The sequence below is a fragment of the Streptomyces lasiicapitis genome (assembly GCF_014646335.1).
In the GTDB taxonomy this organism is placed as follows: domain Bacteria; phylum Actinomycetota; class Actinomycetes; order Streptomycetales; family Streptomycetaceae; genus Streptomyces; species Streptomyces lasiicapitis.
Genome location: NZ_BMNG01000027.1, coordinates 1 through 56,520, shown reverse-complemented (window position 1 = coordinate 56,520; position 56,520 = coordinate 1). Strand labels below are relative to the sequence as shown.

Below are 56,520 nucleotides of genomic sequence, written 5' to 3'. Positions count from 1 at the left end.
CCCACAGCCCGGCGTCGTTCCTTGCCGCTGCGGCGGCCCTCAATGCCATAGACGATGCCCTGCGCGCCGCCCAGCACGAGACCCCGAACGCCCCCGATACCGGGCCGGGCCCGGAGCAGGCCCTGGCCTCCCTGATGCTGCTGCGGCAGGTCCGCGAGCAGCTCGCCGGATGGGAGACCGGCCTGATCGAAACGGCCCGCGACGCGGGAGCCAGCTGGGCCGACCTCGCCCACCCTCTCGGCGTCGCCAGCCGCCAGGCCGCCGAACGCCGCTACCTGCGCGGCCGCCCCGGCCCGGCCGGAACCACCGGCGAACAGCGCGTGACGGCCACCCGCCAAGCCCGGGCCGCCGACCGCACCACCGCCACCTGGGCCCGCCGCAACGCGGCCGACCTGCGCCGTCTGGCCGGCCAGATCACCGCCCTCACCGACCTTCCCCCCGCCGCACGTCGCCCTGTCAGCGAGCTCAACGCCGCCCTCGCCCACGACGACCCCACCGACCTCATCACCCCCCTGACCGCCACCCGCCCCCACCTGGCCGCCGCCCACCCCGACCTCGCCGCCCGGCTCGACACCCTCACACCCCCCTGACCCCCGCCCGACGCACCGCAACAGCAGCCCAGTCAGCCTCCGCCCCCGGGCGAACGAGCGGAGACCTGGAGACCGGTGCGGCCCGCCCTGCGGGCCACCTGGCCCACTCCCTCACCGAGCAGGGCCTGGCCGACAGGAACCGCCTTGACCGATGGAAAAGGCCGCCTGATCTGGATATCTGCTGCCCGGCCCGGCCGCACCCACGACATCACCGCCGCCCGCCACGACCACGTCCTGGCCCACCTGCGCGCCGCTGGCCTCGGCGCCCTCGCGGACCTCGCCTTCCGCGGCCTGGACAACGACGTACGCGACCCCGTGATCATTACCGGCTACACCGCCACCCGCACCCACAAGCGCACCCCCGGCCAGAAGACCGCCAACCAGGGCCTCGCTGCCGGACGGTCACCAGTCGAACAGGAAGTGCAGGCCGTGGCTTTGGTGTTTGCCGGAGTAGTTTTTCCGGTCGGCCTTTCCGGTGCGGTGCTGGGTGGGGATGAGGGTGCCGTCGATCAGGACCACCTTCCCGCCCCGCTTGGCGATCTTCATGAGGGCGCGGTCCAGGCGCGGGGCCTGGGCGGCGAGCAGGGCGATCAGCTCGTCGCGCCAGCGGCGGACGGTGGACTCGGACACGTTGTTGCCGCCGGCCATGTCGGCCAGGCGCTGGTCATGGCGCAGTACGGCCAGGGCGATCACCGCGATCCGTCCGGGCGACAGGATCCGCCACCTGGACCGTATCGCCTTCAGGTGGCGTCGCAGCAGGTCAGCGAGGTAGTTAACGGTGCTCGTGGACAGCGGCAGACGGCACTGGTAGACCAGCGGGCGGGTGTCCTCGGCGTGCTCTCTGGTTCTTGTCACACAGGTCCAACGGCTGCCCGGGGCACCCTGGTTACGCCCGCACCGTACCGCTCCAGGCGGCAGCGTCGCTGGTGGCTGTGGAGGGTCAGCTGACCCTTCTCGTTGTATCCAGTCGATCGCAAGGCGCTTACCAGGGCGGTGGAGGCGGCGCGCCCCACCTCCGGACGCGGCGGCGCCTGGCGCGCGGTCAGCCCCAGATGCGCCGGCAGTTCCTCGACGCCCCAGACCTCGTCGGCATGCGCCCACAACGCCCGGCCGAACAGCCCGCCATGCCCCGCCTCGACCATGGCCGTGTACTGCGGCGAGTTCCCCACCGGCCGCGCCGCACCGCACGCTTCGAGCACCTCGCCCGTCAGCGCGACCGCCACACCGACGTCGGCGGCCACAGGATGCCGGTCCGCCCACTCGGCGGCCAGTTCCTCGTCGAGCCGCGCCCGCCGCGCGCCGTCCGCCAGATGACCCTTCAACGCTTCGACGGTACGTCCGCCGCCCGCGTCCGCCACGTCCTCCACCACGCCCCTCGCCACGGCGTCCGCACCGGCGGACGGCGCCCCGTACTCGGTCGCCAGCTCGAAACAACGCTGGAAGTACAGATCCTGGGGGTGCCCCGCAACGATCCCCAGAGCCCGGCGGGTCTTCTTGAGCAGCGTGAACCACTGAGCCGTCGCCCGAAGACGCGCACCGGACTCCTGGACCAGCGCGTCGAGGCGCGCGGCCTGCGCCGGTTCGAGGAAATCCGCCGCGAGCTCGGGACACAGCGACGGCCTGACGATCAACGGCAGCACGATCAGCTTGACCGTCCGCGTCAACGGCGCCCCGCCGGGCCCGCTCAGCGACTCAAGGCCCGGCCCGAGGCCACGCCAGGCACGGTCGATGACCAGGGCGCGAGATCGGCATGCGTCGGTCGGCTGGCTCGGCGGCGGCATGCGGCGAGCGTACGTCGTACGGGAACGGGCGGGCGAACCTGGGATCGGTAGGGAGTTCGGGCCGCCTAACGTCCACACCGCGCACCGCACATGACATCACCACGTGACATCACCACAAGGAGAAGCGGTCATGGGAATCTTCAGAAAGCAGGGCAAGAACCGCGAGGCGCGGGCCGCCGAGATCGCCGACCAGGTGGCCGACGGCAAGGGCTTCTACGGCCGTGCCACGCGCGCGTTCCTCGGCAAGGAGGACTTCGCCAAGGTCCAGCAGACGATCGGCGCGTACCAGTCCGGCCAGGACGTCCGGCAACTGCTCGCCATGGGAGCGCCGACCGTAGCGGCCGTCGTCGTGTCGATCGGCGACACCGGCCGCCTTGTCAACTTCGACCCGGTCGTCGACCTGGTCCTCCAGCCGTCCGGGACGACCGACCCGATCACCCTCCAGACCGTCGTCTCCAAACTGCGCATCCCCCGCACCGGCGACCAGGTCCTGCTGATCGCCGACCCCGCGCGGCCGGGCGGCTACCTCTACGCCGGGGACGGCGTCGCCCCGTGACGCCCGGCTGGAGTTCAGCACTGGCCGGTCTCGCGGACTGTCGGTCATCACCAGACACGGCAGACGCCACAGCATCCCGTACGACGCACAAGCGTACGGCAGCGCGGCGTCGATGTGCCTGTGAGGGGTCACGAGGTGCTTGAGTTCTGGTGGGCGATACCCGCCGGGCTGGCGCTGCTCGGCTACGCACGCTCGCTCGCCGGGGTGACCCGGGCCCAGCGAGCGGTGTGGGCGAAGGCGCGGATCGTGGCAGTGCAGCAGCCGGCTCACGGCGACTCCAGGAAGCCCGGGATACCGGTGACGCTCACGTTCCAGGACCCGGGTACGGGCCAGGAGTTCACCTTGTCGAACGCGGGTAAGCACGGCGACGCGATCGAGGAGGCCTGGGTGGGCCGGGAGATCGACGTGTGCTACCCGCCCGGGCAGCCTCTCCGGTTCGCCGTCGTGCGGGGCGGCCCGGGGGACCGGACCGGGCGCGAGGGCCCCGACTGCGCGGTCATGCTGCTCCTCATCGGGCTGGTAATCCACGCGACCGTTCGCTGGGGCTGGCCATGGGCGCTGCTCGGCTTCGGCACGCTGCTGACGGCTGCCGCGGTGCTGAGCCCCGACATCCGCATCGTGCGCGCCCGCAACGCCCTGCTGGCCTCGGCCGTAGCCGTCCCGGCCCGGGTGGTGGCCGTCACCCGGGACGTCCACACCGACGACGAGTCCGGCCGCGACATCGTCGTCCACGCCCCAGTCATCGCCTTCACCACCCACGAGGGCGCCCACGTCACCGTCCTGTCCGGCGGGGGCATCCCCGATCCGGGCCGGTCCCTCCACCGCGCCCTGACCATCCACTACGCCCCTGCCGACCCTGCCGTCCACACCCCCGACCTCGCGGCCGACCGCCGTTCGGGAGCGCTGAACATCGCCTTCGTCGTCGCCCTCCTGCTGGCCGGGACGGCGGCGGCAGTGGTCGGCGCGGTCATGTTGTGGCACCCCGGAAGGGGATAGAGAGCGGAAGAGGAGCAATGCGCAGCCACATAGGTGTGTTCGTCGAGAATCTCGTGTTCACGGCGCTCTGCTTGTCGACGGGCCCGGTCTTCCTCGTCCTCGGGGGCGCCGCCTGGCATGACGGCGCGAGCTGGGGCTGGGCGGTGTCCGCATGCGGCGCGGCCGTCACCGTCATGATCCCTGTCCTGGCTCTCCGCTCGACGCGCGCCGAGTTCCCTCGGATCACGGGCGGGAACCGCGTGCGGGACGGGAGCGGCTCGTACGGGGACGACACCTTCGTGATGTGGGCGCCACGGTCCGAACCGGGGCCGGCGGGCGCGCGGTTGGTGCGGGCGGACGTCCTGGAGGCGTCGTCGGTGCGGTACGACCCGGACAGGGAGGCGACGTTCACGACGTACGTGGGCGACTACGCGCCCGCCGAGTTCACGCCGCTGGTCAGGCTGAGGCTCCGGGTGCACGCCGCGGAGGAAGCGGAAGGGGCTGTGACGCTCCCCGGGTTCGAGATCACGGACGAGTGGCGGGTCCCGGCCCTGTGCCTGTCGGCGATCACGGCGGGCCGACTGGCCGTCCTCACCGACGGCCTTGGCAACGTCACCGTCCACTGGCCGGGCAGCGCCCTGCTCGCAGGCACGAGAACCTGCCGTCTGATCGACCACGATGGTCGGCTGATCGACGTGACGCGACGAACCAGGCATCTGCTGGCACAGATGCGGCTCTCGCGCACGGTCGGCGGCATCGAGATGGCGGGGGACACGATCGACCTCCGGCACCTGGACACGGAGACGGCAGCACGATTCCGCATGCTGGCCGACCGGGTGCGCGCCTTCCCCGAGGACCGGGCCCCGGTGACCGAGCCGGGCGAGGAGGCCCGCCTGATGCAGGCTCAACTCCCGGGTGACGAGGGAGGGGTCGGCTCGGTCGGCCGACGGTGGTCGCGGCGCGGTGGGCATCTGGTGCGCGCCCGGTTCCTGGAGATGCGCGCCAGGACCACCTTCCAATACGACGGTCCGGTGCTGGACACGGTACTGCGCGCCCAACCGGCGGACGGCACACCCCCGTTCGACGCCGCCCGGCGGCTGACGGTGCCGATGAACTATCTGGCGGTCCTGCACCACACCAGGGAGGCGGTCCTGAGCGTCAGCCCGAACGGCAGGTCCTTCGTGGTCGACTGGGACCGCACCAACCTCCTCGCGGGCGTCGGCACGGCCAAGGTCATCGCCCCCGACGGCCGCGAGATCCTGGTGCCGCGCCGCTCCGACGCTCTCTGGCCCCTGATGAACCTGCTGGCATCCCACGCCGTCTCGAACCCGACCCCCGTCCTGGACCTCCGCGCGCACCGGATGCGGGCGGTCGCGGGGGCGGTCATGGAAGTGATGCGCGACAGGGGCCTGGCACCAACTGATCACCGTACGTAGGGTTCCTTCATGAACATCGAGGCCCCGGGGACGCACAGCAAGTGGCCCGGGTGACGGCTGCTCGGGCAGCGGCGGTCCTGGACCCTACCGAGTGCCGGCGGACACCCACGCCCTGACCGGGCCGCAGGTGCCGTCAGTTGCTCACTCGATGCTCTTCGGTGCTCAGTACTCGCTGGGCAGTCCGCTTCTGCTGCCTGACAAGAGAAGTCCACTCGGCAAGCAGTCGACCGTCGTCTCCCAGGACTTTGCGCTGCGCTTGCGCAAGGCCTTCGTACGCAAATCTCAGATAGCCCGTCTTCCGTTTGCACGAGACATCCGACACGACACGCGGATCGTTGATGATGTCGGCTTTCCGTGGCAGAGCATCACGCAACTGGATCGGCGTGCTGAACGAGTGGCCGGCGTCTTTCATGCAGCGGGCCCACCGGGAGTTGAGATTCCGGAATGACGGGAGTGATTCGAGAAGCTGCTGAGCCTGCGTCTCGGCTTCGCCGAGCTTCATACGGATCTCGCTCCACCTGATCCTTTTGTCTCCCAGTATCCGGGTCTCCGCGTAAGCCACGCAGCCGCGCGCGGGCAAGGACACCTGCATGCCCCTCCCTTGCACCAGGATTCGATCGTCCTGCCGGCCGTGGAGAGCAAGCACATAGTTTTTTCCGACGGCCCCGGGCTTTTCCAGCGGTGGGTTCGCCTTCGCGCCGGTGGAGCGTTTCCGTGTTTCGAAACTGAAGGGCGTGGGCCGGTCCGGCTCTGCGGTCTGCTTGGGGCGCTTGGTGTCGTAGGAGAAGCCCTTCCGGGCCATGCAGGTGGCGATCAGCTTGTCCTTGGCCGCCGAGATGGGCCGGTCCGCTGCCTGCGCCGCCGGTCCGTACACCTGGGCATGGATGGGCGGAAGCAGATGGGCAGGTGTGGTGCGATCAGGTCGGGGCGTCCCGCCGGCGCATGCCGCACCTGCTGCGATGACCAGCACGGAGAGGAAGGCGGGCACGAGGTTGGTGCCTGACAGCCGTTGGCTGCCAGGCACCACCTGCCCGTTACGGGTCAATAGCATCGGATCGACGTCTCTCCCCTGAGCTGAAGCGAGCCGGGCAGGTCGTTCAGATCTCGCGGGAGGTGGTTCGGCGTGGCGTGCCCGGGGTTCACGCAGAACAGGAAGTCCCGGTAGCCGGGGAGCAGGTAGTAGTGGCTCTCGTAGCCCCCGGTGGTGGAATTGCTCGCGGCGGTCACGTTGAAGTCCACGACACCGCCGTTGTTGGTGAAGCGGTCGTTCCCGAAGTCGTTGTCCGAGTTGAAGTAGTTGTGGCGCTGGTTGTCGCCCAGGACGTCCTTGAACACACAGTGGTAGCCGGATGGGCAGGTCCGGTGTGCCGGGGCCGAGGCCGAGGCCGGGCCCGCCGTCATGACACCCACGGAGCCGAGCATTCCGACAACTCCGATCAATGTCGCCACTTTGATGCCGAGACGAGTGCTCATGTTTCTCCGATCACTGGCTGATACTGCCGAAACGAGTCTGGCGCACCGCACCTTCCGGCTGAAACGTGTGTGCGTCTGGGCGCAATATCCCTGTTCTCAAGGAGGATGCATTTGCTGAGAATCCATTTCACCGGACAGGATCGGGCGCGTATCGCGCTCGCCGACGATCGGATCCGATGCGGGAGATCTCGATCAGCCTCCACCGATGGCAACGCCGCGACTGCAGAGCGACCTTCGGCCCGTGGCAGGCCGGGCGGTGTCCCGCATGCGTCCGGCGTCAGAGAATCCGCTGGTCAGCAGCCTCGCCATCCCTCAAACTCGGATGTGTGCGAAGGGCTTTCGGTGATCAGCGCAGGGAACCCGTGACCGGAGAAGAGGAACGATGATGGCCCACCTGCGACTCTCCTGGGTCCTGTCCGGACATGGCTGGGCCGACTGCGTCGTCAGCGACCACCAGGCAGAAGCCGAAGTCACGGCCTCCTATATCACCGCTGCCCCCGAAGATCTCTTGACGGCAGTAACACGCCTGATCGTCGGCGAGACCGAGTGTCGAGCACAGTTCGAGGCCGAGCCCACCGCCTTCCGATGGATCTTCTACCGGGAAGGCACCAACGTGTGGATCCGCCTACTGGAGCTGGCCCACGGCAGTGACCACGACAACACTGGGACCGAGATCTGGTCCACCCAGCAGAACATCGACGTCGTTGCCCGAGCCGTGATCCGTTGCTTCGACGAGGTCGCGAAGGAGTATGGCGAGAGCGCATACCGTGGCAAGTGGGGTGAGCACTTCCCTCGTACCGAGCTCGAAGCCCTCAGGACCGCGTGGCGCGAACATCGAAGCGACTGGGCGGCCTCTTCGACACCGTCGAACCCGTGAAGTTTCGACAGCGCCGGGCTTGAGGCTGCCGCAGCGGAAGCCTCTACCGTCCTGAGCAGGGCCGGAGATTCCGGCCCGGTGAAGTGCGTGTGAGGGAGGCGGCGATGGCCTGGCCGATCGCGGAGGTCGCCCGGATGTCGGGTGTGACCGCCCGGACACTACGGCACTACGACGACATCGGCCTGCTGCCGCCGGCCTGGAGCGGGGCCAACGGCCACCGTTACTACGAGGAGCGCCAACTGCTGCGGCTGCAGCAGGTTCTCGTGCTGCGGGCGCTGGGCCTGGGACTGCCTGAGATAGGCCGGATCCTGGCCGCGCAGGTCGACGAACTGGAGGCCCTGCGGGGCCATCACCGTCGGCTGCTCGCCGAGCGCGACCGGCTGGATGCCCTGGCCTGCATCGTCGCCCGCACGATCACCGAACTGGAACAGTCCAGGAAGGACGGCACAGACATGATCAGTATCAGCCGGCCGGAGAACCTGTTCGAGGGCATCCGGCCTGTCCAGTGCATGAAGGTCCTGCGCGGTTTCCCGGAGCTGGTCGGGGCCGTCGAGCGGCGTACCGCGGCGTTGAGCAAGGCCGAGATCGAGGCCGACGAGCGCGAGCGCACGACGCAGATGGTCCGGCTGGGGGAGCTGTTGGCCACCGGCCTGCCCGCCGACGCCGACGTGGTGCAGGTCGAGATCGACGCCCAGTACCGGACGTTGGCCCAGAGCCGGGCAGCCACCGCCGAGGAGTACCGCGCGATCGGGCGTTGCTGCGTGGAGAACGAACACTGGCGCGCGGTGTACGAGTCGATCGCGCCGGGTCTGGCCGCGTACCAGCAGGCCGCCATCGAGGCGTACGCCGCAACTCGGCTGCGCTGAGCCGGGACCGGGCCGCCGCAACGGGGGGTGCGGCGGCTCGGCCGGGGCGGAGCCACTCGCCAGTTCCGCCGACAAAGGGTCCACAACTGTCGAGGAACGCCTACCTCCGCCCAGCGACGCTGCCGCGATCCCGTCTTCGGCTCACAACTCAGCCGGCTACCACGACCGTTACGCCGAGCGCCTTGAGCTCCTCGACGACCGTGTCGTCGGGATCGGCATCGGTGATCAGTCCGCTGACCTTCTCCCACGGCAGGACGCGGAACTGCGAGGCCGTGCCGATCTTCTCGGACGAGGCAAGGATGTAGGTGTCCGCGGCCCGCGCGGACAGGGCGCGCTTCATCGCCGCTTCCTCGGCGTCCCCCGTGGTCAGTCCGGCCTCGGGGTGCACGCCGGTGACACCGAGCAGGCAGAGGTCGGCGGAGACGTTCTGCGCGGCTTCGACCGCGGCGGCACCGCACGTGACCGCCGAGTGCTTGAAGACGCGGCCCCCGAGCAGGAAGAGCTCCGCCTGCGGATGGTCGAGCAGCGCTGCGGCGATCGTCGGACTGTGGGTGATCACGGTGCAGACAAGACCCTTCGGGAGCGCGCGGGCGACGGCGAGGGCGGTGGTGCCACCGTCGAGAATCAGCGAGCCTCCCGGCTGCACCAGCCCGACGGCTGCCGAGGCAACCTTCCGCTTGCCGTCCGGAGCCACCGCCTGCCGGGCGTCGTAGTCCACCACCGCCGGGGACACGGGCAGCGCGCCGCCGTAGACCCGCTGACACAGCCCCTCGGCGGCGAGATCACGCAGATCGCGCCGCACGCTGTCCTCGGAGATCCCCAGCTCGGCGGCGACGTCCTTGGCCACGACCTTTCCCGTGCGGGTGAGTAGATCTAGCAGGTACTCACGTCGTTCAGCGGCCAGCATTCACGTTCCTTCCTGGTGCTGCACGTTTCTGCATGTATCTTAACAGTCGTGACCGACAAACCCATGCTCATCCTGATCGCGGGCCCCTACCGCTCCGGCACCGACGGCGATCCGCGGGCGCTGGCCGCCAATCTCGCCCGCCTGGAAACCGCCGCCTGGCCCGTCTTCGCGGCCGGCCATCTCCCCGTGATCGGGGAGTGGATCGCCCTGCCCGTCCTGCGCTCGGCCGGCGCGGGTCCCACCGACCCCCTCGCCGACCAGGTGCTCTACCCGACCGCCGACCGCCTGCTCGCCCACTGCGACGCCGTGCTGCGCCTGCCCGGCGACTCCGTCGGCGCCGACCAGGACGTCGCCACCGCCCGCCGCCGCGGCCTGCCCGTCTACCACGACGTGGCCGAGATCCCCCGCCGCACCCCGCAGGAGACCGCGTGACCGGCCGCCCGGGCATCGACACCCCCGACCATCGCGGACGCACCGGCCTCGACCAGGCCGGACGCGACCTCGACCGCAACCCCGACGTCCGGGTGCGCGACGTCGCACTCACCTCCCAGGGCTGGCACGTCCTGCGCCGCACCACCTTCGACTACCGCCGCCGCGACGGACGGTGGGAAACCCAGCAGCGCGAGACCTACGACCGCGGCAACGGCGCCGTCGTCCTGCCCTACGACACCGCACGCGGACGCGTCCTGCTCACCCGCCAGTTCCGCTACCCCGCCTACGCGAACGACCACCCCGACGGCATGCTCATCGAGGCCGCGGCAGGACTGCTCGACGCGGACGACCCGTACACCGCGATCCGCCGCGAGAGCGCCGAGGAACTCGGCGTCACCCTCGGCCCCCTCACCCACATCCTTGACGCCTACATGAGCCCCGGCTCCGTCACCGAGCGCCTCCACTTCTTCGCCGCCCCCTACACCCCGGCCGACCGGACCGGCCCTGGCGGCGGACTCGAGGAAGACGGCGAGGACATCGAGGTCCTCGAACTCCCTTACACCGAGGCCCTCGCCATGACCCGCAACGGCCGCATCACCGACGCCAAGACCATCCTGCTCCTGCAATGGGCGGCCCTGAACGGTCCCTTCGCCCGGCAGCAGAACCTGTGAAAGCGGCGTCCCGTACACGGGCCGGCCCGTACCGTCCGGCGGACGTGACTCGAAGATCAGTCGCTACCTCGAAGCCAGAACGGCGTGGATGGCACTGGCCGTCGCCACCACTTGCATAGCGGGCGTGGCAGGTACGGCCGCAAGCCGGGACCAAGGACGCGACAACCCCGGGGTGGAGGCTGCCGACGAACGCTGACACACCGCCTGGAGGTTGAGACCTATACGTGGCAGGCGCTCCCGCCCGACCTGCAACCCTTCGACGATGCCGGCCTCATCAACGGCATCGCGGCCGAACTCGCTGTCGTTCAGGTTCTGTTGACGGACCTCAGCCTGAAGGAACTGCCATGGCACCTCCCGCTCCGGGCGGGCCGCTGTGGAAACTCCATGGTTGGACGGAGCGCCCGCGCGACCCAGTGTCTGCGCAGGCGCCCCGAGTGCTGGCACTTACAAAGAGTGCAGAGGACGCTGTCCGTCCCGTCGCGTTGTCAATTCGTGATCTGTGCGGGAGTGCAAGAGAAAAACGCGATACGCGCTTGGACTTTTATCGCGACCACAATTTCCTCGAAGGGCGTTGACAGCGGCCTTCTATTCCCCGACTATCCCAGCAAGCCGGTTCAACTGTTCGCCCGAGTTGGCATATTGGTCCACCAGCGCGTGCGGGAGTCAGCTCACCATAATTCTCCTGTGTGATTCCCGCTTTGAGCAGTGCGGGTGTACGCCAACGAAACCCGCACGCAGAGATCCCCCCACAGAGAAGTACTCCCCCCACAGAGAAGAGGCACAAGCATGGGAGCGGTGCGAAACCTCGGGAACTTCGCCCTGGTCGCGGCGGTAGCCGGGCTGGTGATGGCGACACCCCACTCGGCGTCCGCGGCAGTCGGCGGCGGAAACGTATCGATCGGCTGGTCGATCCCGAACACCCCGTCATCGGGGCTGTCAAACATCACCTTCCCCATCACCGTGAATCAGGCGACGGCCCACAAGAGTGGAATCTACTTCGCCCAGCAGTTCGGCTTCACCAACGCCAAGGATGTCGGCTACACCGGCCTGCAGCCGAGGGCGAACAGTGGTGGCAAGGAGCGCCTTTCGGCCCGTTTCTCCACCTTCGTCGCGGGTGCGTCCACGAACGACGCGAACTGCCATGTGGGGGCCGACGGCGGACCCGGGGTCACCTGCGCCGTCGACTTCGACGCGGTCTACGGCCACCGCTACGACATCAAGGTCGAGCGGACCGGGGCCGACACCTGGACCGGCACGGCGAGGGACACGGTCACCGGTGCCGAGACCCATCTGGGCAGGTACACGCTGCCGAGCGGGAGCGGCAATCTCCGGGGCTCCCAGGGAGGGTTCGTCGAGTACTACGCCGGGATTCCCAGCTGCGCGGAAATGCCCAGGTCCGACGCGGTCTTCGGAGGGCCGACGAGCACCGACGCCGGCGGCCTGAAGGGCACGTCCAGGGCGAACTACGAGTACAGCGACTGCGTCGGCCAGTCCAACTACCGCGCCGAGGACGACGGGGCGGGCACACACGTGACCCGCGGCTTCGTCTCCAGCGCCGCGTCGGCCCGTCGCTAGGTCGGCCGTCTGACGCCCGGCACTTTTCCGCGGAGCCGGCACCAGGAACGGTGGCGGAGCGGATCCTGGAACGGTGGAGGCCGGGCGCAGAGGGCGCCCGGCCTCTGATTTTGCGCCGCCCGGGGCATCGCACAGCGGCGGCATCACCTGGCTTCCGGTCGGCAGCGACGGCGGCGGTGCCGACCAGACGCTCCTGTCCCATGAGTTCGGGCACAACTTCGGCTATCCGCACCAGACACGGATCCCTTGCCCCGGCACCGACCTCGCCGACTGCGAAGAGTCCAAGGGCGCCAACAGCCGCCAGACGCCGATGGGAGGTGGCACCGTATCGGTGGGCCTCACGGCGCCCGAACTGCTCCACTCCAAATGGCTGTCGGACGAGGAGGCGGTGACGGTCGAGAAGTCCGCCACCTACACACTGAATTCCCTCTACGGAGGGCAGGACGGCGTACGCGCGCTGGACATCCCCATCGGTGAGGACCGCCTGGTCGTGGAGTACCGCCACACGTCCGGCACCCTCGACAAGCGCCTCCAGGGCGTCCACACCTATCGCATCCCGGGGAACAACTACGAGGGGGCGACCATGGTCGACATGAGCCGACGTGGACGCCGCCGCCGACTTCGACCTTGCCCGCGACCGGCGCCGACTCCAACCGCACGACCCCGCTCGCGCTCGGAGGCGCCGTCCTCCTCGTAGCCGCGCCCCACCGGCGTGCGTAACGCTCGGGTTCGATGCGAGCCGAGGCCAGGCCCGTCACGTGGGACTCCCGTCGGACCTCCAGGAGTTCGAGCATCCGAGGATCGGGAGAGAGGTCCGCGACGGCTGAACAGTCACTGGTGGCCAGTGAAGTGATCTGACTCTCAACCTCATTCGTCGCACGCGTCTCAGGCTTCGGCGATTCGGCCAATCTCGGCCGACGCGTATTCCCCGCGACTCAAGGGTCGGTGGGGCACGCACTCGTTGTTTTTCGCTCCACCTTGCGGATTCACCCCCGTCCGAAAGACGTGTGTTCGAACTCGCCGCTCACGTCGTTGACCGGGCTGACGCCACCAAGCCCACAACGACCGTGCAAGGGGAGATCAGTTGACCTCAGCAGATACTCACGACCGACAGGCCGCCACCCCTCCGCTGCCGCCCCCCGCTGAGATCACCTACTCGGGGCAGTACTCCGTGAACCCGCTCGGTGAGGTTTCCTTCGGCAGGCTGTGTGCTCAGCTCCCCAGGGTCTTGCGTCGTATCGCCAGGATGTCGTGGCGCATCGATCGCCATGCCGTACTGCTGATCCTGACCTGCCAGTTGCTCACCGGCCTGGCCGCCGCGGTCCTGCTCACCGCGACCGCCCGCGCCATGGGCCCGATCCTGAGCGGCGGCTCCGTCTCAGATCGGCTGCATCAGGCTCTGCCCGCGCTCGCTCCTCGTCGTGGCCGGCGCGAGCTCCGTCGCCCGCATCGCAGGTGCTTTGGCGACGTACGCCGAACGTCGGATCACGCCCAGGCTGACGACGGAAACGGACACCGCTCTGGTGGAAGCTGTCTGTCGCGTCGAGGCTGCGGCGTACGCCGTCGACGGCTTCGCCGACCGCCAAGAGGCCGCTGAGATGGGGGTGATCCGCACGCACGTGATGGTCACCGATGCCCAGCGCTTCATGTCCGCCCTGGTCCGCATGGTGACGGCCAGCGGCGTGCTGTCGGTACTGAGCCCGCTGATGCTGCCCTTGTTGCTGCTTGCGGTGCTCCCCGCCGGTGTGGGTGCGGTGCTCAGTGCCCGCGTGGACTACCAGATCCACTACGCGAACATCGCCGATCGCAACGTGCGCGGCATGATGCGGTGGTGGTCGACGACCCCGAAGTACGGGGACGAGGTCCGCGCCAACGGCATGACCGACTACCTCCTGTTCTGGTACCGCTCGCTGTCGGACCGCTGCGACAAACGCACTCTGTCCGCCGCACCACAGACCCTCCGCATCGCCCTCCTCTCCTCTCTCGTGAGCGGCCTGTTCCTCGTTGCGACCTGGGCCGCCCTCGCCTGGCTGGCGGTGACGGGACGGATCGCACTCGCCGTCGCCGCCACCGCTGTGGTCGCCGTCCAAACGACGCTGGCCGCCCTGTCCGGGGTCGTCATGAACGGCGCCGCCGTGTTCCACACCAGCCTCTACCTCAGCGACATGCAGGCCTTCTTCGACGACGCCGCTGCCCGCGCACCCAAACGAGGTGACGTTGCCCTGCACGCCCCCGTGGACGAGATCCGTTTGGACGAGGTCGTCTACCAGTACCCCGGCAAGGGCAAACCCGCCGTTGACGGCGTCTCGCTGACCCTGCGCCGCGGGGAGATCCTCGCCATCGTCGGAGTCAACGGCTCCGGCAAGTCGACGCTCACCCGTCTGATCACCGGCATCTACCTCGCCGACAAAGGGCGCGTGACCTGGAACGGAACAGACCTCGCCCAAGTCGCCCCCGCCACCGTCTGGAAGCACACGGGACTGGTTCCACAGATCTTCGCGCAGTGGCCGTTGCGGGTCCGCGAGAACGTCACCCTGGGCCAACCGCGCAGCTTCGACGACCAGCCGGTGTGGGAGGCGGTCGACGCGGTCGGGATGCGGGAGGCGATCGAGGAACTACCGAGCGGCCTCGACACCCTCCTCGCCCGAGAGGTGTTCGGCGGGGCCGAACTGTCGGGTGGCCAATGGCAGCGACTGGCTTGCTCCAGGGCCCTGTACCGCCGTCCTTCCCTGCTGATCCTGGACGAGCCCACATCCCAGATGGACCCGCGAGGCGAGCACGGAATCTTCGAGCAGATCAAGGGGATCGCGGCCGACCGCATCACGATCGTGGTCACGCACCGGCTGGAGAACACCAAGGTCGCCGACCACGTCGTGGTCATGGACGAGGGCCGCATCAGCGAACAGGGCCGGTACGACGACCTGGTCCACGCAGGCGGCACCTTCGCGGAACTTCTGGCGCTTTCGCAGGACCGGTAGCTGGCCCTTCAGGGTAGGGGCGAGACAGCCAATCCACCCGTGCTCCAGCCGTTGCTTCGTCACGGCCCAGTGCGGGTGTGCACCGCGAATCCGGGACGTGCCAGGGCTCGGCCAGGGTGAACGCGAGCGGGGTACCCGGAGCGCTCGCGCACGCCCTTGCGCCGTGCGTTTGTCCCGTTGCGGGATCGTCAGTCGGTCCGGGTGCGGAGGCTCCGCGTCAGGGTGGGGATCTGTTCATGTCGTTCCTCCCTCACTCGGCAACTCGCGTACGGGTGCGTCGAATGGCATGCGACGGTCCTGGCCCTGAGGGGTGACGACGCGCACCCTCGCCGTGCCACGGCCCGGGTTCCGCAGAGCGCGGACACCGGTGCCGCGGAGCCAGAACCCGGCGCCGCGTCCGAGGACCGGCCCGGGCTCGCCGTCGCGTAGCTCCAACTGCACCCGTCCGCGGGTGACGACGCCGAACGCGTCGCGCCATTCCGCCGCGACCACTGCGACACGCGCGCCACCGCGCAGCGCGAGCGTCCACACCGGACTACTCCGTGCCGTCGGCCGGCAGGCGTTCCGGCAGCCCGAGCCGCGGGAACTGGTCGTCGTGGAACGTGATGATCTCGGTGATCGCCCCGCCGGTGACGCGCAGGACGTCGATCGTCAGCGGCAGGTACGCGCCCTCCCGCTGCTGCCAGAGGTAGAAGGCGACGGCGGGCTGCCGGTTGACGGAGGTGAGGACGGGGCGCAGGCCCTTCATGCCCTCGAAGCCGCTCTCGACCCAGTCGTTCACCACGGCGTCGCGGCCGACGTACAGCCCCAGCGTGGGCGGCATCGAGCAGCGGACGTCGTCCCGCAGCATCGCAGTGAGCGCAGGGATGTCCGTGGCCACGCTGGCTTCGGTATAGCGGCGCACCAGCTCGCGCGTCCCGGCGTCCTCCTCGCCGCCGGTCCAGTCCTGCCGCTCGGCGGGCAGATGCTCCCGCATGCCGGCGCGCGCCCGCTGCAGCGCGCTGTTCACGGAGTTGACGGAGTCCCCGAGGAGCTGCGCGACGTCCTTCGCAGGCCAGCCGAGCACGTCCCGCAGGATCAGCACGGCCCGCGGGCGCGGCGCGAGGTGCTGGACCGCGACCAGGTACGCCAGCTCGATCGTCTCCCGCGCGACGGCGACGGCCTCCGGCTCGTCCGCGTCGCCCGCGGGCAGCTCGTCGAGCAGCCGGTCCGGATAGGGCTGCAGCCACAGCACCTCGCCGCCGGTCGCGGGCTCCGGGCGGCGTCTGGCGAGCAGGTCCAGGCAGGCGTTGGTGGCGATCCGGTACAGCCAGGCCCGGAACGTCGACCGCCCCTCGAAGGTCTCCCGCCGCCGCCAGGCACGCAGGAACGTCTCCTGCACGGTGTCCTCGGCGTCCTCGAACGACCCGAGCATCCGGTAACAGTGCACATGCAGCTCCCGCCGGTGCCGCTCCGCCAGCCCCGCGAACGCCGGCTCGTCGACCTCGCCAAGACCGCTCACGCCCAGCTCCTCCAGCCACGTCTCCGCACTCATCACGTCATCCTTCCGTCTCGTGGTGTCCCGTCGTAGGTGTGACGGATGGGGGCGCGAAAACTCATCACCAGGGCCGGTCGGCATGGCTGAGCTCTCTCATCCTTGGTGGGTCGGGTTTCGACGTGCTGGAGGACGAGGATGGCTCGCACCATTGCGGTCGTCCGGGACGGGTTGCAACGCAGCGTGGTCAGGATTTTCCAGATCTTGAGGGCGGCGACGGCGCGTTCGCCGCGGCAGCGGCATCGCGCCCTGTACACCGCTGCCATTGCCAGCCAGCATGCGGTGGAAGACCAGCCAAAGCCGAAGCCGCCGGTCGTGTCCTGACGTTCCCCGAAATGCGCTCCGACCGACTGCTGAAGCAACTACACAACGAGGAGCACCGCACCACGACCGGTGCCGGCGGAGGAGGAAGCGGTGACCACACCCAGCACGCATACCGATGTGGTGGTCCGCACGTACGGGCCCGGCACTCGCGTGCGATACCCAACGGCGATCTCTGGCCCGGCACCGTGGCCACACCGGCGCGGTTTTCGCTCCTGTCGACGCGAGACATGGCAGCGCCTCCTCCATAAGCCTGCGGACGTCGTGAGGCCGCCAGGAGACACGCGGGTCGCCAAGGAAAGACCAGCCGGCAGTGAAGGGGGACCGTCGACCGGCTGCCGTGGCACCTAAAGGCGGGGCCGGCAGCGGACCGACGTCGGCCGGTTTCGGCTACGCGGGTCACGGTGTCGGGACGAGCGCGTAGTAGGCCTTGACCAGCGTCATTAGTAGGACGCTAAGGCGTCACGGATGGCCCCGTGGGCGATGTGTGGGGCGAGGCCGGTGCCACGCCTTGCCACCGGCCTGTCGAAAAATCGGCGAGATTCCGGCCTTTTGTAGTGAGAGGTACTTCGGCAGGACGACGAGAAGGACCACACATGCTGCGTTCCCATCTCGCCGCGAACGGCCGGTGGCCCACCCTGCGGCAGGTGCGAGCCGTTGATGCGGTCATCGTGCGCCGCTCGCATCCTTCTGGGACGACGCCCATGTGCACGGCGCACCTGCACGAGGTTCATCGTGGGGCAGGCAGGGGTCCGAGTCACCGGCTTGTCCGAGGTGCCTGACGTGATGCGTAGGGCTGCCGTGGGGTCCGCTCGCGGACTGCGGTATCCCGGAACCGACGGGCAGGCGGTCTCACAACGGACTTCCCAGAACTATCCGGAGTCCGACGAGACCCCGATCGACGGCATCGAAGGCACGGTCGCGACGAAGGCAGTCGCGAGCCGAAGACGGCAACGACTGCGAGTTGAGCCGGAGGGCATGGCGCAGCAGCCCGTCATCGAAGCGGACGTGTGCTCTTTGGCGTGGGGGAGGGCGGGGTGGTGAGGCGGTCCGAAGCGCGGCGTCGGGTCGACCTGGAGGGGTGGATTCGACGCACCGGAGCCTTGGCCGTGTCAGGGGTGGCCGCGTACGCCTCGTATGTGCACCAGCGAGAGTTCGCCGGGCAAGGCGGGGCGGACCGGACCAGTGCCATGCTGTGGCCGTTGTCGGTGGACGGCTTGCTGCTGCTGGCCACGGTGGGATTTCTGAAACGGCCGCCGGCGCATGACCGGCGCTCGCGGCATGTCGTACGGCTGGCGTTCTTTCTGGGGATCGCCGTGTCGTTGGCGGCCAACGTGGCGGCGGCGCCTTCCCTGGCGTGGCAGCCGGTGCTGGTGGCCGGCTGGCCGCCGGTGGCTCTCCTGCTCGCGGTGGAATTGCTTGCTGACCGTCCCGGTGAGCCCGCGGCGGGTACTGCCGCAGAGTCATCTATGCATGACGGGGCGGATGTTGATGACCCGCTGCTGGCACGAGCCCGGCAAGTGGACGCCCAGCACTGGCAGGTGTACCAGCGGCCCGTGTCTGCTGAGTCGCTGCGCAAGGAACTGCACATCGGGGCGGGCCGCTCGCGGCAGTTGGTGGCCACGATCCGCGCGAACCACAACGGGCACGCCTGTGGTTGAGTACCAGTGCCCGGCGTGCAGTCCATGGTCGGCGGCACCCTGGCTCGGCCGGCCGGCCGGCCGGCCGGCCGCGGCGGCGACGGCGTGCCGCCCTGGTGTGCGGGGCCGACGGAATCGGGTAACGTCTTGGTCATGTTCTCCCAGACACCGATTTACGAGTGAGGGCGTAATGGGCTCCTGCTGACGTCCTGAGACGTCACCGCGCCCTTCCCTCCACCGATGAATCCGTAGATCACTTCACATCTTCCCGGGAGAACCCGTGAGCAAGAACATCAACAACCCCGTGGGCATGGGCGGCGGCCAGCGCAAGAAGCTGTCCCGCGCCGAGCGGCAGAACAACGGTCCGCACCGCAACCTCGACCGCCAGGGTGCCGCCGACCAGAAGGCGGAGCTGGTGCGCAAGATGCGCGAGAAGGTAGGCGCGGCCGAGGGCGCCGGGCAGACGAGCGACGACACCGCACAGAGCTGACGCACCGCTGCTGTAGGGCGGCATCGCATGAGGCAGGGCCCGGACCGCGACGCGCAGTCCGGGTCCTGCTGTCGTACCGGGCGCGGCCGGTCCCGCACTCCACGCCCGAGCTGCAGATGGCTACAGTCAGCCCTCCGCATCCTGAGCAAGATCAGCGACGGAGCTGAAGTGCGCCGTACCGTCGACATCCTTCCTCTCCTGGGCATGTGTATCTTCTGCATGACTCCCAGCAGCAGATCATGCGCGAGTACCGCCAGCTCAGAAGCTGGGAGTCAAGTGGGGTTCTCTACCGCGTCGCTCCCCGCCCCGGCGGTTGACGGCACACCGGCGGTCCGTCGGTGGTCACCGCTGATGGGACGTTCCGACCGACGGGAGGGTTCGGTGCGTGCACGTCGCCGATCTCGGCGACCCGGGCGTTGAACAGGGATTCTTCGCGGACCTGAGCATGTACGGCGCCGAACTCGAACTTGAGGTGTCTGAGCCCGACCCGGTAACCGATACGGTCACTGGCTCTACGACGCTCACCGAGGACGTGGTGGTCACCTCGTGCCGCAGGCAGGGGAGAGTGCAGCAGCGGGCTCGTGTGACGGCACCGGTGCGGTCAGGGTGGACATGCGCCTGCCCTGCCGACCGCGATCAGACGGTCGCCGTACCAGGTCAGTGCCGGGGTCTCCAGAGTGCGGTACTCGTCCACGAGGGCGGTCGACAGTCCGGATGGGCCGCCTGAGGTCCGTAGGTGCAATACGCCCTCGGAGTCGGGGTACAGCGCGTACAGCGTCGGTCCCGCGGTCGCGAGCCGTACGTCGTGCGCGGCCTTCATGTTCACTTTCTGCGTGTTCCAATTGAGTTGACCCGTATCGGCCTTGTGGCGCCACCGTGTCCATACCGCGCCGCCAAGGCTGCGGAAGTAATACAGATGGTTCTCGCCCTGGAGGACGAGTTCGGGGGAGCCGACCACGGGGATGAAGGGGTTCATGTGGAACTCCCGCCACTGCTGGGCTTCCTGCCGGTAGATGGCAACGCCCGGCACAGTGGAGACCACGATGCGCATCGCCGCGTACAGGGCGGTGCCGTCCCAGCAGAAGGAGACCGCCCCGCCGGAGGGGGCGGGCATCGCCGAAGGCGTGCCCCACGAGGTGCCGTTGCCGCTGGTCACGGTCTGCTGCTCGCCGTCCGGCGTCTGGAACGCGCAGACCAGCCCGGTGCTGGCGCTGGCCAGGGCGACCGGTGCCGGGGCCGCCCGGCCGGGGGACTGGGGCATGGTCCGCCAGGTGCTGCCGTCGTACTGCGCCCACGTCAACTGCTCGTCGGCGTACGGCCGGAAGACCAGGTGGAGCTTGCCGCCGTGCACCAAGAGCGCGGGCGGCGAGGCGGCGGGTCCGAACGGTAGCCGGACCGGCTCGCTCCAGCGGCGCTGCCGCGGGTCGAAGCGCCGCATGGACAGCTCCGGCCGGTGCGTGACCGTAGTGGCGGTGAAGGCCGGCGCGGTGAAGGTGGGGGCCGCCAGCCGGTCGGTCACGATGCTCCGCGTCACGGTCAGGGACGTGGTGACGACGTCCGGCACGTCGACGGTCACCCACACCGAACGCACCGCCTCCACTTCTCCGGAGGCGGACGTGGACGTGCCGCTCAGGTGGAAGACGGTGTCGCGGGTGATGTTGTGGGCGGTGTAGCTGTCCTGACCGGTGACCAGGATGTCCGCCTTGCCGTAGCGCAGCCGGAAGCTGCCGCCCGCCGCCTGCCAGGTGAGCGTGACGCTGCCGCCGTACCCGATGCGGGCAGGGGCCGCGCGCAGCACGCCCAGGCTGAAGGAGGGCGGGAACTTCGGAACCGGCAGGTCGACGGTCTCCTCGTTCCAGGAGTCCTCGCCGGTCTCTCCAGGGGACCGCCAGCGCACGCTCACCGTCAGCAGCGCGCGTCCCACGGTGCGGTTGACGGGGACCTTGGACAGCGACAGCGCGAGGCCGTTCTCCTTGCCGATCTGCACCGCTCCGCCGGGCGGGGTGAACGTCACCCGGCCCGACTCGGCGATGGCGGTGTTCCAGCCGGGCCGGTCGGTGGACGCCGTCATCCCGGCCGTCCCGGAGGCCAGCGCGGTGGCCCCGTCGCCGACGGGAACGGAGACGGTGACGGGGCCGCACTCGATCGGGCGGGAGGCGCGGCGGGTGAGGACGATGGCCAGGTCCGCCGGGCGGTAGGGGCCGGAGTCCGGGGACACCGGGAGCGGGAAGGGCGTGGTCGAGTGGGTGTATTGCAGTTCCACGCCGACGTTCGGCGCGGCGCCGTCCGGGACCCGTTCGCCCGGTACGGTGGCGGGAGTTGCGGTGTCGCTGGTCACGACGGGTCTCCTTCTCGGCGGGCCCCGGATCGGGGGCGGGCATGGTTCACACCAGCCACAGGGCACCCCGGAACGCCATCAGTGCCGGGTCGTGGGTGTACGTCCGGCTGGTGAGTGGCGGGCGGCTGGTCCATGTCGTGCCGTCGTAACCGTGCAGTTGGATGTGGCCGGAGGTGTCGCGGTAGGCGCAGTACAGCGTGCTGCCCAGGGTCACCAGTGAGGGCGGCCCGGCGGGCGTCGGCCCGGACAGTGTCGGGCCCGCCACCCACCGCGCGGCGAGCAGCGTCGGGTCGGAGTCGTCGTAGACGACTTGGTGGCCCCCGCCGGATCGGTACACGCAGACGGTGACGCTGCCGAGCACCCCGAGCGCCGGGGCCCCGTTGGCCGCCGCGCCCGGCAACCGCTGTGGCGTGGTCCATGTGGTGAAACGGTGGAGCCAGTACAGCGGGGCCTTGGCCGTGCTGTCGGTGACGGCGAGGAACCTCCGGTCACCGTTGTGGACCAGGGCGGGGCGGAACTGGGTCGTCCCACTGCCCGGAACCGGTTCGGGAACACCCCACGCGTGGTAACCGGCCTTGCGGATCTGCACCGTTCCGCCACCGTCGCGGTATGCGCACCAGAGGGAGTCCCTCTCGTACGCGAGGCACGGATCGGCGCCCGGGCCGAAGGGGGCCTCTACACGTACCCAGGCGTAGGCGTCGAAGGTGGACCACACCAACTCGGCGCTGCCCAGCGGCTGGTGGACCAGTTCGACGCGCTGGCCGAACACGGGTGCCACCGCCGCCGCGGGATTGCCGGCCGGCAGTGCGGAGCGGGAGAAGAGGAGGGGTTCCCACGTGTTCCCGGAGGCATCACTGACCATGTCCACAAGGGCGGGCAGCCGTTGCGGGACGACGAGCGGGGCGCCGGTGGAGGCCGACCCGATCCCCTGTGCCTGCAAGGTTCCGTGGACGATCACCCGGCCCACCGACAATTCGGGGTCGGGCACGTGCACCATCACGCTGAGGGTGCGCTCCACGCTGCCCGCGCCGTCCTGGGCGACCGCCCGCAGATGGAAGTAGGTCGTCTGCTTCAGGTCGGGGACGGTGACGGAGGTCTGCCCGGTCACCGGGTGGGGCTCACCGTCGTAGTACAGCGACAGCGCGGTGGCGGCGCTCGCGTCCCAGCTCAGGGTGACCGAGCCACCGCGCGGAACGCTCAAGGGCTCGGCGGCGAGCGACCGCAGGTGAAACCCGAGCGGGAACTTGCCGGTCTCCAGGCGGGTGACCTGCTCCTGCCAGCTGGTGGTGCCGAGCGGGCGCCACGAGGCGCTGATGTCCACCTGGCTGACGCCGACGCGCTGATTGACCGGGAGGCCCATCACTTGGAAGGTCACGCCGGTTTCGGATCTGAACTCGGCCTGCGCGGGCGCTCCGGACCCGGGGGCGAAGGTGACGGTCCCGGCCGCCGCGTTCACCGTGCCCGTCCAGCCCGCCAGGCTGATCGTCCCGGTGACTCCGGTCATGCTCGAGCACAGGTCGCCCCCGCCGGGCCCGACTTTCAGCGTGACCGTGAACGACCGGCACTCGACGGGCGCCGGGGAGGCCAGGGAGGCCACCACGATCAGGTCCCCCGTGGCGGGGTCACCTTCCGACGGGGAGACGCGGAGCGGGTCCGGCGTGACGGCGAGGTCGAAGGCGAGCGGATCGGTGTCGGCGGTGGTCCTGCCCGCAGGCGGGGCCAGCATCTGTCGTACGAGTGACATTACGCCTCCTCGGCGACGGGGAGCTGTGCGACGGTCTCCGGCGGCAGCTGTCCCGGCTGGGTCGCGGTGGCCTCCGTGGACGGCGGCACGATCCGGATCCGCTCCAGGGTGCGGCTCTCCAGCCGGTCGGCCCGGACGGCTCCCGTGACCACCAGGTTGTTCACCTCGATGTCCGGGTCGCCGACGCCGACGATCGTGCCCAGGGTCTGCTCGGCCGACCCGTGGCTCCCGCGCAGATAGAACACGGTGGTGCGGCGCATGTCGGACACCGTGAACTCGCTGCGGCCGGTGACGTCGTACTGCGCGTCCTCGTACATCAGATGGAGTGTCGCGTCGGCGGACGCCTGCCAGCGCAGTTCGACGTCCTCGCCGTTGTTCACCTCGGCGTGCGAGGAGGTGAAGTCCCGGAGGTAGAAGCCGGGCGGGAACTTGCCGATCTCGAAGATGGTCCGGCCGGTGCCGGATTCGTTGTTCCAGTGCGCGGTGACGGTCACCTGGGAGGAGCCGATTGCCTGGTTGACGGGGATGCGGTCGAGCCTGACGGTCAGGCTCGCGCCGGGGTCCACCATCTCGCCGCCGGAGGAGTGGAGGAAGGAGAAGGTGGACTGCTGCACCCCGACATAGGTCCAGCCGGAGCGGTCGACGGACACCTCCACACCGTCGAGCGAGGACGCGAAGTGCGGTGAGTCGGCGCCCTTCAGGATTTTCACGGTGACCTTGTTGAGGGTGATCTTCTCCTCGCCGGTCACCGAGCCGACGACGGTGACCCCGGCGTACTCGGCATCGCCCGTGCCGGGCGATACCCGTACCACTTCGGGGGTCGTACGCAACGTGAAGGCCACGCGGCTCTCGGCGGCGCGTGGCGCGCCCGCCGGGATGTACTCGGTCATGATGACGCTCCTCGACAGGGGACGGCGTACGGGAGGGAACCGGCGACGTGCGTCAGCCCTCGGCGTCGCGGCTCGCCCCCGCCGCGTCGTCCAGTACGACGAATCCGCTGCGGATCCGGGGCCCGACCCCCTGGGGCCACACCGCCGGATCCTGCGCCGACATCGGCGAACGGGACCACGTGTCGCCGTGGCGCTGGGCCCACGACCAGATGCCGGTGGCCGACGCCGGATGCGGGGCCAGCACGGTGTCCGGCCCGGAGGTCCCCGGCTCGACGGGGGCGAGCAGCGGGCCCGCGCGGAAGGCCACCGCCATGGCCTCGACGGCTGCGTCCGTGAACTGCTGCGGTATGAACACCTCACCCACCGGCAGGATCTCGGTCGTGGCGTGCACCGCGGCCCGCGCGTCAAGGAGCAGCGTCACCTGTGCCCGGGGTCCGTCGAAGGACAGCTTCAGCCGCTCGCCCGGGCCGATCCATCGCAGATAGTCGTCCCTGCCGGTCTTCAGGACGGTCTCCAGGTGGTCGTAGTCGTTGCCGAGCACATATCCGATGAGACCGTCGTCCAGCTGGGCCGCCTCGCCGAGACGAACGCGCCACCGGTAGCGGCCCAGTTCCGGTTCCGGCTGCTCGAAGATGGTCTTCCAGTGCACGTCCCTGCGGGCGGGCCCGCACATCTCCAGGCCCAGTTCGGCCCGTACCAGGGCCAGGGGGCGTCCGAAGAAGTAGGCAAGGCCCGCGTCGTCCGGGCCGTCCGGATCGATTCCGGCGAGCGCGGTGTCCAGGTGCCGGCGCAGCGCGTCGAAACCGAACGGTCCCTGCCGGATCACCCCGGCGAGGAAGCCGTGGGCGTGCGGGGAGAGGTCCGCGAGTGCGGCGAAGTTCGGGACGGGGGAGCCCGGCAGCGGATTCCAGTCGACCTCCTGCTGTCCGCTCGCGCCGACGACGACCCGGATGTCACCGAGCGCCGCGCCTTCGGGCCCGTAGCAGGCGATGGACCGGTCGAGCCGGTTGTGGATCAGCCAGGCGCACACCGGGTTGGCCCCGGCGGTGACGTCGACCTCCTGGCCGGTCCTGCCGTCCACGAAGTGGAAGGCGAGCCGACCCGGCTGGAGCAGCCTCGGGCCCAGTTGCGCGAACCGGTCCTGCTCGATGTCTCCGACCTCCTCGTCCGGCACGAACGTCGTCGGCCGGGCGTAGTCGAAGTGGCGGGAGTTGTCGATGAGGTTGACCGCCCTGCCGAACCGGTCGACGACCGCGAGGCGGGTGAACTCCAGCTGCCCGGAGCGCAGCTCCTGGAAGTCGCTGTCCTCCCAGTCCTCCCAATCCTCTTCCGGAAAGTTGCCCGGCCGCGGGATGCCCTGGTCGCCGTCTGCGATCAGCGCGCCGAGAGGCCCGTCGGGCCGCAGCCCCGCCCCGATGATCCGCTGGCTGATCTGTGCGGAGAGCCCGTCGAGGCGCTGCGAGAGCTCGTCGGTGTAACGGAGCAGGGAACCCAGAGAGCGGATCATGTCCTGATCCAGGTCCGTGCGGCTGTCCGCGTATGCGTCGAGGCGGCCCTTCAGCTGGTGCCCGCTGGTGGGGGTGAGGATCTGCCGGCCGGATGCGGGGATGCGGTGGGTGAGAGTCCCGTTGCCCGTCCACCGGTAGCGGTCGCCGTCGAAGCGCCAGTTCTCGGTGCCGTCCGGTTCCTGGAACGGGATGGCCACGTAATTGGCGGACCACGTCAGGTACAGCGGCTGCCAGGGCTGGACCCATCCGTCGGCGCCGTACTCGGGCAGCGCGCCCTGGGCCTGCGCCAGATCCAGGCCCTGGGCGTGGGCCCGGTCCAGGATGAAGAACTCCGCCAGCAACCGCGGCACAAGAGCAGGCAGTCCCGCCGTGTTGACCTGGGCGACGTCCCCGGCCACCGTCAGGTCGGTCACCGGCCCGACCGCTGTGACCAGGCGTTCCTCGGTGCGGCAGGGCAGGGCGGAGTGCCGTGTCAGGGGCGCGTGGAGGTTGGCGCCGCGCAGCAGGACGACCGGGTCACTGGACTCCTCGTACGGGGCCAGGGGGACGCGCTGCAGGACGCGGGCCGCTCGCATGCCGTGGTCGGCGGCGTAGCGCGATGCCTGCGTGCGCAGTTCTTCCTGGTCCATCGACCAGGGCAGTTCGGCGCGCAGGGCGGTGACCTGGGACGTCAGCTCAGCGACCCGTTGGGCCGGCGATCGCGCCACCTCGAGGTCCAGTTTGCTGTCGATCTCGTCGATGAAGAAGCCCGGCTTCTCGTGCCGCTTGTTCAGCGCCCAGAGGTGGAAGAGGTACTCCTGCGCACTCCGCAACGTCCGTTCGAGGGTGTCCAGGTCCCGCTGCCTGGCGTTGAGTCCGGCGAGGACCTCGGCTTCGGCGCTGCGTTCGCGAGCCGCCTCGGCGGCGGAGAGAGCGGGCAGGGCATCGGGGTCGCCGCGGTCCACCACGCGCCAGGCGAAACCGCCCGGCACCGGGCCGAAGCCGGAGCGGTGCGCGGCCCGCGCCGGGAACAGGGCTCCGTCGGTGCGGTCGAGCTGCTCCAGGCAGCCCAGGGCGAACGCCTCGAACAGCCGCGCTTCGTCGGCGTGCAGCGCGCCGGTGCCGCCGTATTGTTCCTCCACGGCGGCGGACGCTTCGGCGGTGGAGTTGCCGATACCGACGACCACCTCGTCGGGGCGGGGGTTGGCCGAGGCGGGCACGGGCCCGTTCGGCTGCCAGTCGACACCGAGCACGCTGCCCGCGTACAGCGAGCGTCGGGGGGCGCCGTAGCCGGGCGGCAGCATCCACTCCAGCTCGTCCATGAGGTCCTGGAACCTGCCCTTGCCGTGCAGGGCGTCGGAGCCCTCCTGCGCGTACCAGCCGATCACCCGGTAGCTGACCCGGGCGTCTTCAGCGACGTCCTCCAACGGGTCGTGGATGGAGAACACATTGGTGTTGTAGGGCTGGTAGGCGGAGAAGCTCAGCAGGCCGGGGCCGAGCGCGGTGAGGAAGGGCTCGCGCCGCTCCGTGGGCTCCTGCCAGGGCGAGGAGGCCGTGAGTTCGTGCTTGCGGCCGAGCTTGGTGGGGGTGGCCGTGTCGGCGTGCGGGTCGAGGCAGGAGACGGTACCGGTGGCACCGATGTGGTCGCTCTCGACCAGCCAGCTGCGGATGCCGCCGTCCCAGCGGCGGGTCACCAGCCAGCGGTTGGGGACGAGCGGGAAGTCACCGATCCCGTCATCCGTCTCCCGCCCGTTCGTCAGAGCGGATGGGAGCTGCCACATCACGTAGACGCCGAGTCGCTCCGGGTGGTCCCGCCAGTTCTCCAGGCTGTCGAACGGCTTGGGTTCCGGGGGGTCGTTGTGTGAGCCGAAGGTGGCGAATGTGGCCTGCCAACGGTGCATGACATACGAGCCGTCGGTGTCGCGGACTTGGCGGTTCACCGCGAACGCGGCGACCTCGACGGGCACCACCAGGGTGTCGTTCAGGGCCATGGGTTACAGCGTCCCTTCGGTGGACTCGGCCGATTCCTGCGGATCCGGGGTGAACTCCTGGAGCAGGGGCGCTTTCACCAGCTGGAGGGCGAACTGTGCCGAGGAGAGTTCTCCTACGGACAGGGCGGCGGCCAGGGCCGGGGCGAGCCGGTGCTCGATGTCGAGGACGTCGTATCCGACGTCGTGTTCGTCGGGCCGCAGGAACTGCCCGTACCCGCTGCCGTCCGCGGGAAAGTCGCCGAGCGCCTTCCCCACCGGCCGGACGATGGACCGCAGTTCGGTGGTGTGGTTGAAGCTCAGTCCGAAGTGCAGGCCCTGGGGAGGCTCGCCGATCGCGAATCGGTCGATCACCTGCTCGTACAGCAGCATGCGCAGGTCCTCGCCGAGGTCGCGCACCTGGAGGGGCGCGATCGCGCCGTTCTGGGCGAATGCGGTGAGCTGGAGGTCGGGCCAGTTGGTCAGGAGCTCGGAGCGGAGCACCACTCCGGAGGAGAACTGCGGCATCGACCGCAGATCACCTGCCAGGTCGTTGAGGTCGGCGTCCAGGGCGTGCCCCTCGCCGACGCTCAGTGCCCCGTCGATTGCCGCCCGGATCCAGCCGGCGTCGACGTGGAAGAACCGCAGCGACTCCGGCGGCAGTTGCTGCTCGTCCGGGATGAGGTACCCGAGCGGCACCATCTCCAGGCGGGCCAGCCGGGTCAGCCACGCGTGGACCGGTTCCAGCTCGGACCGGATCGCCGCCGAGAGCACCGACCGGGTCGAGGTGTCGGTGATGACGGTACGCAACTGGTTCACGTCGACGGGGGCGGGCGCCGGTGTGCGCGGCACGGGCCGCCTGCCCCCGGCCCTGACCTCGGCACCCGGCCGGGCGAGCGCGGCGGCCAGCGGTCCGTCGTCGCCCAGCAGCCGGTCGAAGGCGCTTCGTGCGACGGGGGTGTTGATCCCTGTGGCGGCATCCCGTTCACCGAGCGCGGCCAGCTGCGGGAAGGCCACCAGCCTGCGGGCCGCCCGTCGCGCCGACTTGCGGAACGCCAGGAGCGCGCTGCGGAATCCGGCGTCGGCCAGGGCGAGTCCGCGGCCCAGGCTGAACGCGACGGCGTAGCCGGTGTCGTAGGCGCCGAGATCCTCCACGTACACCAGGGCCTCGCCCGCCGACTCCAGGCGGACGCCCGTGCCCTGCGGCAGCGGATGGGCGGGGGCGGCGGTCAGCGGACCCCGGTAGAAGCCGACGGTCGGCTCTCCCGACTCCAGGTCCTGCGGCAGTACGGTGCCGCCCTGGCGCAGCAGGTCCAGCGCGAGCGGCACGTCGGAGGTGGCGGGCAGCCCGGGGTGGCGGAGCACCGGTTCCGGGTCTTTGGCGAGGTTCTGGGCGAGCTCGCCGAAGCCGAGCTTCTTGTCGTCGATTGAGGTGAACGCCCAGGAGTGCAGCGACACCAGCCGCAGTCCGTCGGCGGGTGGCGGGGTCGTGCCGTCGAGGTAGTCCTCGAAGCCGTCGAGGGAGACGAGGTGGGCGACGTGCAGGCCCGAGGCGTCCGGGAAGCGGTTGGACACCACGACCGCCTTGAGGTCCCACTCGTTGGGCGGCGGGTCCTCCCCGACCCGGCGTGCGGCGTCCGGCGGGCCGCCTTCACGGATGTGCGCGAGCATGCCCAGTTCGTACGTGGTGGGGCACAGGGCAGTGAAGAGCGGCCCCGGCACCCGGATACTGGCGACCGTCAGCTCTTGCTCGTCGTCGTACAGGGGCGGATCGAATGTCGGTGGGCGGCCCTCCCCGGCCCGGCCCGCCGCGAAGTCGGCGGCCGTGGAGACCGTCACCTGGCCCACGGCCTGTGGGTCCTCGGGCAGCTCACCCGGGCGGAAGACCAGCAGCGCCAGCCAGGGGGTGCCCTCCCTGGTACCGCGCAGCATGTGCATCCAGGGGAACCCCGGCCGCTTGAGGGTGATGTGCGGCAGCAGGGTGTCGTACTCTCCCTCCGCTCCGGGCAGCGGGTAGCAGGCGGCGACGTCTCCCGGCAGCAGCTGGAAGCGCGGCTGACGCACCTCGAAGACCTGCTCGAGGTCCGGCAGGAGTTCGTCGCCGACCTTGTCGGAGCCGGTGACGGTGTGGTCGACGGTGACGGTGTGCCGTCCCGAGTACAGCGAAGGCAGCCGGTGGTCGAAGAACCGGGTGCGGTGTCCGGGGCCGGCCATCAGTTGTCTCCCTCAAGGGCGTTCGGGGTGCTGGTGGAGCGGGCGGCGCCTGCGGGCACGAGCAGTGGTTCGGCGGTGAAGTAGCCGGTCACGTCCTGGGCATAGCCGGGAAGTTCACTCTTGGCACCCCCGGTGTCCAGCTTCAGCGCACCCATCAGCGCGTGCACCTTGGTGCGGGCGGCGCGCGCGGTGGCGGTGTCCATGGTGTCGGCGATCCGCCCGATGACCCCGCCGGGGCGGGTCGGCTCCGGCACCAGGGGCGCATCGGCGCTACTGAGCGGCGCCTTGCCCTGCGGGTAGACGGGGTCGAACTTGAAGGTGTCCTCGCCGATGTAGCCGGTGGAGTGTCCGTACTCGACGTCGGGCGAGGTAAGGGTGACGCCGGTGAGATGCTTCTCCTGCCCGCTGCCGTGCTCGGGGTCGCCGTGCTCGTCCCACAGCTGCGGCGGCAGGGCGGTGTACTGCGGCGCCGCTTTCCAGCGGGCCAGATCGACCGTCTCGCCCTCCAGGGTCACCCGGACGCGCTGGACGGTGGTGAGGCCGGTCACCCGCATCGGGTGGATGCCGAAGCCCGGCCCTGTGAAGACCACGTCCTCGGCCGTGGCGTCGAGTTCGATCCGGCTGAGCGGCACCTGCGTGTCGGTGCCGAAGGTGAACCCGGTCGCCTTCACCAGCCAGTCGCCCTCGTGCGGGTTGTCCGGGCTGCCCTCGCTGATCAGGCCGTCGCCAGGCCGCAGCCGGGCGCGGGCTCCTGCCTGGGGCAGCATCGTGCGGGTGGCGGGCCAGTCCAGGGTCTTGTCCCCCTGGCCGCGCGCGGAATGGCCGAAGTTGATGGTGAAGGAGATGAACCACACCTTCACCCGGGCCTCGCCCCCGGTCGGCGGACCCCAGATCCGCAGCGACACGCCGACCTCGATGCGTACGGTGATCCGGACGAAGAGCACCTTGACCGAGCCCTCGACGCCGATCGACAGCGACAGGCCGACATCGAAGTAGAACGGCTTCCATTCGATGAGGGCGTCGACCTTGGCGGTGCACCACGCCTTGATGATCCCCGCCTTGTAGCGCACATCGAGGCTGCCGCCCGCCATCGCGGCGCGCGGGGTGAGCGCGAAGTAGGCGTTGCCGGAAACGGTGACCTTGCCGCCGAGCGACCAGTCGAAGCCGATCCTGGGCAGCCGCGGATAGTGCGCGGGGGCCTGGTAGCTGTCGTGGTAGCCGCCCGCACTGAAGACGAAGTCCCCGCGGTTGGGGTGGTTTCCGTACCAGACCATCAGACCGACGCCGCCGCGCAGCTTGCAGTCCTCGTCGATGAGGAACGAACTGGGGTTGAGGGAGGTGCCGACGGTCAGCTCACCGGCGTTCGGCTTGACGACGAGTTGCAGCCCGGCCTCGATCCGGGCGTACTTCTTGTCGCCGCTCTTGGGGAACGACGTCCCGGCCGTGCCCAGCAGCCCGATGGTGAGGTCCGCTCCGGTCTGGAGCAGCGCCATCGCGGTGCCGTCGATCAGCTCGCCGATGGTGAAGGCCAGGCCCGCGGTCATCCACAGCGCGCCCTGCTGGGGCGTGATCCACGGGTTGGCGCCGCCGGTCAGGGTGTTGAGGATCTCTACCGGGTTGGTGTCGTCCCCGCCGATGGCGGAGGGGTCGTGGAGCGCCTGGAGGAACGGGAAGGTCGCCAGGTCGCCGAGTCCCGGTGTGCGCAGGTGGCTGTTCCAGCCGAAGCCGGCCGCGACGCCGGTGAGCCGGAACGCCGGGATCCCCAGCCCCGGTTCGGCGCCGAGCGAGGCGAAGGCGAAGAAGGAGGGCTGGGTGCCGGCGTCCTGCGGGAAGACCACCGCCCCTGTGCCCATGCCGTACAGGCCGCGACTGCCCGGGGTTCCGCCCCCGAGAGCGAAGGTCAGCAGGCCGCCTACCACTGCGCGGTACGGGGACTGGGCGGGCTGTACCTGCAGCGCCCCCTTCACCGACAACGGGCTTTTGTCGTAGACGACTTCGATGCCGTGATGACCGTCCAGCGGCCCGCCCGGGATGAAACTGACGCCCGGGCCGCCAAGCTTCGGCGCGTTGAGCACCACGAAGCCGTCCTTGGTGGGCACGGCACGGGTTCGCCGCGACAGCCCCGGATAGGCGTGCTGCGCGTACGGGACTTGGGCGGCGGCCGTCTTCGGGCGGCCAAGACCGTCCGTGCGGCCGGAGCCGTCAGGGGCCACGAGCTGCGGAGCGCTGACCGGGACCACGATCCCGCCGGGCAGCACGAGCCACACGCCGACAGGCAGCACTCCCGTCAACGGAAGGCCCAGGGAGGCCACTTGCTGCGCGGTCAACTCATCGCGGGTTGCCAGAACATGCCCCCCGGAGGCAGGTACCACGAGCACTCGCGTGCCGTCCCGCTCCAGGATGCCGCCGTCCCCGGCAAGACCGCCCAACGAGAGCGCGAACCTGTCGCCGCGCCCCTGGAAGGTCAACCCCGTCACCGGCGGCGTGGGCAACGTGGGCAGTTCGTACCCGTACAGCCGGGCAATCTCGTCGACGTGGACACCGGCGCCGGGCAGCGACAGCGTCAGGGCTGCCCCGGCGACCTTTCCCTCCTCGCAAGTGAACTCGGCGTCCAGCGACGCGGGTTCGGCGCCGAAGGCGATCGGCGCCCTCCCTCGCAGTCGCAGATCCGCGGCACCCGCGTCATCGCGCAGCAACCGCAGCGTGCCGTCAGGGAAGAGCGGGACCGCGCCGCTGGTGGGCGCCGACTCGGCAAGTGGGAGGGCGATTGAATCGGCGTCGGCGCTTTCCAGCGCCTTGCGCAGATCACTTTCATGCATGATGACGGATCTCCTCGCACGTGGCCGATGAGCCAGATCACGGATCCCCGAGCCGGGGAGAGCCCCGGCAGCCGCGACGTGAGCCTAGGCAACCACTGAACCGAGAAGAAGGACGCGAACCGGACAATGGTGATTACGTCCAGTGTCCGAAAGAACACCCTCAGCTTCAGCTGGCCGGCATGTGGTGCACAGGTGCAACTCAAATCTCTAGGCGACCTTGAGGGGAAACGCGAAAAATGCCCGGTGCTCAGCGCCAGTACCGCGAGCTAGGCGAAGGTGCGCGCTGAAGGCGTGTGGTCACTGCCGCGGCGCGGCCCACTGGCCAACACCGCCTTCACCGGCGACGACCACCTCGAACGCACCCTCCGCCGAGGACTCCGCCACATCCAAACCCGAGCAGCGTCTGGCGGAGTTGATCAGCACGCACTACCCCCGCCTGGTCGAGGCTGTCGGAATCGGGCCCCACAGCGCGGCAGCGCTGTTGACGGCCTTGGGCGACAACAGCGATCGCATGCGCGGTGAGGCGCCGTTCGCCGCGTTGTGCGGGGCAAGCCCGGTTGAATACTCCTCGGGCAGCCGGCAACACCGCCGCCTCAACCGCGGCGGCCACCGGCAGGCGAACGCGGCGCTCCATCGCATTGTGCTGTCCCGATTGCGCTGGGATCCGCGTACGCAGGCGTACTACGAGCGGAGGACGGCCGAAGGAAAGACCCGGCGCGAGATCATCCGCTGTTTGAAGCGGTACGTCTCGCGCGCGATCTACCGGCTGATCGCCTCCAGTCGTCAGGAGATCGTGAGCGGGTCCAGCCGCCGACTCGCCCCGTAGGATGCTGCACTCGGTGGACGAGCCGTCGGCGGAGCGCTTCTTAAGCGGCCCGGAGGCTGGAGAGCCCGGTGGCTACCGCACGCGGGTGCTCGCCCGGGACTCGCCCTTGCGCTTCGTCCTGGCGTACAACCCGACATCGATGTCGGCGACGGCGGACAGGGTGGAGCGAGTCGTCGCCGCGCTGCCGCTCGGCGGCGCGCGATCGTCGTGGCAGGCAGGTGAGCCCGGTTTTCGGCGCTGAGGCGGAAACGCGGCGGGCCCCGGCAGGGGCGTGTTGCCTGCTGCCGGGGCCCTGGGGGTCCGTTACCGCGTGGGGCGAGGAGCTACGGCGTGGGGCCGAGCTTCTTCCACGGGCGGCTTCCGTCGGACTCGGTCTTGCCCGGTTCGATCGTGGTGTACCACTGGGCGTACCAGTAGAAGCCGTCGTGCTTGACGTAGGCGCCGGTGGCCCGCTTGGGGTCGCCGGTCAGGATGTGGGTTTCGTGGTCGTTGTCGCCGTTGGCGGTTTCGGCCTCCTGTCCGGTGGCGGCGCGCAGCTTGAAGAGCTTGCCGTGCTTCGGTCCGCCGGGCTGGCCCTCGGTGCCGTCGTCGTTGACGGGGACGAAGCGCCAGCGCTGGCGTTCGCCGTCGCCGCAGTCCCTCGTGGCGAGGTCCTTGCCGGAGTCGGTGGCGGTGAGGCACCTGCCGCTGTTGCCGATGGTGTACCAGCCGTCGCCCGCGTCCTTGACCTGCCAGAACTGGTTGGGGTTGGTGGTGGAGGGGGAGACGAGGTGGACCCGGGACTGGTCGGGGAAGTGGTCCATGTTCATCTGCTGGTACTCGAACTGCCAGCCCTTGTCGCCCTTGTCGAACGCGCCCCAGAGGCGTCCCGCCGCGGGGGTGTAGGTCTTGCCCGGCTTCCAGTCCGTGGCGGGGCAGGTGCCCGAGGACGGGGCCGGGGGCTCCACGGTGTCGGTGCCGCGGCGCTGGTCGCCGGTGACTCCGTACTCCTTGTCGCCGATCTTGACCGTGGTGTTCGCGGGGCCGGTGATCGGCAGGTAGTACTTGACGTCGATGTCCATGGATTTGCCCGGCGGTATGTCCTCGCAGTAGCCGAGTGGGATGGTCACGCGGTGGAAGTCGGCCTTCAGGCCGCCCTGGTTGGGGCCGCTGCGGCCGGGTTTGACGATCGGCATCTCCTTGTAGCCGGTGTCCTTGATGACGGGCGGGGCGGAGGTGGGGATGTCGAAGGAGATCTCGGTGTCCTGGCCGAGGGTCTGCTTGCTGTTGTTGGTGATGCGCAGCTTGGGCTGGATGGGGTAGAAGTCCTTCTCCGCGGTGGGGAAGTCGACCAGTTCGACGTCGGCGTCGATGACCTGCCGGGGCAGGGTGCGCCCCTGGCCCGCCTTGGTCGCCCCGTAGGGGTCGGCGGCGCGCAGGGACTTGTCCAGGCGCGTCGTCAGGTCGTAGCCCATGCCGTACTCGCCGCCGGGACGCTCGGCGTAGTCGCCCGCCAGCTCCCACAGCATGACGCCGCCGATGTCGTTGTCCTTCACGTACTGGGCCTTGGCGTCGATCGACCGCTCGTTCTCGGTGGACAGGAACACCCGCTTGTCGGCGTTCCACAGCCACGGGGCTTCCAGCTGGGAGCTGTACTTCTCCTCGTAGCGCCCGCGCAGCTTGTTCTGCTCGCGCCCCGTGTCGAGGCCGTACGACTTCAAGTAGCCGGGTGTGGTGCCGCGTTGGAGGTTCTTCGCGTGCCACAGCGGGTTGGAGCCCGCGGCGACCTCCTTGCCGTCCTCGATGTCGTGCCAGACGTTGTCGATGCCCACGGCGCCCGCGCCGCAGTCCGAGTCGCCGCCGCGCCCGCCGGTGCCCAACGGGCAGTCGCCCTGCTGGGGCAGGGAGGCGGTGCCCCACAGGCCGTCCTGGCCGCCCTGCACGTCGCGCCAGCCGCGCGTGTAGTAGGGCAGTCCGAGGTTGATGCGGCCGGCGGGCAGTGCGCCGCGGTAGTAGTGGTAGGCCCAGTCGGTGTTGAAGTAGCCGTGCTTCTGGAAGTCCTTGGTGTCCGCCTTCTGGTCGTCATAGATGCCCGCGGCCGCGAGCTCGTTGTCCTTGCCGTCGTCGTACAGCGGCGCCTGCGGGCCGACGTACTTGTTCCAGGAGCCGTGCAGGTCGTACGACATGACGTTGACGAAGTCCTGGTACTGCAGGGCCTGTCCGGAATCGAGGCCGCGCACCAGATAGCCGGACGAGGAGCCCGCGGAGGTCAGCTGGAAGTACCGGCCCTTGTCGGCCCCGGCCCTGTCCAGCTTCTGCCGCAGCGTCTTCATCAGCGCGTTGTAGCCCTTGGTCAGGCCCTTGCGGCGCGGGTCGGCGACGTCCCAGTCCTTGGGGTTGCCGGTCTTCGGCAGCGCGGTGGGGTACTCGTAGTCGATGTCCACGCCGTCGAACCCGTAGGTCTGGAGGAACGTGACCACCGAGTCCGCGAAGGTGTCGATGCCGTTCTGGTTGACCGATCCGTCCGCGTTGGTGGCCATCGAGTAGAACTCGCGGGTCTCCGCCCAGCCGCCGACCGAGATCAGCGTCTTCACCGACGGGTGCCGCTTCTTGTACTTGTTCAGCAGGTTGAAGTGCCCCTTGTACGGAAGTGACGCGTCCATCTCGGCGCGCGGGTTGCCCGGCCAGGTCATGCCGGTGGCCGGGTTCTTCGGGTCGGAGGTGTCCCCGACCGAGATCTTGTTGTCCTTGCCGATGTGCGCGAACGCGTAGTTGATGTGTGTGACCTTGGTCCACGGGATGTTGCCGACCAGGTACTTCGGGTCGCCCTTCGCGCCGGTGCGCCAGCCGGTGAAGTAGCCGACCACGCGCCGCGAGCGGCCGTTGCCGAGCCACTCGCGGCCCTGCTCGTCGTACACGTCGCAGTACGGCGTGTTCACCCCGGCCGTCTTCGCCATCCCGTCGGGACGGCAGTCGCCGGACGCGGCGGGCTTGTCGTCGCGCACGGGCTCGCCGTCGTCGTACGGGTCACCGGCGTCGCCGTCCTTCCCGTTGTCGTCGTCGGGCGTGGCGTCGGGCAGCGTCCACTTCTGGGCGTCGCTGCCGTTGCAGTCCCAGATCTGGGTCTGCCGGCCGTTCTCCGCGACGCTGGACGGTATGTCCAGGCACCGGTCGGAGCCGGGGTTGCGCAGCTCCTTGTTGCCGCCCGGCCGCCACTGCTGTGCGCCCGAGCCGTTGCAGTTCCACAACTGCGTCAGCGTCCCGTTCGCCGTCCCGGACGACGCGACGTCCAGGCACTTGCCGAGCGCCCGCGCCGTCCCGTCCCCGGGGAGCGTCCACTTCTGGGCGTCCGAGCCGTTGCAGTCGTGGATCTGCACCGGCGTGCCGTTCTCGTCCGACCCGGACCTCACGTCCAGGCACTTGCCGCTGAGCCCGACGATCTCGCCGGTGCGCTCCTTCGGCTTCTCCGGAGCGACGCCGAGAGCCTTCCAGCGCTGCCCGGCGTCGCCGGACGCGCAGTCCTTGACGGCCAGCGTCTCGTCCGCGCCCGCAGCCGTCAGACACAGCCCGCCGTTGCGCAGCCGCGTCCAGCCGTCGCCCGCGTCCTCGGCCTGCCACAACTGGTTCTTGTCCCCGTCGTTGTCGTTGGCCAGGCGCGCCTCGTGCTTGTCGGTGTCATGGGCCAGTACGGGTGCGCCGTCCAGGGCGCTGATGATCTGCCACCCCTTCGGCGTGGCCCGCGCCCGCCACTTCTGGGCGGGGCCGTCCTTTGGCGCGAGCGCCTGCACGCGGGTGCCCGGTTCGGCGTTCGCGTTGTCGACGTCGGCGACGAGGTCGTCCTTGGCGGAGCGGAGAGGGCCGGTGCGGTCGATGGGCTGGGGGCGGGGGGTGATCTTCACCGCCGCGTACTCGATTTTCCACATCTCGAAAGCGGAGGTGTTGCACGGCCGCAGCGAGCCCCAGGTGGTGGAGCCGGGTTCGTAGGCCAGGCACCATTTCCCGTCATCCGTGGTGATACGAGAACTCAAGCCGTCCGAGGCCTGCTCGATCTTCCAGACGCGGGGGGTGTCGGTGACGGACGCCCACTGCCACGATCGCCCGCCGTCTGCCTGCAGGTATTTCCCCGTCCGGTTCCTGATGGTCGTCTCCAGCGTCTGGCCCGGCTTCAGGTCACCGGTGATGTACCACCGTCCTGTGTCGGCATCGTCCGAGCCCGTGGACACATACTCGGAGTTGGGTCCGTGGCGCTGCAGCACGGCTTGGCGCCCGACGCTGTCGCCCACCCCCTGATTGTGAAGCCAGGAGAAGATGCGCACGCTGCGGGGAGACTGCGGGGTCTCGCCGAAGATCGAGCCCTTCAGGGACGGCCACAGCTCCGTAAGGGACATCGGGCCCAACTCGATCTTGCTCTTCGCCAGGTCCTCGTCGAGGTACAGGCGCAGGGCCCGGGTGCCGTTGATCAGGTAGACGTCGGAGCCGTTCGGCTCCGGGTCGTACACGGTCCGCTGCATGGCGGTGCCGATGCCGTTCTCGAAGCCGGTGCCCTTGAGGACGGGCAGGCCTTCGGAGATGGCTCGGGGCTCCATCACCCACTTGTCGTCGGTGCCGTCGATGTCCAGCTTGAAGATGGCCATCTGGTCACCCTTGAACAGCATGATCCGGCTGTCGCCGATCTCCACGGCGGCGTCCACGCCGTTGGCGAAGCGCGTGCCCTCGAAGAGCTTGAAGCCGCTGGTGATGGACATCGGTCCCTTGGCGAGGGAGTCGTCGGTGCCGTTCATGGGGATCTCGACGCGGACGTACTGGTCGCCGCGGAAGAGGATCAGCTGGCGCTTGTTGTACTTCTTCGCCTCGAACGCCGCGTCGAAGCCGTTGACGAACGGGGTGCCGTGCAGGCTGGGCCACTCCGAGGAGATGTCCTTCACCTTGCCGAGCGGTTCGTCGGCGGCCTCTTCGAAGCGGGCGTACCGGTTGCCTTGGAAGATGTACTGGTTCGGAGGACCGCTGTCGGCGGTGCGGACGGCGGCGTCGATCACCTGGTCGCCGGACAGGTCGACGTCACCGGGCTTCCTGCCCTTCTCGCCCCGGCAGGCGTACGTCCACGGGCTGGTGTCGCCGCCCGTCGCCACCGCGAACTTGGTCAGGCAGGCGCTCAGGGCCTTCTGCCCGTAAGCGTTGGGGTGGAGTACCTCCTGCGTTTCGCCCGGTGTGGTCAAGCCCTGGTGGAAGCGCACCCACTCCGCGTCCTCGGCGGGCACGGGCTTGTCCAGGGTGTTCTCGGACGACGCCTGCTGGGTCGACTTGGCGCACAGCTCGTGCCCGTCGAAGGCGTCGCGCAGATCGAGGAAGGAGGCCTCCGACTCCTCGGCGGCGCCGCGCAGCATCGTGCCGATGCTGTCGACGGCACCCTTGCGGGTCCAGTCCGCGTCGGCGTCGTAGAAGGGGCAGCCGCCTTCCGTGTACCGCCTGTAGTCCACGACCGTGCTGCTGTACTTCATCTCGCTGGAGGCGGGCAGCGGGGCGGGGTAGGACTGGACCACCAGCTGGTAACTGCTCTGGTCCTGGCCCGACTCGGCCATGGTGTCGCGGATGGCCTCGATCGTGCTCAGGACTTTCTCGCGCACCTGCCCCAGATCCCGGTCCACCTTCCCCGACGCGGTTTCGTTGCAGGGGCCGTTGCCCTTGATGAAGTCCCACCCGCAGTCGGTGACGAGCTTGGAGAACTTAAGGTCGTTGCCGCCGATGGAGAGCGCGATGGTGCTGACCTCGTGCTCCTCCGCGATCTCCGCGAGCTGCTCGATCTGCGGCGTGTTGCCCTGCGCGCTCCCGTCCCCTTGCGCCTGGTCGATGACGTGCTCAGTCCGTGCGCCCGAGCACGCGATGTTGAACCGCCGCTCCTTCGGTACGCCGTCGATGTCGGCGCCCTTGATCTCGGCGACGTCGGAGCGGTGACAGAAGTCGCTGCCGTTCCCGTTCTTCTCGTACACCTCGGTTCCGCCGGAGGCCCGGTCGGTGCCCCAGCTGCCCTTGGCGGACGTGTTGGCGTTGCCCTGCCAGCGCCCGCCCTCACCGGAGATGAAGCTGTCGCCCATGGAGACGGTGGCCCGGGGGAGGTCGGGGGGGAGGGAACAGGAGTCGTCGGCGGCGGTCGCGCGGCGTGCCGTTGCGGCGTTGCTCTTCCTCGCCGTCTGGGCCGTGTCGCAGGGATCCGGGGCGGGACCGCTGGTGAAGACGACGGGGTTGTGGTCGGACCCGTACATGCTGTTCAGCCGAGTCGCCTTGAAGTCGTTGGCGGCGCCCCTGGCGACCATGAAGTCGAGTTCGGCGCCATGCGTTTGCGTGCTGTTGCCCGAGTAGATCGCACGAGCGCTCATGGCGCCCAGATCCACGGACTGCTCCACAGCGCGCTGACTGGTGCGGAAGCCGCCCTGCTGCGTGTCCGCCAGCTCGCTGAGCTCCTCCTTGAAGGCATCGGAGTTCTCGGAGGGGAACCGATTGAAGTCCCCCATGACGGCCCAGCTCTGCGACCCCACGGGCGAGTTCTGGAACTTGTTGAAGTCCTGGAGCGCGCTCTCGACGTTGTTCTTGCCCCGCGGTGACTCACTCGTGGCGTGGAAGGAGTAAAACCAGTCGTCATCGATCTTGACGCCGAGGGTGCGGAACCCCTTCTTCTTCTCTGCGCCCCGGAGTTCGAGCGTGAGCATCTCCGTACCGAAGTCCTCAACGGCCTCCCTGGTCACGAAGCCGATGCCGCGATTGTTTCTGTGCGTGAAGATGCGAAAGAGGTGGAAGCCCTTCTTGAGTCTGTACTCATGCACACGCCATGCCTCGAAAGAGCCCTTGGTGCCGTCCGGCTTGTAGTTCGGGATGTCGTGTTCGATCGGCGTCATCTCCTGCCCGTCCGCGTCAGGCAGCTTGTCCTGGTTCGGCATTTCCTGGAGGGCGAGGACGTCGAGGTTGTGCTTCTCCATCAGACCCGAAACGTTCGAGATGTTCTTCGAATTCGCCTGAAGGTTCCACGTGGCCGCCCTGTGGTCCGAAACCGCGGCGGCGGCGGGCTGCGCGGGCAGCCACAGGACCTGGAGCAGCCCGGCTATCAAAGCGAGGGCCAGCGCGCCGACGAGGGGCAAGCGACGCGTTCTCGCCCCGGCGGCCCGGAACCGCCGGGGTGGTCTTGAGGGCAGCATGATTCCTTCTCAGAGCATGGGGGTGGGGATCTTGGCAGCTGAGAAGGTAAGGGGCGGGAGTCAACGGGTGATCAATGGCTGTTGAACGGCTCCGCGAACGGCTCCGCCGGGTGCCCAGGGCTGGAGCAGGAGGTGGCCTCCAGGTTTCCGCCGAGGGCGGGGCTGGTGTTTCCGTCCCGCCAAACCCTGCCGGGCGGGAGCCCGGCGTGGGCGATGTGGATGTCTCATGGTGCCGGAATGCAATCGGCGCTGGTCATCACCTGATCGACAGTTAACTGACGCGGTCGAGCTCCGCCCAGACCGTCTTGCGCGGCTCCGGCCCGACCTCCGTGCCCCACCGGTCCGCGAACGCCGCGACCAGGGCGAGCCCCCGGCCCGACTCGTCCTCCGGCTCCGCTGCCGCCCCCGGCGCCCGTGGCAGCCGCTCGGCGCACGCGCCGCTCACCTCCACCCGCAGCAGCCCGCCCGGCGCGAGCCGCAGCGTCAGCCGGAAGTTCCGCCCCGGCACGTGCCCGTGCCGCACGGCGTTGCCCGCCAGCTCGGCGGCGACGGGCTTCGCGGCTTCGAACGGTCGGCCCCGGATGGCGAGTTGGTGTACGACAGTGTGCCGGGCGAGCTGCGCACCGCGCGGGCTGGACGGCAGCGGCACGCTGAACTGCCGTACGGAGGCCAGAGCTTGTGTGGTCTCTGTAGCTTGATGAGTGCGATGACTGCTCGTCGTCCGTGCCCGCCGGCTCCGGGACCGCTGGAAGGCCAGGCCGTTGGTTTTGACGATCTCTTCGGCTCACTGGCGCAGCGACGTGGTTTTCGCGAGTACCTCACCGGGCTGCTGCCTCCGCGGGAGCGGAACAAGACGCTGACGTGCCTGTGGGGAAGATCCGGTCGTTGCGGGTCTTTTCGAGGGTGTCGGGTGGGTCGGTTTCGTTCCGCTGCTTGAGGACGGACAGGCGGCCCATGGCCGGCGCGTTGCCGTTGTCGACCCGATCGTTGGGTTCGAGGTCGGGGAAGGCGTCGGTGCCGTCGTAGCGGACGGCCATGTAGAGGATCATGCGGGCAACATCGCCCTTGACGGCATGGCGCGGCTCGAAGGAGTCGCTGTCCACGGAGCTGTCGGGTGCTTCGTCGATGGGCTACCGCCGTTGTCGAAGTCCAGGTTGCCGCGGGTGAAGTTCACCGAGGCGTCCTCGGGGCGCAGGTGGTGAATGTACGCGCTGATCGCTCAGCTGGTCCGCAGCGTCGCGGTGGCGATCTCCAGGAAGTCGCGCAGCAGCTTCTCCCGCCGGTCCGCGAGGACCGCCAGGCACCTCTGGACGTCCGGGGCGTCCGTGACGGGGAGGAGGGCGAGATCGGGGCGGGGGTAGGACCGCGCGACGCTCAGCGGGACGAGTGCGATGCCGTGTCCGGAGGCGATGAGCTCGAACTTCTCCTCGAGTGAGGACGTTCGGCGCGTCGGCGCGTCGAGCATCCGCTCGCCGTCGAGGTCGGCGGAGGTGAGCTCCTGACGGCACACCAGCGGGTGTGCGGCGGGCATGCAGGCGACCCTGGGCTCGCGGCCGATGGGGATGGTGTGCAACCCCGAATCGTCGAACGGACGCCGCAGGTAGCCGACTTGGGCCCGGCCGTCCCGGAGCGGCGCGGCCTGCTCCCACCAGCGCGCCGGGACGACGTCGGTCTCGACGTCCGGGTGGCGCGAGGAGAACGCCCGGAGCGCATCCGCCACATGCAGCCCGGGGGAGAAGGCGACAACGAGCCGTTGGACGCTCCGCTCGACGTCGTGCACGCGCCGCACCGCCGCGGCGACCGCCGCGAGGATCCCCTGGGCCTCCTCGTAGAGCTGCTTCCCGGCAGCGGTCAACTCCACGCTGCGGGTGGTCCGCACGAGCAGAGCGCACTGCAGCTCCTGCTCGAAAGCCCTGATCTGACGGCTGAGAACCGGCTGGGCGATGTACAGCTGCGCCGCCGCACGCCCGAAGTGCCGGTGTTCGGCCACCGCGACGAAGTAGCGGAGCTTGCGGAGGTCGAGATCCATGCCTTCAAGGTATCAATCGCCAGGAAGGGTATTGGACGGTGCCAGTGGACGGCCCCGAGACTCTCAACATGATCGTCATCACTTCTCCCACCGGCCAGATCGGTGGCCGGCTCCTGGACATCCTGCTCAACGAGGCTCCCACTCGTGGTGAAGAGCTGCGCGTCATCGTGCGCGCCCCCGCGAAGCTCCCCGACGCCGTCCGCGCCCGCGTCGACGTGGTCACTGGCTCGCACGGTGACGCAGCGGTCGTCGACCGGGCCTTCGCCGGCGCGGACGCCGTCTTCTGGCTGGTTCCGTCGGCCCCGAAGGCACCGCTGAGCCTGGACGCCGTGTACACCGGATTCACGCGTGCGGCGGCGAAGTCGTTCACGGCCCACGGCGTCGGACACGTCGTCGGCGTCTCGGCGCTCGGCCGCGGCACTCCCGTCGCCGGCCGCGCCGGGCATGTGACGGCGTCGCTGGCCATGGACGATCTCATCGCCAGTACGGGCGTGGCCTACCGGGCGCTCGCGAACCCGACCTTCATGGACAACCTGCTGTGGCAGGCGGCGTCGATCCGCGACCACGGCGTGTTCACCGGCACCGTCACCGCCGACCGCAAAGCACCGGTGGCCGCGCCCCGTGACATCGCCGCGGCCGCCGCCGGCCTGCTGCTCGACCGATCGTGGACGGGGACGGGCGAGGTCCCGGTCCTGGGCCCCGAAGACCTCTCGGCGAACGACATGGCGCGCATCATGTCCGAGGTGCTGGGCCGCCCGGTCCGCTACGCGTGGCAGTCGCTCGACGACTTCCGCGCAGCGCTGGCCGGACGCGGCACCGGGGACGCACTCGTAGAGGGCTACGTCGACATGATGCGCTCCAAGGACCAGGGTCTCGACGACGGCGTACGGCGCACCGCTCAGACCGCGAGCCCGACGAGCTTCCGCCAGTGGTGCGAGGAGGTGCTCAAGCCGATGGTCCAGGCATGAACGCCGAGGCCTGGCTGTAACGGCTCAGGACTTCTTCGACGCTCTGTGCCCGGGAGTTGCTCGACGGCTCTCGGGCTTCGATGAGAACCGGTCTCATCACATCCTTGTCGTCCTCCGTCTGGTTGGGTGCGGCCGGCGATACGGGGCTGGGCGGGGGACATGGAGCCGCAGGAGCCGCAGGAGTACCGGTACCGGGCCGTGCGTGAGGTGCTGGAGGTCTTGCCGATCGGGGAAGTGGCCGCCCGGTACGGGACTTCGCGTCAGTCGCTGCACAGCCGACGTCGGCGGTTCGAGCAGGAGGGAATGGCCGGGCCGCGGGACCGCTCGCGCCGGCCGCGGACCAGCCCGAGCCGGATTTCGGCAGAATCGAGGCGCTGGTGTGCCGGCTCCGGCGGCAGCATCCGCGCTGGGGCGCTCGCAGGATCCGCTTCGAGATGACCAAGGGGGGTGCCGCGCCGGTGCCGTCCCGCGCCACGGTCCACCGGGTGCTGGTGCGCAACGGGATGGTGACCCCGGCGATGCCGTCGCTTCCTACGGAATGCGGACTGGCGCCGACGAGCTGGATTCCGTCGAGGACCTCGCCCGTCCGCCGAGCGCGGCCGCCGGGCTCGGGCGTCCGGGCGGCGGCGTCGGGCAGGCCGTTGAGGAAGTTGGTCGCCTTGTAGCCTTCGGCGGTCAACGGGTCGCAGCGGAACTGTTCGGACGCTGCGGAGGCGGAAGCAGGAGCGGCAGCGAGCAGCACGGCGGCACCGAACCCGGGAGACGATGCAGCGCGTCGCAGCGGAGGTGCGGTCAGGGTCTCTAGGCGTTGCTCCACCCGGCTGTGCTGGAATACGAGTCAAGCAGGTCCACCACGAAGACCAGGGTCGAGCCCGCCGGGATCAACGGCGAGGGCGACTGCTTGCCGTAGCCGAGACGCGGGGGAACGATGATCTCGCGCCGACCGCCGACCTTCATCCCCCTCACCCCCCGGTCCCAGCCCTTGATGACCTTGCCACTGCCCAGGGCGAACTTGAACGGCTGCCCCCGGTCCCAGGAGGCATCGAACTCCTTCCCGGACTCGAAGGTCACCCCGACATAGTGGACCCTGACCACCATGCCCGGCTTTACCTCGGCCCCGTCCCCGACGACCAGGTCCCGGATGGTCAGCTCGGTAGGAGCGTCACCCTCCGGAACCTCGACCGCGGGCTTCGTCGGTTCACTCATTGCAGCCTCATCACTCTCCGTCGGCCCGCACGGACCAGCCGGACACATGGACACCATGCAGCAGATGGTCACGCTACCGAGAATGCCGATCCCCGGAGCACACCACATCCAGCGGCCACACGTGATGATCTTTCACCTGGCCGGCGAACGCGACCCCGCACGCACGGGGCACGCAGCAATCGGCTGCCTCCCCGCGAGGGTCCAGCGGCCTGGTGAGTAGGCTCCCGAGGCGGTCTCTTCTCATGGCGGCGGTCGGGTGTCGTGGAATCGGCACGGTCATCCGGCCAATTACCTTTGGCGCGCCCCGGCTTGCCCACGCAGGCCACCGCACTGTGCGGATGCGCGCTCGCCGGATACCGCAGACGGCGGGTGGCGGGATGTGCCTCCTGGGCGCGCGTCCGTTCACACAGTCGTGGTTACGTTGCCTCCGCCGGGCCCGGGACGACTCGACGTACGCAGCACCCGTCGTGCTGCGCGACGAGAGGAATCCGCGTATGCCTGAGTTGTCGGCCCTCGCGAGCAGGCTGCTGAACGTGGCCTCCTGGCTGACCAGCCCGCTCACCCCGGACGACTATCTCGGGCTGATCGACCCCCTCTTCGGCACCCGCTTTCCGGTGGGGCGGGTGACAGGGGTGTGGCCAGAGACTCCGGATGCCGTCACGCTCGCTCTGCGGCCCGGCCGGGGCTGGGCGGGGCACCGTCCTGGGCAGTACCTTCCGGTCGGCGTCGAGATGGACGGCGTATGGCAGTGGCGCACGTACTCCCTCACCTCGGTGCCGGGCCGGGAGGACGGGCTCCTGACGATCACCGTCAAGGTTGCGCCGGACGGCAGGGTTTCCCCGCAGCTGGCCCGCCGGACTTCTCCGGGCACGGTGCTTCGACTCGGTACGGCGCAAGGCGAGTTCGTTCTTCCGGACCGCCTTCCCTCCCGCATCCTGCTGGTGACCGCCGGCAGCGGCATCACCCCGGTCATGGGCATGCTCCGTACGCTCATGAGCCGTAGGCCCCCGCACCCTGTTGTCCTGTTGGTGCACAGTGCACCCAGTGCCCGGGACAGCATCTTCGGCTCCGAACTGCGCGCAGCTCGACGGCAGTTGGACTGGTTGGACTGTGTCGAGCACCACACTCGGCCGCACGGCAGGCTCGCCCCGGACGATCTGGCCCGGCTCTGCCCCGACTGGCCGGAGCGGGAGACCTGGGCCTGCGGCCCGGCCGCCCTGCTCGACGCAGTGGAGTGCCACTGGGGCCGGGCGGGGCTCGGCGAGCGGCTCCATGTGGAGCGTTTCCAGCTGGATCCGGTCCTGCCGCTGGATCGCGATGCCATCTCCGGTGGCCGGGTGCTGTTCACCCGTACCGGTACTGAGGTCACCGTGGACGCGGTCACCCCGCTTCTCGTCGTCGGCGAGTCGGCGGGGGTGGTGATGCCCTACGGGTGCCGGCGCGGGATCTGCTTCGGCTGCCTCACCCCGCTGAGGTACGGCCGCGTGCGCGACCTGCGCACCGGCGAAGTCCACGACCGGGCCGGCCAGATGATCCAGACCTGCGTCTCGGCGGCGGCCGGACCGCTGGCCCTCGACGCCTAGCCACCAAGGAGTCCCCGTGACCGTGATCCCTCCCGCTTCCAACGAAGCGGCCCCCAGTACGGATGTCGGCGACGAGCTCGGTGCGGAGCTCGACCGGATCCGCTCGGAGATCATCGCCGCGCGCGGTGCCGACGACGCCCGCTACATCCGTACGGTGATCGCCACCCAGCGTGGCCTGGAGGCGGGAGGGCGGGCCGCTCTGGCCGTCTCGCTGTTCCCGCCCGCCTGGGTCGCGGGCACCGCCATGCTCTCCGTCGCCAAGATCCTGGAGAACATGGAGCTGGGTCATAACATCCTGCACGGCCAGTGGGACTGGATGGGCGACCCGGCGATCCACTCGACCATGTGGGAGTGGGACTTCCTCACCCCGGCTGAAGCCTGGAAGCACACCCACAATCACCTGCATCACACCTGGACCAATGTCGTCGACCGCGACCGGGACCTCGGATACGTCGTCTTCCGGATGAGCGGTGACCAGCGCTGGCGTCCGCGCCATCTTGCTCAGCCGTTCTACAACTTCGTGCTCGCCCCGCTCTTCGAATGGGGCATCGCGCTGTACGACCTGGAGCCCGATGCCGTCGCCGCAGGGCGCAAACCATGGCGGTCCTTCGCAGCCGATCTGACCGGGTTCCTCTCCAAGGCCACCCGCCAGCTCGCCAAGGACTACGTGCTCTTCCCGCTCCTCGCCGGGCCCTCCGCCCTGCCCTGCCTGCTGGGCAACCTCACCGCCAACACCGTACGCAACCTGTGGTCGCACACCATCATCTTCTGCGGCCACTTCCCCGGCGACGTCCAGACCTTCACCGAGGACCACATCGACGGCGAGACGCGCGGGCAGTGGTACCTCCGGCAGATCCAGGGCTCCGCCAACATCGAGGGAAGCCCGCTCTTCCACATCCTCAGCGGAAACCTGAGCCACCAGATCGAGCACCACGCCTTCCCCGACCTGCCCAGCAACCGCTACGCCGAGATCGCCCCGCGCGTGCGGGAACTCTGCGAGAAGTACGGCATCCCGTACGTCACCGGCCCGTTGTGGCGGCAGTACGGCTCGACGTGGGGACGCATCCTGCGCTTCGCCGTGCCGGGGCATTGAACTGCACAGGCGGAAGACAGGTGTTCGCTCGGAGGGTGAGTCCTGGGCCTGTCTGCCCGCAGGCCTCGTGGGCCCGGAATGCTCTGCCCGGCCTGGCGACGGTTCGGCGTGTGTCGGCTAGCTTGCAGGGACATGGCCGAGGAGAGTCACCGTACGCCGCGCGAGGAGACGACGTTGGAGCGGGCCGACCGGAATTTCGGCGAGCTGCTCCAGGAGTTGCGGATCATCCAGACCGGCGTCCAGATCCTGTTCGCGTTCTTGCTGACGCTGGCCTTCACCGCCCGCTTCCCCACGCTCGACACGGCGCAGCGTGCGATGTACATCACGACGTTGCTGCTCGCTGTGCTGGCGGCGGCCCTGTTCACCGCGCCGGCCGCGCTGCACCGCACGCTGTTCCAGCGGGGGGCCAAACCCGAGATCGTGCGGGTCTCCTCACGGCTGGCGGGGGCGGGCATGAGCGTGCTGATGCTGGCCCTGACGGGGTCTGTGCTGCTCGTCGTCGACGTGGTGCTCGGCCGGGTCGAGGGTGTGATCGCGGGCAGTGCGACGCTGCTGGTGTGCGGCGCACTGTGGGGGCTGTTGCCACAACTCGTCGGGTGGCACGCCGCTCGGATCGAGGCCCGAGCGGCCCTGGAGGTGGATACCGGATCCGGCCCAGATGCCGCTGGTGGAGGTCCCGTGGCTGATCGTTGAGGCGATTGCTTCAACAATGCGTTCACGACAGCGAGTTGTTGCCAGCCCGGGCGGGGTGGCTGGATTGCGGGGTTGTGATGTGGGCGCGGGCGCGTGAGCACTGGACCGTGAATGCCTGCGGGGCCGGAGTCCACCGGCAAGCTCCTGGGAGTGCCGGCGGCACGGTTCGGCGCGGTGGTGATGACGATGCCGAGCGGTACGGGCAAAACGATCTGGACCGCCGTCCCGAGCGGCGACGGTGTGATGTTGCAGCTGGCGGGTCACGATCTGACGATCGAGGTGGAGGACCCCTTGATGAATCCCCCGCAGTTGCTCATCGCGACCACGGTCCAAGAAAGGAGTCTCCCGCGGTACCTGCTGGAGCGTGCAGCCGGTGGCGCTGTGCGTGTGACATGCCGGGCCGGTGGGAGATCCTCCGAGCCGTGTCCACCATGTCATGCTCGGTGCCGTCCGTCCGCTGGGCATCAAGTGGATCGGGCCGATTCCAGGACACAGCCGCCGCATTCTCGACCGGTGTGGACCTGAGCACCGATCTTCTGCGGCGGCTGTGTTTTCTGCGGGGAGGCTGCTTCACTGCTCGGCGGGCGCTACATGCGCAGCAGCAGCTCTGTGGTCTCCTTGTACTGCCGTAGCGCGAGCCGTAGTTCCTCTGTCTGCGCCTCGGTGTCCTGGCCCTGCCAGCCTGCACGCAGGGCACGGCGCCGCTCCGCGAGGTTTTCGGTCAGCTGGGTGACGACTTCGTCGAAGACGCCGTCGGCCTCTTCCACGGCCTGGCGAGGGCTCTCGACGAAGGCGTTGAGGGCCTGCTGGAGTCGTATGGTGAGCTTGTCCCGTTCGCCCTGCGCCAGCAGCGTGGACCCCGGGGTGCGGACGGATGCATCAGTACTGGCGACCGGCTCACGCGGTGCGCGAGCGGCCTCGGTACGAGGCGTCTGCGAGGCGTGCTGTTCGACGAGATCCGGCCTCCCGCCCTGGGGCTGTTGGGCGCGTTCCTGGTCGTACGTCATCGCGTGCCACTTCCCTTCGCATGGCGCCGGTTCAGTGCCCACGGCGCGTGACCGCGGTCGTCGGGGGACTGCGGATGGCGCTGGTCCGAGTCGGCTGGTTGCTCGGTGACCAGGGCCTCGAAGAGGCTGCGGGCTTCGATCATGGCCTCCCGCATTTCCTCGGTGCCGCTCTGGCCGCGGGCGGCTGTGTGCAGGCTGCGGTAGCCCTGGACGTAGTGGGCGTGGTGGACGGAGAGCGCGGCCAGCTGCTCCTCGAAGTGCTCGCCGTCGGGATAGCCCCGGTCCCTGGCCAGGTGCGCCAGCAGCGCATCGGCCTCGATGATGGCCGTCTGCGGGGATTCAACGAACTGCTCTTGAACGGCGGCCCATTGAGACGCGTATTGCTCGCGGGCCGCAGGTGACAGCGGCTGCTCCTTGAGGGAGCCGTACCGCTTCACGCGCTCACTGAGCTCCCGGTCGGCGCCCTTGGTGTTGCCGTCGTGGCGGGTGACGGCACGGTCGTACTCGGGCCCGAAGCGCCGCTTCAGCCCGCGACCGCCACCGCCCCGGGTTCGTCCACGCACGACGTAGACGAGGGTGGCCGCCGCGACGACGAGCACGGCGATGATGACGACGGTGATCATGGCTGTCCTCTTTGGTTCTTGATCCGTTGGCCGCTCTGCTGCATTTCCATCAATCCCTGTCGGCTCACTCAGTGTTGAGGCCGGCCGGTTGGTGCCCACGTGACGTGGGCACCAACCAGGGTGCTCGTGGTCAGCGCTTGAAAGCGCCCTTGGCCTTGTCGCCGGATTGCTTGAGATCTCCGGAGATCCGGTCGGTCCTGCCCTGCCTACGCAGCCGCCTGTTTCCGGTGGTCCTGCCGAAGCGTTCCGTGATCCGGCCCGTGAAAGCCTGTGTCTTGTGCCTGATGGTTCGTCCCACGCTCATGGCTGTCCTCTGCTCGTCCGCTGGGTGGGCTCCCGCGTCTGATGGCCGTGCAAGCCGCCCTGTCCGTGGACAGGGCAGAAGGCTGGGTGGATCAGCCGTGGCTGCGGCCGAACCGGCGCCTGCCACCGCCGCCGCGGCCGCGCATCACGAAGCCGACAAGCCAGAGGACCAGAAGTGCAGCCGCGACGTACCACAGGATCTGCATGGTGAAGCCGAACCCGAAGATCACCAGGATCAGCAGAAGGAGAAGAATCCAGACGAGCATCGCCGGGCCTCCAGATCGCGGGAATGGTTCCTGGTTTTCCGCGGGGTCCGGGCGAAGTGGGAGGGCGGAATGCTTCGCCCGAATGATTCGGATTGGCATAGCCCTACGCCGTGTTGTCAGTCAACGCCCGACGACCTCCCTTGTCAACGCCCCTTGGGCGCTGGGGGGTTTCGGGTGCACGGCCGGGGCCGCCGGGGGAATCGGATGCTCGACAGGGGTTGCGACGGGCTCGGCCGGCGGCAGGACGTGGTCCTCCCACCAGGACAGGCCCATGACGGTGGCGAGCAGGACGAAGGGGGCCGAGGCCGGGACGATCAGCGCGTACATGCGTACCGCCTGGGGGCAGAAGTGTGCGACGTGGCGGGCAGCGGATCGGTGCCCGCATGGAGCGCATCGAGGCCGCGCCGGGGTCACCCGGCGAGGGGCGGGTGCGGCCGCGCTCGTGACGCGGCGGGTTCCGGCAGCGATGCGCACGGTGCGCCCCCTGGGGAGCGCGAGGGCTGTTCGGCGCTGCCGGGGACCGGGGCGGCTTGGCGCACGGTAGCCGCTGCCGCATTCGACGGCCAGATGTCAAGTGTCCGTCTACGTCGGGCAGTACGCGGTGACGTGGGAAGGTATCCGCGGGCTCTGGGCAGGACTACGCTGTGGGATGAGGCCCCAGTCCCCGGCAGCGATGTCCATTCCGCTCCGGGGAGGCCCACCGTGTTCGTGCTCCTGTTGATCCTCCTCGCGGTCCTGTTCGGGCTCGGCTTCCTCCATGCCCTGTGGTGGGTGGCCGCGGCCGTGCTGATCTTCGGCCTTGTCCACCATGGCCGGGGCGGTACCGGGGGCCGAGGCCGTGGAAGTCATTCCGACTACGGGGAGTACCGGGACTACCGGGATCGTCAGGAGCGCTGGGACCGCCGATACCGGCGCCAGCGCCGAGGGCGCTGGATGCGCGAGGACCGCCAGGATCGCCGGGACCGTGAGCACCACAGGTGACCTGGAGATCGCCCAGACACTCCGGGGAGTCAGGCCAGGTGCGAGGAACTCGGCGAGAGGTACCTGTCATGCAGCGGACGGCCACGATCCAAGCGGAGCAGGTGAACTTGGCTGCCGAGGCCACCTGGGGAAGCGTGTCCCCGGGGCAAGATGTCGCCGCCCTGCGCACCGAGAACGATCAGCTGCGCCGGACGATGGCCGGCCGCGCGGTCATCGATCAGGCGTGCGGCATGGTGATGGTCCTGACTCCGTGCCGCCGGTCGGCAGCCCGGGAGCTGCTGGTGGATGTTGCGCGGCAGTGCGATCTCAGGCTGCGAGAGGTTGCTGCGGCCCTGGTCGCCACCACGGAGGACAAGTCTCTTCCCGAGCAGATGCATCGGGCGCTACGCCGTGCGCTGCGGCGACTCCATGCAGCCGACCGGCGATGAGCGGCACGCCAACCAGAACAGCGCTCCGGGAGGGAGACGTCATGATTCACGCAGCCGATGTCCGGGAGTGGCGCGACCTCGCAGTCGTCGACACCGAGTCACACAAGATCGGTGTCCTCGAAGCGGTCTATGTGGACACCACCACTGACGAACCGGCCATGGCCACCGTGCGGACCGGACTGCCCACCCGGCGCCGGCTGATGTTCGTCCCCCTCGACAACGCGATGGTCGGCCCGGATTACCTCAAGGTCGCCTATGCCAAAGCACTGGTGAAGACAGCCCCCTCGATCGGCACCGACGACGTCCTGCCCGCCGAGGACGAGGCAGCGATCTTCAAGCACTACGGGCTGCCCTACGAGCCCGGGACGGCCGGTGAGCGGCAACTCGCCCGCCGCTGACCGCCTGTGGTGCCCGTGGGGGCATGCGCGGGCTATGGCTCTCGTCACTGCGTTGTGAGGTAGGCACCATGCATCAGGCGACCACGCCCTATGACGAACTGCGGGTGACGACAGCTTCTTCGGCAGGGGATGCGGCTCTTGTGGCCGAGGTCATCAAACTGCGCGCGGAGAACGATCAGTTGGTCAGGGCGTTGTCGAGCCGTGCGGTGATCGACCAGGCGCGCGGCATGCTGATGGCCCTGGCGCCCTGTTCCAGTGAACGCGCCTGGGGACTGCTGGTGGACGTCTCGCAGCACTGCAACATCAAACTCCGTGACGTGGCGGCGGCCCTGATCGCCACGGCCCAGGGCGAGCTGCTCCCCGAGCGGATCCAACGCGAACTGCATCGCGCGCTGAGGCGCCTCCGTGATCAGCGGTGACGGCTCGTGCGCTACCGCTACGGGCGACACCGGGAGCTGTGTTCTCAACTCTCCGGTGCCTTCGTCCGGGTCGACCGTCGGGCGCCCTGCTCGGGTAGCCCGCGATACGGATTCCAAACGAGGGCCCGGCAGCATCTCCGCACGCTCCGCGTCTGCCAACCGAACGCGGCTATTCGGGTCGCTGGGTCCCGGCATTGTGAGCCAGGCCGTCGGGATGGTCTGTCGTGCGCTCTCCGAGCCGGAGGACGAGTACGCGTAACGCTGCCGGGGACGGTGGCTGCCGGTGGATCTGCCCGATCTCCTGCCAGCCCCAGGCTTCGAAGGCGGCGAACGCCAAGTGATCGGACTGATCGAGCAAGGTGACGCCGAGGGATGCCTGGTGGTCGGCGAGCAGGCGCTCCTGCAGACGGCGGGCGAGCCCGCGGGCGTCCTCGTGCGGATGGATGAGGGTTTCGGTGATCGCGAAGACGTGTCCGGAGGCCGTGAGTTGCTCGAGGTTCTGGGGCATCGGGCCCTCGAACCCCTGCCACCAGGATCCGTCGCGCTCCACGGGAACTCCGTACGCGCAGCCCGCCAGTGCTTCCGCCTCGGCGACCAGCATGTCGAAGCCGGGCCGTTGGACGTCGTGCGCCAGGCGGCGCAGGAACTCCTGTCGGCCGCGGAACTCCTCACCGGATGGAGTCGTGGAGGATTCCACGTACAGGTCCGCGAGGTCCTCTCGCAGGTCCTCGGCCTGCCAGCGGTTCAGTCGGCGCAGACGCACGGCGTCCATGGCGGACGGCTGTGAGCTGTCGGGTTCGTGTGGGTGCTGCGGCGTGTGCATGGGGCGCCTCGGTTCAGGAGACCGGAAGACGTGCGGGACAGGCATCGTGCCCAACTGGCAGTGCGTGGCCGGGGTCTGGGGCGCCTGCTTCGCAGCATAGCCCCGGATGGGCACTGCGTTGCCGTCCGCCGATGGCACGGGATCACTGGGGAGCGGGCAGGTAGACGGTGAGGGCGCGGCTCCTCTTGTCGAGGACGAGAGTGTCGGCGGCGGGGCTCACTTCGCCGTCCCGGGTGTAGTCACCTGCCTTGCCCATACCGTCGATGCGCAGGCGGGTCACGGTGGTTTCCTGGTAGACGCGGGAGCGGGAGAGGGTCCCGGTGAGGAAGGCCGCGACGAGGCGGGTGCGGGCGAAGGGGTGTTTTCCGTCGACGACGCGGAGGTCGAGGAGTCCGTCGTCCAGGGTGGGGCGGTAGGAGGGGGCGAAGCCGGGAGGGTCGTAGCGGCTGTTGCCGGCGAAGAGCAGCCACAGCTGCCGGGGCTGTCCGTCGAGGGTGACGTCGACGGGGGCGCCGTCGGCCAGGACGTGGAGCAGGCCGAGAGCGAGGGCGGGCCATTTCCCGAGGGACGTCTCGCGGGCTTCGCGGGCCCGGACGAGTTCGGGGTAGACGCCGATGCTGAAGGTGTTGAGGAAGTAGGTGCAGGTGCCGTCGCCGGTGATCCGGCCGAGGTCGACGGTGCCGCCGCGGCCCGCCTCCACGGCGTCGGCGGCCTCTTGCAGGGTCAGCAGTCCGAGGTCGGCGGCGAAGTGGTTGAGGGTGCCGCCGGGGAACACCGCGAGCGGCAGCCGGTTGTCGAGGGCCAGCACGGCCGCCGCGTTGACCGTGCCGTCGCCCCCGACCACGCCGAGCGCGCCGCCGCGTGCCTGTACCTGTGCGGCGGCCTGCCGGAGCACGGTGTCCAGGTTCTCGCCGGCATCACAGAGTCGTACGTCCGCCTTCGGCAGCAGGGCCCTCAGCTCGACTTCGGCCGGGGCCTCGCCGCCGGCGTCGCTGTTGACGACCACGACCAGGCCCTCGCCTGAGGGAAGCGCGGGGACGGGGAGCTGCGGGCGGGCGCTGTCGGCGGGCTTGTCGCGGTGCAGCGGCCACCAGCGACAGGTCGCCACGGCGATGCCCATGCCGAACGCGGCATCCACCAGAACGCGGCCGGGAGCGTGCGCCCCGGCACGCAGACGGGAGGCGGCGACGCCCACCGCGACGGGAAGGAGGACGGCTCCCAGTCGGGGTGCCTCCAAGGTGGCGCCGGTCGCAAAGGCGGCTGCACCGGCTGTGCGGTGGGAAGACACCGCCCCGCTCGGCGGATGCCGCAGCGGCCGGCGCCTGTCGAGCACCTTGGTGGCGGCCTGGATGGCGGCGGAGGCCAGGACCAGCGAGCCGGTGCCGCGCAACGCGGCCCGGCGCGCGCTCCGGTTGCCGATCAGGACCTTCGCGGCCGAGGAGGCGAGCTTCGTGCGTTCGCCGGCACGCGGTTCGTGGGTTCGCATGCTGGCCGAGTACCCCTGGCGCGGGTGAACAGGCTGCTGCGCGTACGACGCATCACGCCTCCTTACGGGGGCACTCGGTGTCCAGGACGCGCCATCGCGCGCCCCATGGCCGTGGGGAGGACCTCGTGACGTCGTCTCAAGCACCTCAGGCACAAGGAAAGGGCCGGAGCGCAGGCTCTGCCGCCCACACCGCCAAGGAAGAGACGCTGACCGCCGCGGGTCGGGCGGGTTTCATGGCACGTGGTGTTGTGTACGTCCTCATCGGCGCCCTGGCGATCCAGATGGCCCTCGGGAGCGGCGGGGAGTCGGCAGATCGCCAGGGTGCGTTGGACCAGGTCGCGGAGCAGCCCTTCGGGAAGGTGATGCTGTGGGCGCTGGCCGTCGGCTTCGGCTGCATGGCGCTGTGGAGGGGCTCCCGTGCGGTGCTCAGCAGGGGGCCCGAGCGGAAGGCCGCCTCACGGCTTCTGGACGGCGGGCGGGCGATCTTCTACGCGTCGGTCTGCTGGATCACCGCCCGGTTCGCCGCCGGTGGCGGCCAGGGCTCCAGCGGCAACGCGAAGTCGAAGGACTGGACCGCGTCGGTGCTGAAGCTGTCGTACGGCCAATTCCTTGTGGGGGCCGGGGGCTGCCTCCTGATCGGCATCGGTGTCGTGCTCGCGATACGAGCGGCGATGCGCAAGTTCCTGAAACAGTTGGACGTGGCAGCGATGAGCCACCGCACGCGGCAGATCGTGACCGGCCTGGGGGTGGGCGGGGGCGTGGCGCGCGGCACGGTGTTCGCGGCGGCCGGCATCTTCATCCTGATCGCGGCCGTCCAGTTCGACGCGGACGAGGCCAAGGGGGTGGATGCCACGCTCCGCAGTTTCACGCAGACCCCGGCGGGCCCCTGGCTCCTGGTCGCTGTCGCGATCGGACTGATCCTCTTCGGCGTCTTCTCCTTCGCCTCGGCCCGCTGGCGCCGCCTGTGAACAGGGACCACCACGGCCGCCAGGTCTGCGTCGAGCGAAGCTGGACCTGGCCGTCGCACTAGGGCGCGGCTCGGGACAACAACTGATGCGACTGCTTGGTCTCATCACGCCAGGCGCCATTCTCCTGCGCGGGGTGGATGCTGGATATGAGCGTGCCCGACCACGGCCGATCCCTCTTCCGGCACTCGCGGTCGGGCTCACCTCGACCATGGACGCCGGTGAAGCGGGAGCACATCGGTACCCAAGGGAGCCCTCTCTCCCTAGATGTGCCGGTGCGGCGTTCGCTGCAGAAGGCCGCACCGGGCCGGGAGACAGATCCATCCACGCCCGGAGCCGGCGGCCAGGATCAGCCCGTCGTGGCTCCTTCGGGAGGGCCGGACCCGGATCCCGCGCTCCCGGCGCAGGGACTCTGCCCGCGCCCGGAGTGTCCATGCGGGGCTGTTCGGCCAAAGATGCGTCAACCAGAACGGTCGTCCGAGAACTCTGGTGATGCCCCAGCGGCTGCCGAAGCTCTTCGTGGCGTGGGTCAGGACGCCAGACCGGCCAGGGGTTCGGAGTCGTCTATGAGGGCGCGGGCCACGTCGACCAGGCGACGGTTGTGGGCGCGGGCGTAGCGGCGTAAAGCGGTGAATGCCTGTTCCATGTCGATGTTGTGGCGTTCGGCGAGTTTGCCCTTGGCCTGTTCGATCAGTA

At 69.5% G+C, this 56,520-nt stretch carries 47 protein-coding genes and 7 pseudogenes (1 of these 54 only partly in view); 30 read left to right on the top strand and 24 right to left on the bottom strand.

Features of this window, described 5'->3' with window-relative positions; translation table 11 throughout:
- Together IEY91_RS39665 and IEY91_RS39660 are read left to right on the top strand one after the other, a co-directional pair.
- Positions 1-590: the 3' portion of a type III effector protein gene (locus tag IEY91_RS39665; RefSeq protein ID WP_189177650.1), read on the top strand. The gene continues 40 nt to the left of window position 1, outside the view; only the last 590 of its 630 coding nucleotides appear in the window; its start codon lies off the left edge, out of view; the stop codon is at positions 588-590.
- Positions 591-665: 75 nt separating this feature from the next.
- A pseudogene (locus IEY91_RS39660) lies at positions 666-959 on the top strand (transposase family protein); the annotation flags it as partial.
- A 33-nt stretch (positions 960-992) separates the two neighbouring features.
- Here IEY91_RS39660 and IEY91_RS39655 read toward each other — a convergent pair.
- Together IEY91_RS39655 and IEY91_RS39650 are read right to left on the bottom strand one after the other, a co-directional pair.
- Positions 993-1,445: a hypothetical protein gene (locus IEY91_RS39655; RefSeq protein WP_189177681.1), complete on the bottom strand. Its 453-nt coding sequence runs from the start codon at positions 1,443-1,445 to the stop codon at positions 993-995.
- Positions 1,442-2,371 carry a hypothetical protein gene (locus tag IEY91_RS39650; protein WP_229697683.1) on the bottom strand — a complete coding sequence of 310 codons (930 nt, stop codon included), beginning with the start codon at positions 2,369-2,371 and terminating at the stop codon, positions 1,442-1,444. Before IEY91_RS39650 ends, IEY91_RS39655 begins: the two co-directional genes overlap by 4 nt.
- A 130-nt stretch (positions 2,372-2,501) precedes the next feature.
- On the opposite strand from IEY91_RS39650, the gene IEY91_RS39645 reads away from it, so the two are divergent.
- The 3 genes from IEY91_RS39645 to IEY91_RS39635 all read left to right on the top strand — a co-directional run bounded on the left by IEY91_RS39645 (position 2,502) and on the right by IEY91_RS39635 (position 5,338).
- A complete protein-coding gene (locus IEY91_RS39645) occupies positions 2,502-2,927 on the top strand; it encodes a hypothetical protein (protein WP_189177649.1) in 426 nt (141 codons plus the stop codon).
- Positions 2,928-3,062: 135 nt separating this feature from the next.
- Entirely contained in the window at positions 3,063-3,923 is an 861-nt protein-coding gene (locus tag IEY91_RS39640) for a DUF3592 domain-containing protein (RefSeq protein WP_229697682.1), read from the top strand.
- Between the two features lie 17 nt (positions 3,924-3,940).
- Entirely contained in the window at positions 3,941-5,338 is a 1,398-nt protein-coding gene (locus IEY91_RS39635) for a hypothetical protein (RefSeq protein ID WP_189177647.1), read from the top strand.
- 133 nt (positions 5,339-5,471) lie between these two features.
- Here the strand turns inward: IEY91_RS39635 and IEY91_RS39630 are convergent, their stop codons facing one another.
- Both IEY91_RS39630 and IEY91_RS39625 read right to left on the bottom strand, forming a co-directional pair.
- On the bottom strand, positions 5,472-6,389 hold the full coding sequence (locus tag IEY91_RS39630; protein ID WP_189177646.1) for a hypothetical protein: 918 nt from the start codon (positions 6,387-6,389) through the stop codon (positions 5,472-5,474).
- Positions 6,380-6,811 carry a hypothetical protein gene (locus IEY91_RS39625; protein ID WP_189177645.1) on the bottom strand — a complete coding sequence of 144 codons (432 nt, stop codon included), beginning with the start codon at positions 6,809-6,811 and terminating at the stop codon, positions 6,380-6,382. The genes IEY91_RS39630 and IEY91_RS39625 overlap by 10 nt, the downstream gene beginning before the upstream one ends.
- Before the next feature lie 382 nt (positions 6,812-7,193).
- Between IEY91_RS39625 and IEY91_RS39620 the strand changes: the two genes are divergently transcribed.
- The gene (locus IEY91_RS39620) at positions 7,194-7,688 is read left to right on the top strand and encodes a hypothetical protein (protein WP_189177644.1); all 495 of its coding nucleotides are present in this window, start codon (positions 7,194-7,196) and stop codon (positions 7,686-7,688) included.
- Between the two features lie 104 nt (positions 7,689-7,792).
- The gene (locus IEY91_RS39615) at positions 7,793-8,554 is read left to right on the top strand and encodes a MerR family transcriptional regulator (RefSeq protein ID WP_189177643.1); all 762 of its coding nucleotides are present in this window, start codon (positions 7,793-7,795) and stop codon (positions 8,552-8,554) included.
- Between the two features lie 148 nt (positions 8,555-8,702).
- Here IEY91_RS39615 and IEY91_RS39610 read toward each other — a convergent pair whose 3' ends face one another.
- Positions 8,703-9,461 carry a DeoR/GlpR family DNA-binding transcription regulator gene (locus tag IEY91_RS39610; RefSeq protein WP_164327274.1) on the bottom strand — a complete coding sequence of 253 codons (759 nt, stop codon included), beginning with the start codon at positions 9,459-9,461 and terminating at the stop codon, positions 8,703-8,705.
- Between the two features lie 48 nt (positions 9,462-9,509).
- Between IEY91_RS39610 and IEY91_RS39605 the strand changes: the two genes are divergently transcribed.
- From IEY91_RS39605 to IEY91_RS39585, 6 genes and pseudogenes are all read left to right on the top strand, one after another.
- On the top strand, positions 9,510-9,893 hold the full coding sequence (locus IEY91_RS39605; RefSeq protein ID WP_189177642.1) for a DUF4406 domain-containing protein: 384 nt from the start codon (positions 9,510-9,512) through the stop codon (positions 9,891-9,893).
- Complete coding sequence (locus tag IEY91_RS39600; protein WP_189177641.1) at positions 9,890-10,564, top strand: NUDIX domain-containing protein; 675 nt, start codon at positions 9,890-9,892, stop codon at positions 10,562-10,564. Before IEY91_RS39605 ends, IEY91_RS39600 begins: the two co-directional genes overlap by 4 nt.
- Positions 10,565-10,756: 192 nt before the next feature.
- Positions 10,757-10,909 (top strand): annotated as a pseudogene (locus IEY91_RS42195) (metabolite traffic protein EboE); the annotation flags it as partial.
- 441 nt (positions 10,910-11,350) lie between these two features.
- Positions 11,351-12,139, top strand: coding sequence for a hypothetical protein (locus tag IEY91_RS39595; protein WP_189177640.1), 789 nt, complete (start codon positions 11,351-11,353; stop codon positions 12,137-12,139).
- Between the two features lie 73 nt (positions 12,140-12,212).
- Positions 12,213-12,836, top strand: coding sequence for a hypothetical protein (locus IEY91_RS39590; protein ID WP_189177639.1), 624 nt, complete (start codon positions 12,213-12,215; stop codon positions 12,834-12,836).
- Between the two features lie 387 nt (positions 12,837-13,223).
- Positions 13,224-15,117: pseudogene (locus IEY91_RS39585) on the top strand (ATP-binding cassette domain-containing protein).
- A gap of 535 nt (positions 15,118-15,652) precedes the next feature.
- Here the strand turns inward: IEY91_RS39585 and IEY91_RS39580 are convergent.
- Positions 15,653-16,651, bottom strand: coding sequence for an RNA polymerase subunit sigma-70 (locus tag IEY91_RS39580; protein ID WP_189177638.1), 999 nt, complete (start codon positions 16,649-16,651; stop codon positions 15,653-15,655).
- 138 nt (positions 16,652-16,789) lie between these two features.
- On the opposite strand from IEY91_RS39580, the gene IEY91_RS42730 reads away from it, so the two are divergent.
- The 3 genes from IEY91_RS42730 (at position 16,790) to IEY91_RS39565 (ending at position 19,102) form a co-directional block, all read left to right on the top strand.
- A complete protein-coding gene (locus IEY91_RS42730; protein WP_373288122.1) occupies positions 16,790-16,975 on the top strand; it encodes a hypothetical protein in 186 nt (61 codons plus the stop codon).
- A gap of 1,115 nt (positions 16,976-18,090) precedes the next feature.
- Positions 18,091-18,633 (top strand): DUF2637 domain-containing protein, encoded by a 543-nt coding sequence (locus IEY91_RS39570; protein WP_229697680.1) that lies wholly within the window; start codon positions 18,091-18,093, stop codon positions 18,631-18,633.
- Positions 18,634-18,892: 259 nt separating this feature from the next.
- Positions 18,893-19,102 carry a DUF6243 family protein gene (locus tag IEY91_RS39565; protein ID WP_075032920.1) on the top strand — a complete coding sequence of 70 codons (210 nt, stop codon included), beginning with the start codon at positions 18,893-18,895 and terminating at the stop codon, positions 19,100-19,102.
- Between the two features lie 601 nt (positions 19,103-19,703).
- Here IEY91_RS39565 and IEY91_RS39560 read toward each other — a convergent pair.
- The 6 genes from IEY91_RS39560 to IEY91_RS39535 are packed head-to-tail and all read right to left on the bottom strand — an operon-like array spanning position 19,704 to position 32,561.
- Complete coding sequence (locus IEY91_RS39560; RefSeq protein ID WP_189177637.1) at positions 19,704-21,440, bottom strand: hypothetical protein; 1,737 nt, start codon at positions 21,438-21,440, stop codon at positions 19,704-19,706.
- Positions 21,441-21,486: 46 nt separating this feature from the next.
- Positions 21,487-23,184, bottom strand: coding sequence for a hypothetical protein (locus IEY91_RS39555; protein ID WP_189177636.1), 1,698 nt, complete (start codon positions 23,182-23,184; stop codon positions 21,487-21,489).
- A complete protein-coding gene (locus tag IEY91_RS39550; RefSeq protein WP_189177635.1) occupies positions 23,184-24,074 on the bottom strand; it encodes a hypothetical protein in 891 nt (296 codons plus the stop codon). Before IEY91_RS39550 ends, IEY91_RS39555 begins: the two co-directional genes overlap by 1 nt.
- A 52-nt stretch (positions 24,075-24,126) precedes the next feature.
- Complete coding sequence (locus IEY91_RS39545) at positions 24,127-27,552, bottom strand: hypothetical protein (RefSeq protein ID WP_189177634.1); 3,426 nt, start codon at positions 27,550-27,552, stop codon at positions 24,127-24,129.
- A gap of 3 nt (positions 27,553-27,555) precedes the next feature.
- Positions 27,556-29,742, bottom strand: coding sequence for a hypothetical protein (locus tag IEY91_RS39540; protein ID WP_189177633.1), 2,187 nt, complete (start codon positions 29,740-29,742; stop codon positions 27,556-27,558).
- A complete protein-coding gene (locus tag IEY91_RS39535) occupies positions 29,742-32,561 on the bottom strand; it encodes a DUF6603 domain-containing protein (RefSeq protein ID WP_189177632.1) in 2,820 nt (939 codons plus the stop codon). Before IEY91_RS39535 ends, IEY91_RS39540 begins: the two co-directional genes overlap by 1 nt.
- A gap of 285 nt (positions 32,562-32,846) precedes the next feature.
- Between IEY91_RS39535 and IEY91_RS42790 the strand changes: the two are divergent.
- The 3 genes and pseudogenes from IEY91_RS42790 to IEY91_RS39525 form a co-directional block, all read left to right on the top strand.
- Positions 32,847-32,957: pseudogene (locus tag IEY91_RS42790) on the top strand (IS630 family transposase); the annotation flags it as partial.
- Between the two features lie 4 nt (positions 32,958-32,961).
- Positions 32,962-33,387 (top strand): annotated as a pseudogene (locus tag IEY91_RS39530) (transposase); the annotation flags it as partial.
- Positions 33,388-33,400: 13 nt separating this feature from the next.
- Positions 33,401-33,628 carry a hypothetical protein gene (locus IEY91_RS39525; protein ID WP_189177631.1) on the top strand — a complete coding sequence of 76 codons (228 nt, stop codon included), beginning with the start codon at positions 33,401-33,403 and terminating at the stop codon, positions 33,626-33,628.
- Between the two features lie 82 nt (positions 33,629-33,710).
- On the opposite strand, the gene IEY91_RS39520 is transcribed toward IEY91_RS39525, so the two are convergent.
- Entirely contained in the window at positions 33,711-40,496 is a 6,786-nt protein-coding gene (locus IEY91_RS39520) for a glycosyl hydrolase family 18 protein (RefSeq protein ID WP_189177630.1), read from the bottom strand.
- Positions 40,497-40,824: 328 nt separating this feature from the next.
- On the bottom strand, positions 40,825-41,202 hold the full coding sequence (locus tag IEY91_RS39515) for an ATP-binding protein (RefSeq protein WP_229697678.1): 378 nt from the start codon (positions 41,200-41,202) through the stop codon (positions 40,825-40,827).
- 57 nt (positions 41,203-41,259) lie between these two features.
- On the opposite strand from IEY91_RS39515, the pseudogene IEY91_RS42785 reads away from it, so the two are divergent.
- Positions 41,260-41,448, top strand: a pseudogene (locus IEY91_RS42785) (IS701 family transposase); the annotation flags it as partial.
- Here IEY91_RS42785 and IEY91_RS39510 read toward each other — a convergent pair.
- A pseudogene (locus tag IEY91_RS39510) lies at positions 41,372-41,757 on the bottom strand (endonuclease); the annotation flags it as partial. The pseudogenes IEY91_RS42785 and IEY91_RS39510 sit on opposite strands and share 77 nt — an antisense overlap.
- A 15-nt stretch (positions 41,758-41,772) precedes the next feature.
- Positions 41,773-42,582, bottom strand: a complete 810-nt coding sequence (locus tag IEY91_RS39505) for a LysR family transcriptional regulator (RefSeq protein WP_189177629.1) — start codon at positions 42,580-42,582, stop codon at positions 41,773-41,775.
- Between the two features lie 68 nt (positions 42,583-42,650).
- Between IEY91_RS39505 and IEY91_RS39500 the strand changes: the two genes are divergently transcribed.
- Positions 42,651-43,550 (top strand): NAD(P)H-binding protein, encoded by a 900-nt coding sequence (locus IEY91_RS39500; protein WP_189177628.1) that lies wholly within the window; start codon positions 42,651-42,653, stop codon positions 43,548-43,550.
- A 159-nt stretch (positions 43,551-43,709) separates the two neighbouring features.
- Positions 43,710-43,988, top strand: coding sequence for a helix-turn-helix domain-containing protein (locus IEY91_RS39495; protein WP_189177627.1), 279 nt, complete (start codon positions 43,710-43,712; stop codon positions 43,986-43,988).
- Positions 43,989-44,351: 363 nt separating this feature from the next.
- On the opposite strand, the gene IEY91_RS39490 is transcribed toward IEY91_RS39495, so the two are convergent.
- A complete protein-coding gene (locus tag IEY91_RS39490; protein WP_189177626.1) occupies positions 44,352-44,756 on the bottom strand; it encodes an FKBP-type peptidyl-prolyl cis-trans isomerase in 405 nt (134 codons plus the stop codon).
- A 494-nt stretch (positions 44,757-45,250) separates the two neighbouring features.
- Here IEY91_RS39490 and IEY91_RS39485 point away from each other — a divergent pair, with 494 nt between their 5' ends.
- The 3 genes from IEY91_RS39485 (at position 45,251) to IEY91_RS39475 (ending at position 48,125) form a co-directional block, all read left to right on the top strand.
- Positions 45,251-46,339: a ferredoxin reductase gene (locus tag IEY91_RS39485; protein ID WP_189177625.1), complete on the top strand. Its 1,089-nt coding sequence runs from the start codon at positions 45,251-45,253 to the stop codon at positions 46,337-46,339.
- A 16-nt stretch (positions 46,340-46,355) separates the two neighbouring features.
- Positions 46,356-47,432, top strand: coding sequence for a fatty acid desaturase family protein (locus IEY91_RS39480; RefSeq protein WP_373288121.1), 1,077 nt, complete (start codon positions 46,356-46,358; stop codon positions 47,430-47,432).
- 132 nt (positions 47,433-47,564) lie between these two features.
- Positions 47,565-48,125: a DUF6328 family protein gene (locus IEY91_RS39475; protein WP_229697676.1), complete on the top strand. Its 561-nt coding sequence runs from the start codon at positions 47,565-47,567 to the stop codon at positions 48,123-48,125.
- A 587-nt stretch (positions 48,126-48,712) separates the two neighbouring features.
- Here the strand turns inward: IEY91_RS39475 and IEY91_RS39470 are convergent.
- From IEY91_RS39470 to IEY91_RS39455, 4 genes are all read right to left on the bottom strand, one after another.
- Entirely contained in the window at positions 48,713-49,132 is a 420-nt protein-coding gene (locus IEY91_RS39470) for a hypothetical protein (protein ID WP_189177624.1), read from the bottom strand.
- Positions 49,129-49,755, bottom strand: a complete 627-nt coding sequence (locus tag IEY91_RS39465; RefSeq protein WP_189177623.1) for a hypothetical protein — start codon at positions 49,753-49,755, stop codon at positions 49,129-49,131. The genes IEY91_RS39470 and IEY91_RS39465 overlap by 4 nt, the downstream gene beginning before the upstream one ends.
- 395 nt (positions 49,756-50,150) lie before the next feature.
- Positions 50,151-50,324 (bottom strand): hydrophobic protein, encoded by a 174-nt coding sequence (locus tag IEY91_RS39460; protein ID WP_189177622.1) that lies wholly within the window; start codon positions 50,322-50,324, stop codon positions 50,151-50,153.
- Between the two features lie 120 nt (positions 50,325-50,444).
- Positions 50,445-50,651, bottom strand: coding sequence for a hypothetical protein (locus IEY91_RS39455; RefSeq protein WP_189177621.1), 207 nt, complete (start codon positions 50,649-50,651; stop codon positions 50,445-50,447).
- A 375-nt stretch (positions 50,652-51,026) separates the two neighbouring features.
- Here IEY91_RS39455 and IEY91_RS39450 point away from each other — a divergent pair, with 375 nt between their 5' ends.
- The 4 genes from IEY91_RS39450 to IEY91_RS39435 all read left to right on the top strand — a co-directional run bounded on the left by IEY91_RS39450 (position 51,027) and on the right by IEY91_RS39435 (position 52,550).
- Entirely contained in the window at positions 51,027-51,305 is a 279-nt protein-coding gene (locus IEY91_RS39450) for a hypothetical protein (protein ID WP_189177620.1), read from the top strand.
- Between the two features lie 68 nt (positions 51,306-51,373).
- Complete coding sequence (locus IEY91_RS39445) at positions 51,374-51,733, top strand: ANTAR domain-containing protein (protein WP_189177619.1); 360 nt, start codon at positions 51,374-51,376, stop codon at positions 51,731-51,733.
- 41 nt (positions 51,734-51,774) lie between these two features.
- Positions 51,775-52,131: a PRC-barrel domain-containing protein gene (locus IEY91_RS39440; protein ID WP_164327300.1), complete on the top strand. Its 357-nt coding sequence runs from the start codon at positions 51,775-51,777 to the stop codon at positions 52,129-52,131.
- A gap of 68 nt (positions 52,132-52,199) precedes the next feature.
- Positions 52,200-52,550: an ANTAR domain-containing protein gene (locus IEY91_RS39435; RefSeq protein ID WP_189177618.1), complete on the top strand. Its 351-nt coding sequence runs from the start codon at positions 52,200-52,202 to the stop codon at positions 52,548-52,550.
- A 169-nt stretch (positions 52,551-52,719) separates the two neighbouring features.
- Here the strand turns inward: IEY91_RS39435 and IEY91_RS39430 are convergent, their stop codons facing one another.
- Together IEY91_RS39430 and IEY91_RS39425 are read right to left on the bottom strand one after the other, a co-directional pair.
- Complete coding sequence (locus IEY91_RS39430; RefSeq protein ID WP_229697674.1) at positions 52,720-53,322, bottom strand: hypothetical protein; 603 nt, start codon at positions 53,320-53,322, stop codon at positions 52,720-52,722.
- A 193-nt stretch (positions 53,323-53,515) separates the two neighbouring features.
- The gene (locus IEY91_RS39425; protein WP_189177617.1) at positions 53,516-54,859 is read right to left on the bottom strand and encodes a diacylglycerol/lipid kinase family protein; all 1,344 of its coding nucleotides are present in this window, start codon (positions 54,857-54,859) and stop codon (positions 53,516-53,518) included.
- A gap of 233 nt (positions 54,860-55,092) precedes the next feature.
- Here IEY91_RS39425 and IEY91_RS39420 point away from each other — a divergent pair, with 233 nt between their 5' ends.
- Entirely contained in the window at positions 55,093-55,827 is a 735-nt protein-coding gene (locus tag IEY91_RS39420) for a DUF1206 domain-containing protein (RefSeq protein ID WP_229697673.1), read from the top strand.
- Positions 55,828-56,353: 526 nt separating this feature from the next.
- Here IEY91_RS39420 and IEY91_RS39415 read toward each other — a convergent pair.
- The gene (locus IEY91_RS39415) at positions 56,354-56,515 is read right to left on the bottom strand and encodes an ANTAR domain-containing protein (RefSeq protein ID WP_373288124.1); all 162 of its coding nucleotides are present in this window, start codon (positions 56,513-56,515) and stop codon (positions 56,354-56,356) included.
- Positions 56,516-56,520: the final 5 nt, after the last annotated feature.

Bases quoted from the DNA above. Each gene is read 5' to 3' on its own strand.
- IEY91_RS39555 (WP_189177636.1), bottom strand. From the start codon at position 23,184: ATGTCACTCGTACGACAGATGCTGGCCCCGCCTGCGGGCAGGACCACC.
- IEY91_RS39505 (WP_189177629.1), bottom strand. From the start codon at position 42,582: ATGGATCTCGACCTCCGCAAGCTCCGCTACTTCGTCGCGGTGGCCGAA.
- IEY91_RS39595 (WP_189177640.1), top strand. From the start codon at position 11,351: ATGGGAGCGGTGCGAAACCTCGGGAACTTCGCCCTGGTCGCGGCGGTA.
- IEY91_RS39425 (WP_189177617.1), bottom strand. From the start codon at position 54,859: ATGCGAACCCACGAACCGCGTGCCGGCGAACGCACGAAGCTCGCCTCC.
- IEY91_RS39540 (WP_189177633.1), bottom strand. From the start codon at position 29,742: ATGGCCGGCCCCGGACACCGCACCCGGTTCTTCGACCACCGGCTGCCT.
- IEY91_RS39615 (WP_189177643.1), top strand. From the start codon at position 7,793: ATGGCCTGGCCGATCGCGGAGGTCGCCCGGATGTCGGGTGTGACCGCC.
- IEY91_RS39435 (WP_189177618.1), top strand. From the start codon at position 52,200: ATGCATCAGGCGACCACGCCCTATGACGAACTGCGGGTGACGACAGCT.
- IEY91_RS39610 (WP_164327274.1), bottom strand. From the start codon at position 9,461: ATGCTGGCCGCTGAACGACGTGAGTACCTGCTAGATCTACTCACCCGC.
- IEY91_RS39465 (WP_189177623.1), bottom strand. From the start codon at position 49,755: ATGATCACCGTCGTCATCATCGCCGTGCTCGTCGTCGCGGCGGCCACC.
- IEY91_RS39440 (WP_164327300.1), top strand. From the start codon at position 51,775: ATGATTCACGCAGCCGATGTCCGGGAGTGGCGCGACCTCGCAGTCGTC.
- IEY91_RS39650 (WP_229697683.1), bottom strand. From the start codon at position 2,371: ATGCCGCCGCCGAGCCAGCCGACCGACGCATGCCGATCTCGCGCCCTG.
- IEY91_RS39430 (WP_229697674.1), bottom strand. From the start codon at position 53,322: ATGGACGCCGTGCGTCTGCGCCGACTGAACCGCTGGCAGGCCGAGGAC.
- IEY91_RS39485 (WP_189177625.1), top strand. From the start codon at position 45,251: ATGCCTGAGTTGTCGGCCCTCGCGAGCAGGCTGCTGAACGTGGCCTCC.
- IEY91_RS39490 (WP_189177626.1), bottom strand. From the start codon at position 44,756: ATGAGTGAACCGACGAAGCCCGCGGTCGAGGTTCCGGAGGGTGACGCT.
- IEY91_RS39500 (WP_189177628.1), top strand. From the start codon at position 42,651: ATGATCGTCATCACTTCTCCCACCGGCCAGATCGGTGGCCGGCTCCTG.
- IEY91_RS39475 (WP_229697676.1), top strand. From the start codon at position 47,565: ATGGCCGAGGAGAGTCACCGTACGCCGCGCGAGGAGACGACGTTGGAG.
- IEY91_RS39535 (WP_189177632.1), bottom strand. From the start codon at position 32,561: ATGCATGAAAGTGATCTGCGCAAGGCGCTGGAAAGCGCCGACGCCGAT.
- IEY91_RS39635 (WP_189177647.1), top strand. From the start codon at position 3,941: ATGCGCAGCCACATAGGTGTGTTCGTCGAGAATCTCGTGTTCACGGCG.
- IEY91_RS39545 (WP_189177634.1), bottom strand. From the start codon at position 27,552: ATGGCCCTGAACGACACCCTGGTGGTGCCCGTCGAGGTCGCCGCGTTC.
- IEY91_RS39630 (WP_189177646.1), bottom strand. From the start codon at position 6,389: ATGCTATTGACCCGTAACGGGCAGGTGGTGCCTGGCAGCCAACGGCTG.
- IEY91_RS39625 (WP_189177645.1), bottom strand. From the start codon at position 6,811: ATGAGCACTCGTCTCGGCATCAAAGTGGCGACATTGATCGGAGTTGTC.
- IEY91_RS39645 (WP_189177649.1), top strand. From the start codon at position 2,502: ATGGGAATCTTCAGAAAGCAGGGCAAGAACCGCGAGGCGCGGGCCGCC.
- IEY91_RS39495 (WP_189177627.1), top strand. From the start codon at position 43,710: ATGGAGCCGCAGGAGCCGCAGGAGTACCGGTACCGGGCCGTGCGTGAG.
- IEY91_RS39460 (WP_189177622.1), bottom strand. From the start codon at position 50,324: ATGCTCGTCTGGATTCTTCTCCTTCTGCTGATCCTGGTGATCTTCGGG.
- IEY91_RS42730 (WP_373288122.1), top strand. From the start codon at position 16,790: ATGGCTCGCACCATTGCGGTCGTCCGGGACGGGTTGCAACGCAGCGTG.
- IEY91_RS39455 (WP_189177621.1), bottom strand. From the start codon at position 50,651: ATGTACGCGCTGATCGTCCCGGCCTCGGCCCCCTTCGTCCTGCTCGCC.
- IEY91_RS39420 (WP_229697673.1), top strand. From the start codon at position 55,093: ATGGCACGTGGTGTTGTGTACGTCCTCATCGGCGCCCTGGCGATCCAG.
- IEY91_RS39550 (WP_189177635.1), bottom strand. From the start codon at position 24,074: ATGACCGAGTACATCCCGGCGGGCGCGCCACGCGCCGCCGAGAGCCGC.
- IEY91_RS39620 (WP_189177644.1), top strand. From the start codon at position 7,194: ATGATGGCCCACCTGCGACTCTCCTGGGTCCTGTCCGGACATGGCTGG.
- IEY91_RS39445 (WP_189177619.1), top strand. From the start codon at position 51,374: ATGCAGCGGACGGCCACGATCCAAGCGGAGCAGGTGAACTTGGCTGCC.
- IEY91_RS39470 (WP_189177624.1), bottom strand. From the start codon at position 49,132: ATGACGTACGACCAGGAACGCGCCCAACAGCCCCAGGGCGGGAGGCCG.
- IEY91_RS39580 (WP_189177638.1), bottom strand. From the start codon at position 16,651: ATGAGTGCGGAGACGTGGCTGGAGGAGCTGGGCGTGAGCGGTCTTGGC.